Here is a 57,671-nt window from a genome sequence, read left to right as displayed (position 1 = left end):
TGCCGGCAAGCGGCTTTCTACCTGACTTAAATACTCTTGTACGCGGCTTCGGGCCCAGTAAATATCGGTATTTTCATCAAAAATAATATACACATACGAGTCGCCAAAAAACGAAAAACCGCGCACCGTTTTAGCGCCAGGCACAGACAGCATTGCTGTGGTGAGCGGGAAGGTAACTTGGTCTTGCACTACTTGGGGTGCTTGGCCTGGGTAGCTGGTTTTAACAATTACCTGTACGTCCGATAAATCCGGAAGCGCATCAACGGGTGTCTGTTTTACACTGTAAATACCCGCGCCAAATACAATAATACTCAGTAACAAGACGAGAACACGATTAACAACCGACCAGCGAATAACAGCAGCTATCATAATAATTCCCCATGCATTGAATGATGAGCTGCGCCTTCGTCAGTAGGGTGCTCAGCAATTTTGCTTATTACAAATTCGCCCTCAATAATGTTAAATGTAAAATGAACCCGCTGTTCAGGGGAAAGCGCACTAATATCAAGCTCTTTAGCAAGTATAAAGTCCATAGTAGCAGGGCCTCTGTTCCATTTAGCGATAGCCTCTCTACTAATATTAATAACTCGCTGCGCTGCGTTTATATTATTTATGGTTCCCATTACTGTAGCTGTTTGAACCGCTTCAGCCTTGTCCATTTCCATCTCAGGCATGTCGCTCATGGCGTGAGTGCTTGGTGCGCTCATACGCTTAAAGTCCGAGTCTTTACTTGATTCAGAGTCTATTAAAAACTGCGCAGCAGTCACAACACGGTCTTCTTTAGTAATGCCCGATAGAATAGCCACTTCATGTTGGCTAATTTGCCCTACTTTTACCGCCACCGATTTAAAACGCCCATCGCCTAGGGCAAGTACTACTCGGTTTTGTGCGCCTGTACGAATAAGCGCTTGCTTAGGTATAACTAGTTGCGGTGAATCACTGTGTGTGTGAATACTTACTTGGGCAAACATATTAGGTTTAAGTAGCCCTGCGGTATTTTCAAAACGCAGCCTTACACGTAAAGTGCGATTTTTAGCATTCAGCGCTGGGTAAATGTAATCTACTATGCCCTGCCACTGCTTACCTTGAATGTAATCAAGGGTCATTGTAACGGGAAGCCCTTTGCTCACTAAAGCGGCTTGGTGCTCAAATACTTCTGCCTCTACCCATACTTGATCTAATTTAGCGATGCTCATCATTGAGGTGCCAGGCTTAACATAAAAACCTTCTCGTATATTAAGCTCATCAAGCACTCCACTTTGACGCGCGTAAAATGTGATGTTTTGCATCACTTTTTTATTTTTTTCTAAGCGCTTAATAAAGCCATCAGACACATTTAGCGACTCTAAACGCGCCTTAGCAGCCCGGATCAATACGCTGTTTTTTCTATTTACTGCGAGTAAAAATTCTTCTTGTGCGTTCACAAGCTGAGGAGAGTAGAGTGTGTAAAGAGGCTCACCAGCACTAACGGGCTCCCCTTGCGCTTTTACAAATAAAGTTTCTATCCACCCTTCTACGCGAGGATGAATATGGGTTAACTGATCTTGATTGTATTGCACATAACCGATTGTTTGAATATCACTTTGCAGTGTTTTAACTTGCACTTTACTGGTTTTAACGCCTAAGTTATTAACCACTTCAGGGGATATTTTTATAGTACCTGGGCTGTCGTTTTCAGCGTTTGCATATACAGGCACCAGCTCCATCCCCATTGGTGATAGCCCTGGTTCATCGCGCCTATAATTACTGTCCATTGGCGCAACCCAATACAGCGGCTTCGCTTTTTTATTATCAGCGGTTGTGGCTAAGTGCTCGGTATTATCAATCAACCAGCGATTAGCAATAAACATTAACGCGGCACCAATAAGCAGCGCTACAAGGTATTTTAAGTTAGTTTTCATTGTTTTATCCTTGTAGCTCAGCCATTACTAGCGAGTCTAAACTGGCTGCGTAATAATTTAAGCGAGCAATAATTATGTGTTTGTCTATTTGAATATTAAGGGCATCTATTTTGGCGTTTAGCTCACTAATACGCGCGCGCATAACATCAGAAAAGTCGCCATCGTCACGGGTATACGCGTTTAAAGTAGCCTGAGCTTGTTGCGACATTTGCGGTAATAACGTGTTTTGATAAAGCGTATTGCGCTGCTCAATTCGCTCAAGTTGACTAACCTCTTTAAAGTACTGTCCTTTTAGGCTTTGTAGCGCCACGCGTTTGTCGGTTTTAATGGCCTCTGCATTAGCAATAGCCGCATTAACTTGCTGATCTTGCCTGTTGTCGGTAAATAAAGGTAAATCAATACTCACCCCCACCGAAAGCAAATCAGCACGCGATTCACCAGCTTGGTTATCAGCGCGATAGCCATAACCCATATGTACGCCAAGTTGTGGCTTATAACTTTGTTTAGCAAGGCTCACTTGTGTGCGTTTAGAGGCTATACGTTGATCTATAGCCACCATAGAGGGATGCGCCATAAGTAACTTAATGAGCTCATCAAAGTCTAAGCTATTAAATTGGGTAAGCGGGGCTGGCGCTGTAAAAGTTAGGCTTAATGGTTGGCGTAATATGCTCTGTGGTAACCACTGGGCTAACCCTTGTTTAGCGGCATCTAGCTGCTGCGCTAATACAATCAGTTTATCTTCAAGGCGTGTGAGCTCCAATTGTGAGCGAATAATATCTTGCTGACGGGTTTTACCTAAACTACTGGAGTAACTGGCTTCGGTAACTTCAATTAACTGGCTAAACAATGCTTTATCTTGTTCAATTAACGCAATACTTTGCTGTGCTCTGTAGGCATTTAACCACAGCTCCATTACCCTAGCTTTTACTTGCGCCTTTCGCTGCGCCCTAAGCCACGGCTGCTCAAGTGCTTCTTCTTTTATTGCTTGTTGGCTAAGTGCTAGGCTATTACCACGGCTAAAGCTTTGGCTTATACCCAGTTTTAACTGCGTCATGTTTTCTTGATCAAACGCAAAGCCATCTACGGGTAAGCTTTGCAAACCTATGCTTAATACGGGGTCTGGTAGAGTACCTGCAGCAATACTTTGCGCTGTGGCGGCGGCTTGCTTTTGCTCACTGGCGCTCAGCCATGGCTCGTTATTGAGCGCTAGGTTTATGGCATCCGTTAAATTAAGGGTTGATGCTTTTGCTATGGCATCACTATTAAATACAGCACCAAATAAGGTGGCGCTCAGTAATAAAGCTTTAAAAATTACAGTGCGGGTCATTGCCTGCTCCATCTAAAATTAAAAATAAAATCTTAAATTAACAAGCAGAACAGGCGCTTTTAGCGAATATAGCTAAATTTCACTCATACCAATGGTGTTGAGTTATTAGTTATTTATAGCGACAGTTAAATAGAGTGATAACAAGGCATAAACATCGACATGTAGTTGCTCTACACGAGAGGTTTATAACGCTGTTAACGCTTTATTTGGCACGCTAAATGACTAAATAATCAAGTCGATTGGTATCACACCTATCCTGCGTTTAAGCAAACATAGGAGGGCGATATAAGGTATTGCTAGGTGGGGAGGAAATACCGCTATTAAGCTGGGTAACTTTTTCACTCGATAACGAAAAAGCAGTAAATAAGGCCGGGGACGTTAAAATAGAGCTGCTTCCACAGCCATTTATTGGGCAATGACAATCATTTTGAACATCTGCTTCATCACTGCAGCAATCCATTTCCATCATACCTGTATGCAATTTACTCTCGCTCATTACATGTGTGGCATGCTTTGCTGATAGGCTCATGTGTGGCATTTCGCACTGCTGATTTACAGACGCAACGGCTTGCCCCACAAACGTGAGTAGCATCACAACAACGAGTAAATTTGAGTAAAAACGCTGCAAAACAAAACCTATTAAGTAAATTACCCAGTAATAATATTTGAGTTATTAAGCTAACTCAAATAATTAATTTTCTTTTTTAGGCGGTTTAATTAAGCTACTCGCTAAAATAGCAAAAATACAATAAGCACTAAAATACCAAAATCCCTCACCAAAAGTGCTATGCATAATTAGTAAATCGCTACTTTGCCCATGTGCATTGCCTGCCAAATAAGTCACTATTAACGCAATAACAAACACATCCACCATGCTCCACTTGCTCAGTGCGCAAATAACCACACCTAACTTATTTTTAAATCTGCTGGGTGACAAGCAGCAATACAGTAATTGCAGCAGTAATTTTAAGCTTGGGATCACAATAGAGAACAACCCAACTAACGCCGCTACAAATAAATTATTATTATTAGCTAGCTCGTTTACGGTTCCCCAAATACTTTGTGTTTTGCTATACGCGTTTATTTCACCCTCTAATTTATCAAGTCCTAACATGCTAGAGAACATCATTAACATACTACGGGTACGGCCATCGCCTTCCTCAGCCAGCATTTCTATGCCTGCTTTGGCGAGTTGCGATTTATCAATGTTCCCCTCAATCGATAATACAGGTTTGGTAACACCAGGAAATAACAGCCCTAATGCAACCACAATACTTAAAATAGATAACCAATTACGCATATTTATTCTGCAATAGCCTCAATAATTTCGTCACTATACAACAGTGCATCAAGAACATAATTAAAAATATGACCTATATGCAAATCACTGTTTATTGCCGGCATTAACACCGCTATTTTATCCATTTCATCTAGTTCAAACGCCCTAATAAGCGCAAGGCTTTGCCCTAAAATGCCCTCATTGTTTAATAATGCCTGGGCAATACTTTCATCTAGCGAAAACTCTTTAACAATTGCTTCAAGGTTTGTATCTAAAATTGCATCCATCACAGAAAACAACCCAACCAAGTAGCCCTGACCAACCAGTTCTGCGTGGTTTTGCCCTAGCAATAGCGCAATAAACTGCGCTCTGGTTAAGGCAAGTTTTGTGAGTTCTGAGGGCTTATCGGCGCCTAATTCGCTCAGCGCCAGCACGCGTACAAGTTGCCTTATGCTATCCTCTCCTAAATACACAACCGCTTGCGAAATAGAGGTAATGGTTAATTTAGTACTGCCCGAGCGGGCATTCGCTAATTTCAATACTCGCGCTGTAATTGCCACATCTCTGGCTACTTGTTTTTGTATTTCATCAAAGCATAAAGATTCTTTTGCCGTAAAGCGCAGTAAATCAAACACAATCACCTTACCTGGCTCCACATCTTTGTAAGTGATCATCTCTGGGCGGGCAAAAAAGTAACCCTGAAATAAATCGCAACCGGCTTGTTTTAACGAGTGAAATTGCGCATGAGTTTCTATGCGCTCAACAATAATTTTTGCATGCGGATTAGCTCGTTTAATTTTTTTTATGCGCATATTAGTTTTAATTATTACATCGTCCATTTCAATTTTAATGTAATCTACATGCGCAAGTAATGGCGCCCATTTATCGTCGCCATCGTAATCATCTAAGGCAAACTTGTATCCCTCTTGCTTGAGCGCTTTCACGCGCTGAGTTACCTCAGCTATTTTGTTCGTACGCTCAACGATTTCTAACACACAATTTTGTGGTACTAACAATTTAGGAAAGTTTTCTAAAATAGTGGCTGAAGAAAGGTTAATAAACGCTAAATGATGCGCTGTAAGTTTGTCTGGCCCTAGCATCATCAGCGTATTAAAAAACAAACGGCTGGTTGCTTGCTCATCAGATGTTCCCACAGGAAATGCATTATGGGCTGAATCGCGATAAAGCAGCTCATAAGCAAACACATTCTGCTGCGCATCAAAAATAGGTTGCCTTGCAACAAACTGTGTTATCTTTTGCCCGTTCTGTAGAATATTTGTGGGATTCACTTAATAAAAGCCTATCTAATTTGACGTTGTTTATTACAATTAGGTTATACACTGTAATTCAACCGCTATGAAGATTCTAGAATCATTACAAGCGGAGTTAAATTACATAACGCTCAAGGTTAAAAGTTTAGCAAAGGTTACGTATTTGTTTTTTTTAAAGTTGTTTTTACCCTTATTTATTTTGCATCTTGCTACGTTTACTCATGCCCAGCAAAACCAGCCAGAACTAAATTACAATGTCAGTGCGTCAGGTAGTCACTACCCTTTTTACACCGGCAACCCAGAAAAACCCGGCATTTTGCCAGAAATAATCACCGCTTTAATGGCGCAAGCAAATATTACCGCCAATCACGTTGAGCTCCCCACTAAGCGAATTACCAAATACTTAGAAAACGGCATTATTGATTTTGATGTAATCACTCTGAAATGGTTAGCGCAAAGCGAGCGAGATAATCCTTACTATATTTTTTCAGAGCCGCTGATCCCCGCAACCGAAATGATTGTCGCACTGCCTGGTAACGTCGCGCAGTATCAAACTAAGCAAAGTTTATACTCTAAAGAGGTTGGTACAGTACTTGGCTACTACTACCATGATGATGCGAAATTTAACCGCGTCGATTTTCCCTCTGAAAAAGAGCTAATGATTGCATTATCTAAAGCGCGTATTGATGTTGCCATTATGGGTACTCATACCGCAGCGTATTGGTCTAAACAACTAAATATTAATACTGAGTTTGGCGCCCAGCATTCGCATGGTTATTTAAGAGTGCGTTTACTTGCTAAGCACAAAGCGTTACTGCCTAAAATTAACCAAGCCCTGGCACACTTACATAGCAGTGGTTACATAAAACGCATAGAAGATAAATACATTAACCCAATACCCGCACAAAATTTAAGGGATTAGTATCGCCGCCTACCTTTGCTAGGGTATAATACGGCCAAATGTAAACCTCTTCCTATATAAGAACGCCTTATGAGTATTGAAAAAGCCTTAATCGAGCGCAGTAATAACCAGTGTGAATTATGCAGCGCAACCGAACACTTATCTGTTTACGAAGTGCCTCCTGTTACCGAAACCCATTCAGACAAATGCATTTACACCTGCCAAACCTGTAAAGATCAAATAGAAAACAACAGCGAGCTTACCCCAACACATTGGCACTGTTTAAACGACAGCATGTGGAGCCAAACACCTGCCGTACAAGTAGTGGCTTACAGAATGCTAACGCGCTTAGCTGTTGATAATGGCTGGGCACAAGATGCGCTCGACATGATTTACCTAGAAGAAGACACCCTTGCTTGGGCCAAAAAAGCCCTTGCTGAAGATGACGATATAAAACACGTAGACAGTAACGGCGTAGTGCTACAAGCTGGCGATACGGTTACTTTAATTAAAGACTTAGACGTTAAAGGTAGTAGCTTAACCGCCAAACGCGGCACAGCAGTACGTAATATAGGCTTAACAAATAACCCTGAACATATTGAAGGGCGAGTAGATGGCCAACGTATTGTTATTTTAACAAAGTTTGTAAAAAAATAGCGTTAAAGCATTATATTAAGGCGCATTAGCGCCTTTTTTTGTGCCTAAAAAAATTAAGCCATGATTAAGCTCCTCCCCCCTACACTTACCAGCAATATAGGAATAAGGAGCGCAAGCATGGCAAAGCAGCAATTTAGGTTTCAAAAACGTACATTTACTGGCTTAGGTTTATTAGCCCTAAGTGCACTCACATTAGCGGGCTGTGAAAAACCAGCTAACGAATCACAATCCACAGTACAAGAAAAAAGCGTTATGGGTTTAACCACGCAAGTGAGCTATAAAGATCGCAGTATGCCACGCCCTGGCTCACAACTAATTGTAACGCTATCTGATGTGTCAAAAGCAGATGTAAAAGCCGAAATAATTACGCAACAAGTAATTGATATAAATAAAGCGCCGCCGTATACCGTGGAGCTAGCTTATGATGACAACAACATTGTTGATAAACACCGCTATAACCTCACCGCTAGAATCATTAATAAAGAGAAGGTTCTTTATACCAGCACAATGCAGTACGACCCTTTTAAAAATGCAAACTCGGGGATTCTTCACGAAATTGAGCTTGAAAAAGTCGCCTCACCTAAAAGCGATGTTACCCTTACAAATACATACTGGAAAGCCGTTACAATTAACGCGCAAACAGTCAGTGTAAGAACAAAAGAGCCATTTATACAATTTGATAAAGATAACCGCGTTAACGGCTTTTTAGGGTGTAATAACGTCAGCGGCAGCTATAGCACAGATCAACATTCAATTTCGTTTAGCCAATTGGCAAGTACAAAAAAAATGTGCTCACAAAGCATGGAGCAAGAAGCGGCTATGTTAAACATGCTCAATAACACGCAAAAATGGGCTATAGAAGGCGAGTCTTTAGAATTAAAAGATAGCAGTGGCAATACGCTTGCCACCTTTAATGCGGTTTATTTTAATTAAATAAAAGCCCAGCTGGGCTTTTACTTTTCATAATGGCAGGCAGTTATTCGTCGACTAACTGCTCGCTTCTATAAAACCCGCTAGGCTCACTTAAAAGCTCAACTAACTCAGGTAATATGCTGTCCATAGTTTGTTTTAATTTCCACGGTGGGTTAATAACAATCATCCCTGAAGCCGTCATACCGTGTACGTCAGTATCCGCTTGCGTGCCTAACTCAAATAATTGAATATTACGCATTCCCGACTCAATCAACCCTTGCTCCATTGTATTGATTCGCTCTCTATCAACAACGGGATACCAAATCATATATGTGCCGGTAGCAAAGCGCTGGTGCGCCTTAACTAATGTACTTACTACAGTGTCGTAATCGTCTTTTATTTCATAAGGTGGGTCAATAAGCACACATGCACGGCGCGAAGCTGGCGGAAGTAGCCCTATTAATCCGGCAAAACCGTTTTCGCCACGTACGCGAATAGAGCGCTTACCTTGCATGTTTTGCTCAAGTAACTGCAAATCGCGCGGGTGTAATTCAAAAAACCAGCCTTTGTCTTGACGACGTAAGTAATGCTCAGCAATTTTTGGCGAACCGGGGTAAAACGCCAGTTCATCCCCATCATTAAACGATTTAATTAATGCAATATAATCGTTTAGCGCCTCGTGTTTACTGATATGTTGCCAAAGCTTAGCAATGCCCTCTTTGTATTCTTGTGTTTTTTGGGAATCAGATGAACTTAACTCAAAAAATCCCGCACCTGAGTGGGTATCAATATAATCGAGGGGTTTATCTTTAATAGTTTGATATTGAAGTACCTGTGCAAGTACTAAATGTTTAAGTACATCGGCAGGGTTACCTGCATGAAAAGAGTGTCTGTAACTAAGCATTGTTAATTTTCGCTATACGCAATTTAATATCGGCAGTGAACCATAAGCTCTGTATTTTGGCAACCTATACACCGTTTTGCGAGCAGTTAAGTGAACCATTTATGAACAAAAAAGCCGCCACCCTGAATTATCACTTAATAAACAATAAAATTGTGCTAAAACCACCGTAAATGCTGGCAAAACAACACACTTTGCTTTACATTTGCATGACATTAATTACAGTTATATGAGCGCCTTTATGAACAACACAACTCTTCAACAACTCGAACAACTGATTGACTCGCTTATCGAGCGCAACAACCAATTACAAACAGATGTTGCTAGCTTAAAAGAGCAAAACGCAAAACTAAGCGACGAAAACGAAATTTTACAACTAGAAGCCCTTGAAAACGAAGAAAAGCAAAAAGATGCCAGCTCTACGTTAACAGGCTTACTTGATAAACTACAAAGCGCACAACAGGCAAGCTAATGTCTGAGCTGCAAAACCAGCGGGTCACAGTTGAGTTGCTAGGTAAAGAGCAGCAGTTTGCATGCCCGGTTGGGCAAGAAGATGCATTAATAGCAGCAGCACAAAATTTAAATGACTTGGTTGAGCAAACAAAGCAACGCTCATCAGTTCGCAACGAACAACAGGCGATACTTTTAGCAGCACTTACACTTAGCCATGAGTTGCTAGAAGCTAAAACGCATGCCAGTGTAGAGCAACAGCAGCAAGATCAACTCATTGATAAACTCAGCCAATGCTTGGCGAGTGACCCAATAAAAAAATAAAAAGCGCCCTGTGCGCTTTTTGTTTATTATGAGGGTAAATAAATGCTGCGCAGAGACACACAATGACATTAAAACCCCTTTTAGTAACTGTAATCCCCGCCCTTTTTATTACCCTTAGCCTATTTTCTCACTCTAGTAAGGCAGCGGTTACTTGGCAGCAAATAAACGAAAATGTGCAATTTTTAAAACAACAAGATAAGTTACGTTTTTACGATTCCAACCAAGTGCTCATAGAGGGCGAGCAATGCGCACTAATGGTTGATGCAAGCGGAAACTTTGCAGCCGTTGAAGCACTGGCAAAACAGTTAAAAAAACACCTTAAAACCCCGCTCTGTTATTTAGTTGCGACTCACTTTCATGACGACCATTTACTCGGCATGGCCGTATTACAAAATGCCTTCCCAAAAGCGCAGCTAATAGTACATAAACAAGTAGCCGATAATTTTGCCACATACCAACAGGCTTACGATGATAAATTAGCAGGCTATGAAAAAAGTATAGAGCTGAGCTATCAGCGCTTAGCCACATTACCCGAGCAACAGCAAACACAGTGGCGCGAAAAGCTCTCTTTAGCTAAACAACGTTTTTTACGTTGGAAAAACTATAACTTACAATCACCTAGCACCGTAATCAGCGAGCAACAAAGTATTGATTTAGGTAACTTTGCGGTACAAATAACGCCCGAAAAAGCCCACACAAACGGCGATTTAACACTTAGTACCAATAATGGCACGCTGCTAATAGGCGGCGATATTGTTGACTGGCTACCCTACCCAGGCCACGGCCAGTTACAAAATTGGCAAGCCTTGCTCAAACGCTATATTAATCAGCCTAATTTGCGTACAATACTTCCCGGCCACGGCGGGGCGCTTGAAAAAGCACAACTTAAGCAGCCTTTATTGTTTTTAACAAATTTAATAACCCATGTGAAAAACAATAAAAAACAAACGCTTGAGCAACTTACTGAGAATTTCCCTGCGGATGTTTTAGCACCATATAAACAAGAAGCGTTAAATACAAAGTCGAGCCAGTTATTTTTACAGGCTGGGCTTAAGCGCGCCCAGTTAATTGAGCATGCGCAGTAGTGTTATAAAATAAAGGATTGTAGATAAGAGATGAAGATGCGTGGATTGCTTGTAAGTTGTGTAATTATTTTTTTGTATGGCTGTAACAGCACACAAACACAACCCGAAACAGACGCACCACAAATTTTTACTCACTTTGAGCCAAGCTACGAAAACCAAATAGAGCTTGAGCCTGTACAGCCAAAACAATTACAGCAAGCCAATACTGCACCGCCGGTAAAGGCAAAAAAAACAATTGTAAAAAAGCGCCCCGCCAAAGCTAAAAACCTATGGGTGCATATTGCCAACAACCTACACTTTACGGTGTATCAAAATCGCGCCTTAAAAAAGCGTATTAACTGGTATTTAAAACAACCTAACTATTTGCCCACGGTAAATAAACGCGCTGCGCCTTATTTGTATCATATCGTAAAAAAAATTGAGCAAAAGCGCCTGCCTATGGAGCTGGCTTTACTGCCCTTTGTAGAAAGTGATTTTAGACCCACCATTGCCTCATCGCAGCAAGCAGTAGGTGTTTGGCAGTTAGTGGCCGCCACAGCGCATCATTTTGGGATTAAATCCGATCAGTGGTATGACGGCCGACAAGATGTACTTGCCTCCACCGATGCCGCACTTGAATACCTCAGCTATTTACACAAACGCTTTGATGGCGACTGGCTACACGCCCTAGCGGCTTATAATAGTGGTGAGGGGCGTGTTAAACGAGCCATTGAGCGAAATAAAAAACGCGGTAAAAGTACCGATTACTTTTCTCTAAAGCTGCCAAAAGAAACGGCCGACTACGTACCTAAACTGTTAGCGCTAAGCTACTTAGTTAAGCACCCGCAAAAAGGCTTTAAGCGTCCTAAACTGGCTAATAAACCAATAACAACGCAAATGAATGTGGGCCAACAGTTTGATTTTTCGGTCATCGCTAAGCTCTCTGGGGTTGGCTCAAAACAGTTGCACGCGCTTAACCAGGGCTATTTAAAAAATCAAAGCTCACCTAATGGTCCCCACTCATTGCTTTTACCTATCGGCCAAGAGGCACTGTTAAAAAGTCAGTTTTTTAAGTCTAATTTTGCAGGCGAATACATCGTTAAAAAAAATGATACGCTATACAGTATTGCAAGACGCTTCAGCATGTCGGTAAGCGCGTTAAAGCAGCTCAATGGCAAACAAAATAATATGATAGGCATAGGTGAAAAACTGCTGGTTGGACAGCCTAAAACGCTCCCAAAATCGCTCACTATAGATTATCAAATTAGTCCTTATTTAGAGCCACAAGAAGTCGTGATCCCCACTCTTGAAATAGACTATGAAGTAAAACAAGGCGATAGCTTGTGGAGCATTAGTCAGCTTTACGAAGTGCCGCACAGTGATTTAGCTAAATGGAACAACTTAAGGGCCTCAAGCATTTTAAAGCCCGGTACGCAATTAACGCTATTTATTCCCCAGGCAGAAAAACCCAAACAGCCGCAGCAAAAACAAGATTTACTGCAAGATCTACAAAAATCACTTATTCAACCACGCTGAGTTTATAAAGCTCGGTATTTCGCGTAAAATCGGCTTTTAACTTAGTCAAAAACTTAAAGAGACAAGCATGCAAATTAGCAAAAATTCAGCAGTTGAATTTCATTACACATTAAGCGAAGCGGGCGAGCAACTAGAAAGCAGTGTAAACCACGCGCCTCTTAGCTATATTCATGGCAGCGAAGGCATGCTTCCTGGCTTAGAAAAAGCCCTTGAAGGCAAAGCCGCAGGCGATAAGTTTAGCGTAACACTTGAGCCTAGCGAGTCATACGGTGAGCGCGTTGACGATTTAATTCAGCGTATTCCGCTTAAGCACCTACAAGGTGACGTAAAAGTGTGGAAACCAGGTATGACTGCGATGGTGCACTCAAACCAAGGCCAACACCAGGTAACATTAGTTAAAGTAGGCCGCTTTAATGCAGATTGCGATTTAAACCACCCGTTTGCAGGCAAAACGCTAACGTTTGATTTAGAAGTGGTATCGGTTCGTGAAGCAACCAGTGAAGAGATTTCGCATGGCCATGTTCACGCTGAAGGCGGCTGTGGTCACTCTCACTAATCACACACCTTAAATTAGGAGCAAGTATGTCTAAGGTTGCTATTGTTACAGGCGGTACAAAAGGCATTGGATTAGCGGTTGTAAAACGCTTTATTGAAAATGGCTACACGGTGCACAATCTGGATATTGAGTACAGCGAGCTGGGGGTTTTTCACCAATGCGATGTGAGTAATGTTAGTGCTGTAAAAGCCTGTATTACGGCCATTTGTAAACAAAGCTCACGCATAGATGTACTTGTTTCTAACGCTGGTAAACACCTCAGTGCTAGCATTGAGGATACCGATGAGCATACTTTCGATGCATTATTTGCATTGAACGTTAAAGGGGCCTATGCGGCTGTACAAAGTGTACTACCCAGCATGAAAGCGCAAAACAATGGCGCCATTATTTTAATAGCCTCAGATCAGGCAATAATTGGTAAACCTAACTCGTTTGCCTACAACCTGACAAAGCATGCTCTTGCTTCTATGGCAAAAACTACAGCACTTGATTACGCCCAATTTAATATTCGCGCGAATGCGGTATGCCCAGGGACAATAGAAACCCCTCTATTTCATAACGCGATAGATGCTTATTGTAAAAAAAGTGGGGCTAACAAGGCCGATATAGTGGCAGAAGAGGCAAGCCTTCAACCGCTAAACCGCTTAGGACAAGCTGATGAAGTTGCCGCGTTAGTTAGCTTTTTAGCAAGTGATGATGCAAGCTTTATAACCGGTAGCCTACAAAATATTGATGGCGGATATACCACACAATGAGCACATGCGGATGAGCCTGAAAATTATTGACCCCCACGTGCATTTTTTTAACCTTGCCGAGGGGCAATATACTTGGCTGCAAGGCGAAAACCCACCAGCATGGCCAAATTTAGAGTTAATAAAACAACCTATTAGCGAAAAAGAGCTACTAGAGAGCAGCGACTTTACCCTCGCCGGCATAGTACATGTAGAGGCTGGTTTTGATAACAACGCCCCCATTAACGAACTTAATTGGCTAACGGCGCATTTAAAAAAGCTTCCCTTTAAAGCCATTAGTTACGCTCAGTTAGATTGCGCACCTGTGCAATTTGCAAAAGCAATAAACGCCCTTGCCCACCCGCATTTAATAGGCATACGGGATATCACCGAAGGCGCAAACGCACAGCGATTATTAAACCCAGTGTGCTTTAGTAATTTGCAAACCCTTTGCCTGCAAGGGCTGTATTATGAAGCCCAGTTTGAGCTTGAAAATACTGCAATAGCCGCTCAGCTTGCTCGTTACGCTAAGGCGCTGCCTCAGCTAAAAATAATAATAAACCATAGCGGCCTACCTAATAATATTAATAACTGGCAGCAAAGCATTCGCATGCTAAGTGCGCACAATAATATAGCGATTAAGTTTTCGGGTTTTGAGCTTTTAGCGTTGAATTTACAACAGCAACAAGATTGTTTTGAAACTATGCTCTCGTACTTTGGCGAGCAGCGCATTATGTTTGCGAGTAACTTTCCGGTTTGCCAAATTAACGCAAGCTATAATGATGTCTGGCATAGCCATCAAGCTTTGTGTAAAACAAATAAAATATGGCACAACCTTAGCTACGCAAATGCTAAGCATTTTTATAACATATCCTAGATAAGCTATATTAAATTTAACCACTTACGTAAATGCGGCAATGACTATGACAATACATTCGCAATTATCAGCCCTTGGCATTTTAACTATTTTAAGTGGTTGCGCATCTAACACGCAGCCTACTCCTAAGCTGCATCATGCCTTACTTACCGAGCCAAATAGCCAAGCGGTAGAGCGTGTTATAGAGCGCTTAATGCATATAAAAAACGTAACGCTTGCTGACGATATCTTTATTCACACCAGTACCTTTACTCTTAAAAACACAAACCGTAGCGATATAACAGCCAATCAACAGCTTAACTTTCCCGATCAATTTGAGTTAATGATAAACAATAATCGCTGCTATATACGCCACCTTGATAGTAAAGCCACCGCTGAGATAAAAGGCGTTACGTGTACAATTAATCTTGCCAATTAAACCCGCTAACTATTCAAATGGTATTGCTCATAGGTATTAGATAAACACAGCTATAAAAAGGCCGGTAAGTGAGTTATCACTTACCGGCCTTTACTTTAAACAATAGCATTTAAATAACGCTCTTTAAATAAAGCTTAAATTATTTAATTTCTACACGCTGCGAGCGCATAACAATCTCATCATTTAATTCAATGCCTAAGCCTGGCTCTTCTGATACTTCAAAAAAGCCATTTTTTGGTTGTGGATCTTGTAAGCACAGCTCTCGGTTCCACTTTTTAATGGCATAAGTATGATGCTCATGAATCAAAAAGTTAGGAATAGCGGTTTCTAAATGAAGCGATGCAGCTGTAGCAACAGGCCCGCCACATACATGCGCCTGAATACGCACATCAAAAATATCGGCGTAGTCACATACTTTTTTAGTTTCAGTAAAGCCACCACATAAACCGATATCGGGTTGTAGTACATCAATGCTTTGATCTTCTAAATAAGGACGCACACCCCAGCGGTTGTATAAACGCTCACCGCCTGCAATTGGCACTGCCACTTTATCTGCTACTTTTGCATGTAAAGAATGGTTTAAGTAGTTAACTGGCTCCTCGTAGTACATGCAATCAAACTCTTCGGCTATTTCACCAATTTGTATAGCAGAGGTCGCGCCAGGTAAGCTGTGGCACTCAAAAATAATATCCACTTCATCACCAACTGCTTCACGTATAGCTTGCATACGAGCACGGTATAGCTTCATTTCACCACGAGAAATTATTTTAGTACGGTCGTAATACGTATTGCCGTCTTTATCGTATTGGATAGGGTCAACTTTTACTGCATCATAACCTTCGCCAATCGCTTTTAACGCCGCTTCTGCGTATTCTTGCGGTTGTACTAACGCTTTAAATTCGCTGTCCCAATCAAACTGTAGCTGCGATGCATAAGTACGTAGCTTATCGTTTACTTTGCCGCCCAGTAATTGGTATACCGGTAAACCAAGTGCTTTACCTTTTATATCCCAAAGTGCTGTATCTATGGCGCTCATTGCTGCATAAACAACAGGGCCGCCACCTAAACCCCAAAAGCTTTCGCGTAACATACGCGACCATAACTTTTCGGTTTGAAACGGGTCGTGCCCAATTAAAAAAGCATCAGCCATTTCTTTTATCATTGCTGCTGCTGCGCTGTGGCCTAAATCGTAAGCCAAACCAGCCTCACCTACACCACTAATACCTTCATCGGTATGAATACGTACAAAAACCGGCGTCCAGGCTGGACGCTCTGGGCAATGAATATCAAATACTTCTACGCGATTTACTTTCATTAAAATTCCTTATTAGCCACGCAGGCTATTGTGCAAAACTGGGATCAAGTCGGTACGCTTTTCGTAACATGGCAGGCCACGCTAATTGCCCACCTGTGCTGCCGCTATGTACCACATTAGCTTGGTTATAAATATTGTCGATAATTGGCTGCGGCACCGGAATAACCTCTTGTGAGCTGGCTTGTAATGCAAGCTGAATTTCGCAGGCACGTTGCAAGTCATAAAAACGCATAAAGGCATCGCCTACGGTTGGGCCTACGGTTAAGCCACCATGATTTACCAATAGCATATGATTGGTATTGCCTAAATCATCTTGTAATACTTTGCGCTCGTCATCATTTACAGCCAGCCCTTCATAGCCATGGTACGACAGCGAAGGGAGCGAAAACATAGAGTATTGGCTTAGTGGCAATAGGCCATTTTTTTGTGTAGCAACGGCAATGGTTTCTTTAGTATGTAAGTGAATAACACAATGAGCATCTTCACGCACTTCGTGAATTGCGCTATGGATAGTAAAACCTGCTGGGTTAATGCTAAAGGGGGTGTCGTCAATAATATTGCCGTGCAAATCAACCTTTACTAGGTTTGATGCAGTTACTTCGTCAAACGTTAAGCCAAACGCATTTACAAGGTAGTGATCCGTGCCAGGTAAACGTGCCGATAAATGCGTGTATATTAAATCCCCCCAACGAAAATGCTCTACTAATCGGTAGCAAGCTGCTAAATCTACGCGCAATTGCCACTCTTGCTCCGACACTTTATTTTTTAAATCTAGTTGGGGTAAATCAATCATAATCAGCCTTTTAAAATACGTACAACAACACAAGTACGAATAGATGTTTAGAAGTCTAAAGCAGTATTAATTTTATAGCAAACACAAACAAAACAGCCACACAATTGTGTGGCTGTTTACGCTGCGCTTTAATTTAAAACGATAATACGTTTTTAAACGCGGTGCTTTATTTTACCTTTGAAAGGTAGTCAGCAATTGCTTCAAACTCTTCGTCCGTTACCGTTGCAACCATTGCTTTCATTGCAGCAGTCATACCATTGCTACGCGCGCCCGATTTAATATCTTTCATTTGGGCCACTAAATAGTCTTTGTTTTGACCATTAATTTTAGGGTATGCGCCCATAATAGGTGCTTTACCTTCTGCACCGTGACATGTTTGACACATTTTTTGGGTGTAAAGGGCTTCGCCATCAGCAGCGGCGGCGTTAAACGAAAAACTTGCGGCTAAACTAATACCCGCGCCTACTATTAGTGCTTTCATCTTGCTCATTATATTCACTCTTCTTTTTGACGGTTAGAAAATAGTCTATTGATTGTAGTAAACAATCTAGTAAAAAGCATACGTATCAATTTACGTTAGGCGATCAAACAAACATGACTAAGTTTTCAGCCATTGTTGTTAACTTTAGCAAACAATACTGAACAGACACTTACCATACTAAATCATCTGGTACTTCAAAGTCTGCATATGGGTCGTCTTCATCTTTTGGTTTGTTTTCAGGTTCAACATGAAAAACAATGTACTTTTCATCAACTTCTGCGACTTTACGCGCCGGCTCATCATCGAGTACGTAAAACTGCCCTTCCAGTACACAAATAGCTAAACGACCACCCGATAACGCTTTTTGAGTTTTCTCGTTTACGTCTATCCCTTTTACTTTGTTATCGTAAGTAAAATTAAAGGTACGCTCACCGCGGATAGAGTCTTGGTTATGATGCTCAAGTATTTGCTTAACACGAGCAACTTGCTCACGTTGCTTAAGCTCTTCATGGCGCGACTGGTTAAGTTCTTCAGCCTTTTTTTGCTGCTCTAATTTAGTTTGCTGTATGTGCTTTTGCAGATCGCTTGGGTTACTGGTAGCCCCTTTTTTTTGCTTTTTTTGTTGCTTACGTTTTTCTGACTTAGCAACTTTAGCTTTGTGCGATGTTGTTAACCCTGCTTGCAGCAATTGGTCTTGTAATGAACCCATGGCTTTGTTCCACTAAAAACTTATATTAGGTTTATTTTAATCACCAACGAGTACAAATAACAGTGCTATTAGCATTAATCTAGCAAAGGGCTGAATATACACTTTGATTTAGCGCAATTGTTAATGATTTAACCTATGAAATATAAGCCATTTTTCATATACTTTGGCTAACTTATCAGCTTATGTTTTAAGCCCTACAATGCGTTTTGCTCACTTACTTATTTGCTCGGTGTTTATATTTTTTGTGCTGTACGCACCTCAGCCTTTATTGAGCTTATTTGCTAGCGAATTTAACGTTCCCCCTGCGCTTGCCGGCAGCTTAATGAGCGTAACCATGCTGCCTTTAGCAATTGCGCCTTTGGTTTATGGGCTATTTTTAGCCAAGCAAAACCCGCTTATTATTTTACGTATTGCTATGTTTATTTTAGGAGTGAGCTGCATACTGTTTACAGTAGCGCCAAGTTTTGAGCTATTACTTTTGGTGCGTTTTATACAAGGCTTAACCTTACCTGCCGCGCTTACCGCGATGACAAGCTTTATTGGTATACGTTACAGCGCAGATGCCTTACAAAAAAATATGACCTTATACATAGGCAGTACCATAGCTGGGGGCTACTTTGGCCGAGTATTGGCCGCTTTATTTAGTGATGTATGGCATTGGCAAAGTTTTTATTATGTTATTTCGATTGTGCTTATTGGCCTGGCTATAAGTATAAAGCCCACGGGCTTTGTGGTATCTAATCAGTCAGCACTTACGCCGTTAACGTATATTAAGCAGCTAAAAGATGCGGCAGTACTAAAATTGTATGGCGCCGTTTTTTGTATGTTTTTTTGCTTTGCAGCCTTATTAAATTACCTACCGTTTATTTTGCAAAACACCTTTTTAATTACAAACACACGCGATATTGGCTTAGTGTACAGCGGCTACTTAATCGGTGCTTTAGCATCTATTGCAACACCTTGGCTTGCTAAAAAAGTGCCTTCAGCTTGGCATTTACTTGCTGCGGTTTTTATCGTGTATAACTTAAGCATTGTATTACTTATAAGCCAGCAACTGAGTGTGTTTTTAATCGCGTTTACGTTATTTTGTGCTGCTATGTTTGTTATACACTCAAGCGCTGCTCCGCTTGTTAACAAGATTAGCAAAGCGCCTGCAAGTGTAACAAATGGCGGGTATGTATCGTTTTATTATAGTGGTGGGGCGCTGGGCTCGTTATTGCCAGGTATTGTTTATCAACACTCAGGGCAAACTGCATTTATGCTTTGCTTACTGAGTGTGTGTTTTATTGGTTTAGTCTTAGTCACTTTAGGCTATCGAGAAGGTAAAAACATTACCCGAGGCTGATGCCCTGTATGCTCAAAAAAGGTATTTAAATCATTTTTTGAAAGCAGCCAAGTTTGAGTGTTTTCAAACGGGTGACAATGAAACAGCTCGTTAAACCAAATATCTTGATCAAGCCACAAAGTAACATTGCTTTGTTTATCGTTTGCTAAAGCAAGCATAGACACACACCCGGGCGCCACTTTTAAATAACGTGCTAACCGCTCGCTAGAGGCAAACCCCAACCGAGAAAGCCCCTGTTGCTTAGATAGGGTTTTTAAATCGAGCTGTTTGTCGTGTGCGGTAATTACTAAAAAGTGCTTTTTGCCCTCGTTATCACGCAAAAACAAGTTTTTAAGTCGCGTACCTGGGCGCTCCACCATAAATGCATCAGCATCTAAACTGGTATGTAACGCAGGGTGTTCTATTACATCGTAATTTATACCTAATTGCGCTAACAACTGCGCAAGCTTTTCTTTATCGGCCAACATACTACAAACAACGCCCTCTTAGCTGCACACTTAAGTCACGCCATAGTACTTGTGTAATTTCGTGTTTATTTTCACAATAGTTATTTTCACTGAGGGTTTCGTTTAAAAACCTGACGGCTTCATCCTCAAGCTTAAGTTTTAACACACTAGAGTCTTCGAAGTGTTCTTGTTCTATGTAACGTTTTACATCAGAGCGGCTCGGTCTTTTTTCGCCTCGCCCGCCGTTATTTAAGTTTATGTTACTGCGATGCTCAGCCTTTACCGATACAACATAAGCAAATATTTTGTTACCTTGCTCATCCAGGTTCTCATAAAACTGCTTGTTATTTATTTCATAAGGAGGCGCTTCATTACTGGCACACCCTGCAAGTAGCAAAGCAAGTATACAAATACTTTTTTTCATTGTTTTTGTCGTTTCGCGAGGTATTTTTCTCGAGTCTATCAAAAATAAACGATAACAGTTAAATATTGCTAAAAAATACTTGACCAAATTTATAAAAATATTTAAAGTTCACCCCGCTTGGAACTCAGCAGCCAAGTAATTACAACTATGTAATTTAGGAATGTGGGGCTATAGCTCAGCTGGGAGAGCGCCTGCCTTGCACGCAGGAGGTCAGCAGTTCGATCCTGCTTAGCTCCACCACTTTCCTACTCTTCTATTACTTCCTATTTTTCATCGTCTTATTATTCTTTTATCTTCTACACAATAACTTTTATATTTGCTCATTCCTTGTTTGTTTAGTCTTTGTTGGCTATAAATTATCTCATCTGTAGCAGTGATACTTTTGGCTTAAACAATGGATACCCCTAAACGCACCACATTAAAAAAGCTCGCTGTCATCGGTTTAACCGCCGGCGTAGTTACGCATGTACCTTATGTGTTTGCCCGAAAAAAAGTAACCCTAAGAGTCTTAGGAACACATGTAACGCTACAAGAAGCCATTCGTAAACAAGCAATGCTTGATTTAGGCATAAATATAGAATTTTCCCCTGCAGGTAGTGCTGCCGTATTACAAAAAGCCTCCATGGACCCTGGCTCATTTGATTTATATGAGCAATGGTCAAACAGTATAAATGTGCTTTGGCGGGCGGGGTCTATTCAGCCCATAGAAAAAAAACGGCTAACCTACTTTAATGAAATAAATTCTCTTACCAAAACAGGGAAACTCACTCCCGATGCAAAATTAGGTGCAGGCGACGCCCCTTATAAATTACTCAACGTACAAGAGGACGGCACACTAAGCGCAAACGAAAGCGATTACATTAGCTTTTTACCTTATGTACATAATGTTGACTCTTTTGGCTATAACACCGCCAAAATAAAACCTGGTATTGCCTACGAAACTGAAAGCTGGGGCTGGTTACTTGATGATGCCCACCGAGGTAAAGTAGGTATTGTAAATGCACCCACAATTGGCTTATTTGACCTTGCCTTGGCAGCACAAAGCAAAGGGTTTATAACATTTAAAGATATTGGTGCGATTACTCGCTCCGAGCTTGACCGTTTATTTAGTATTTTAATTGACTATAAACGCCAAGGGCATTTTGCAGGTTATTGGAACTCGGTGCCAGAGTCTGTTGAATTTATGAAAAGCCAACGCGTGCACATAGAAAGTATGTTTTCCCCCGCTGTGGCCGCGCTCAATAGCCAAAATGTTAACGTGCGATTTGCCGCCCCAAAAGAGGGCTATCGTGGCTGGCATGGGGTAATGTGCTTATCGTCACAGGTTAATAATAACCAAAAAGATGCCGCATACGATTACATGAACTGGTGGCTTTCGGGTTGGGCCGGCGCATTTATTGCTCGCCAAGGGTATTACATTAGTAATCCACAGCGCTCAAAAGCAATGCTTTCACCAAGTGAATGGGATTACTGGTACTTAGGCAAGCCCACTACGGTTGACTTACTAAACCCCCAAAAACAAGTCGCAGTAAAAGCCGGCGAGCAGCGAAATGGTGGTAGCTATTTAAAACGCTTAAGCAATGTAGCTGTTTGGAATAGCGTTATGCCGACTTACGATTACAGCTTGCAAAAATGGTATGAGTTAATAAGCAGATAATGATAACCCGTTCAATAAAATCAAAAATAATAATTGCCCTATGCGTATTAATTACTTTATTAATTTTGCAAAGTTACCTATTCAATTATTCGCAAAAATCACTTTTTGAGCTGCAAAATGCGCAGCACAAAGCTTTATTACAAAGCGAGTCCGTTACCCGTTTAGAAAACGATGTGATTTCTTTACAAAGCCAAGCTATTGCTTATCTAGATCATGCTAATAGCAATACCATTGAAAAGTTTAATGTGCACTTAAATGCTGCAAAAAGGGATTTAGATACGCTAAGTACACATTTAAATGAGTATGATGAAAACTATCAAAACAATATAAAGCGCCTTAACGAGTACTTAAATAATTACCAAGATACATTTAATCGCGTAGTCGTTAACAGAACCAAACGAGAGCAGCTGTACATTACACAGTTCAAACAACCTATTGAAGCGCTAAAAGCACAACTTAATGAGCTTAAAAAAAACACGCTAACCAGCAAGCAAAATAAAATAGTGAATACCCTTTTAACTATTAGCAATATAGAACAAGCAACAACCAATTATTTACACAAGCCAAATTATGATGAAGCACAAAATGTGCAAGATAACCTAGCACACTTAAATACCCTACTGGCGAGTATTGAAACCGCTAATGTTAACCTACTTAATAATACTGACGAGCTTGAGCAAGCGTATAGCCAATTAGTTATTTTAACCCGTAGCTACACGTTTTCGATAAATGTAGTTTTAACAGGAATAGAAAACGAGCTGCTTTACCTAGCCGAAAAAATTAGGGATGTAGAGAAGCAAAAGCTCACCCAGACCGAGCAGCAGCTAAGAGACCACGTATTAAAAAGTACCGAAATGGCCAACCTTTTTGCCGCGCTGATCACTGTTATCATAATAGTAATTACCTTTTTTATATTTAACTCTGTCATTAAGCCCATTGCGAAATTAACTAAGCTGTTAAATGATATGAGTAATGAAAAGCAAGTAACACTAAATAGTGATGAGCATCATCAAAATGAAATTAACTCGGTTATTACCGCGGCTAATGCGCTGTATTTAAAAAACAAACAAACAAAAGAGCTACTAGCAGAAACCCAAGCGCTTAATTCTAAAATGGAATTAATGAATAAAGAGCTTACACTTGCCATCACCCAAGCAAAAAATGCCAACCAAGCGAAAGGTGACTTTGTAGCTAATATGAGCCATGAGCTTCGCACTCCAATGAACGGTATTTTAGGCATGCTGCAGCTATTACAAAGCAGCGCTCTTCCAGCAAAACAAAAACACTATGCAGATAAAGCGTTTTCAAGTGCTCAAAACTTACTGCAAATACTTAATAACGTACTCGACTTTTCAAAGCTTGAGTCTGACAAAGTAAAGCTTGAATCAATCCCTTTTACTTTGCATACCGTGGTTTCTAATGTAAAAAATTTATTTTCGGTAAATGCTAAACAAAAAGGGTTGCGCCTTAATTTTGTATTGCATGTTGATGCAGGGCTAGAGCTGATAGGCGATCCACTGCACTTGAGCCAAGTTATTAATAACTGTGTAGGTAATGCCATTAAATTTACAGATCGCGGTGAAGTAACCGTAACAATTGAAGCCACAACACAAAATGAGCAGCAAATACAGTTACGCTTTGGTATTAAAGACACTGGCATAGGCATGACGCCAGAGCAAACAGAATCCATTTTTGACTCGTTCTACCAAGGCGACTCCAGTACAACACGTAAATATGGCGGCACCGGATTAGGTTTAACTATTTGTAAGCAACTAACCAAGTTACTAGGCGGCGAAATACAAGTACGCAGCACACCCCACGTCGGGAGTGAGTTTTATTTTACACTACCGTTTAAAATGACGAGTAAAGAAGCGCTTAAAAAGCATGCCTTACTAATTACTCCCGATACTGAGCAAATAAAATCACTCACTAAGTTATTAAGTAGCGCTGATATTACTGCAGAAATTACCCAAGAGCCGCTACGTGCAATTGCAAAAATGTCTCAACCGAGTAACCCTTTTAATATTGTGATCATGACGTTGTCACACAAAGAACTAAAAGATAATTTTATTTTGCAGCAACTGTACTTACAAAAACAAAAAAATAAACACAAACTACTGCTTATTTTACTCATTAACGATCAAGAGCATCCGCAGGCAGTCCCCGATAGCGATCATATTGATATTATAACAATAGGTAATACTCACACTGATTCTCAGTTAATGCGTTTATTATTGCCCGACTCAACACAGCTTAAAGAAGGAGAGTCTTACCCACAGTTTACCGGTTACACCGCACTTGCAGTAGATGATAACCCTGTAAACCAAGAGATTCTTGAAGCACTATTAACTAAAATGAATATGACTGTTATCTCTGCAAGTAATGGCGAGGAAGCACTCATTAAAGTAGAAGAAAACACAATTGATATTATTTTTATGGATATTCAAATGCCAGTGATGGATGGCCTAGAAGCGACACGTATACTGCGTCAAAGGGGTTATACAACGCCTATTGTTGCTGTAACTGCAGCTGTATTTTCTAATGATAAAAAAGCCGCCATTCGAGCCGGCATGGATGACTATTTAGTCAAGCCGTTATTATTTGGTCTGCTTTGTGACAGCATAGAAAAGCATCTAACAAAAACCCATACGTTATGTACATTAAACCTCGATGTAGCACGCTCTAATCTTGAAGATAATAATGAACTCATTAATTCAATATTCACTAAGTTTAATACCGATTACAGCCACTTTATGGAGGTTGCTGTAAAGCACTTGAAAAATAATGAGCATAAAACATTAGCTAGAGCGATGCATAACTTAAAAGGCTTAGCCGGCACCCTAGGGTTAGAGCTACTAGAGCAAAGCGCTAAAAAAGCAGAGTTAGAACTGAGCAGTAACGCATGCACCGATCTTAGTGTTTTTAATGAACAATTGACCTTAGCACTTTATGCAGTCAGACAGCTACTGGTAACAAACTCCTATAATCATCAGCCAGAAGCTATGAGCTCTGGGCAAAATCCAGATACATTAATTGATGAAATCTATTCTTTAGCGTTATCTGCCCGCCCTATTCCTAGTAAATTAGTTAGAGAAATTGCGCTTCAAAAATTCGATCATTCCCATCCATTATTCAAGCTAAAAGAGGCAATAGATAACTTTAACTACGCTTTAGTGATTAAACTTATTGATAAATACAGAAATAACTATAAAAACTAGACAATTATGGCAACTATAAACTAACTTTAAGGGGTAATTAAAGAATAAGGATTTAGTGTGCATTCAACCTTTCTCGCTGGCAGCAATCAACCTGCAGTAACTCAACCGCGAAAGCCTTTGATACTCATTGTTGATGATGAACCTAGCAACCTACATGTATTAGTTGAGGGCCTACTTGCAGACTACGATGTACGCATTTCAACAAGTGGTGAACAAGCGCTTGTATTTGTTGAATCCACACGCCCAGATTTAATTTTACTCGATATTATGATGCCAGGCATGGATGGCTATGAAGTATGTAAAAGATTAAAAGCAAAGCAAAATACCAAAGGCATTCCCATCATTTTTGTCACCGCACTTACTGAAGTAGAGTCTGAAGAGAAAGGCTTTGCAATGGGCGCCATTGATTATATTCATAAACCTTACAAATTAGCTTTGGTTAGAGCGCGCATACGTACGCACATTACTGCACAAGGCATGCTAGACAGACTTATCGAAAAAAACTTTGACTTACACGACAAATTACTCGAAATAGAAGCCCTTGCAAAAGAGTTAAGCCAACGCGAGGAAGAGCTAAAGCAGCTGTCATCTAAGCAAAAGTTATTTTACCAGGCACTTACTAGTACCGCCGATGGTGTTGTAATTACTAATAGCGATGGCAAGATTATCGCTGTTAATCCATCATTTTGTAGAATTACCGGCTATTGCGAAGCTGAATCGTTGGAAATGGATTTAAAAGAGATAAAACAAAATAATCACCCAAGTATTAGCTTTGATGAAGTATGGAAGCACGCTAACGAAGCGGGCTACTGGAGCGGTGAACTTGTAACCCGAAGAAAAAATGGCGAGCTATACCCTGAGCTATTAACACTTAGCATGGTAAAAAGCGAGCAAGACACCAACATTCACTACATTGGCGTTTTTAGTGATATTTCAAGCGTAAAGGTAACGCAAGAGCGCATAGATTACCTAACTTGGCATGATGAGCTTACAAAGCTACCTAATCGTAATGGCTTTTTAAAACAGTTAGAACAACAACTACAAGATTGCAGTAGCGATAAAACATATGCCTATATTTATATTATCGACATTGATAGCTTCCACTCTATTAATGATGGCTTAGGGCTTTTAGCTGGGGATAATATTTTAAAGGAGCTTGCTCAGCGTATTCATGCCAATGTAGATAAAAAAGATATTATCGCACGCTTAGGCAGTGATGAATTTGCCGCCTTATGTAGCGTAGATAAAGGAATTGGGCGTACACGTGCGCAATCAATCGCCGAAAACAAAGCGCAAGAGCTTTTAAACGCAGTTAACCGCCCTTTTGACGTTGATGGGCAAGAGGTTAGCTTAACAATTAGTATAGGCACTTATATTTTCCCGCGAGACGATGTATGGGAAAGTGCTATTGAGACAATCAGAAATTGTGAAGCAGCCTGCTATAAAGCCAAAGAAAAAGGCGGAAACAGAGTTACATTTTTTGATACTACATTTGGCGAGCAAGCTAAACGACGCTTTGAAATTGAACAAGACTTAAGAAAAGCCATTCCTCAAAATGAGCTATCCATATTTTTGCAGTCGCAATTTGATAGTAAGCAAACGTTAAAAGGCGCAGAAATACTGCTGCGCTGGGATCACCCTCAAAAAGGCTTTATAAGCCCATGTGAATTTATATCAATAGCTGAAGAATCTGATGTTATTTTTGAATTAGACTGCTGGGTTACGACTAATGCACTTAATTTACTTACCAAGCTTAAATACAGCCACCCAAGTTTGAATATTTCGGTAAATATAAGCGGTCGCCATTTTCATGAACCGCGATTTTTAAACTTTATAAGCCAACAAATTAAAAGTGTTGATATTAATCCTCAGCAACTCACAATAGAGATAATAGAGGGGACGTTACTTAATCACATGGAAGCGGCCATTGAAGCCGTACACTACCTTAAAAAGCTGGGCGTACGTGTATCAATAGATGACTTTGGCACGGGCTACTCAAGTTTAACCTACTTAAAACAGTTACCTATTCATGAGCTAAAAATAGATCGCTCATTTGTGCTTGAAGCCCCCACTGATAACAACGATAAATTAATTATTGATATGATTGTCAGCCTTGGCAGGTTGTTTCAATTAGAAGTGGTAGCGGAAGGAGTCGAGAATCAATCGCACTTTGACTTATTACAAGAGTACCCTGAGGTTATCCTACAAGGGTACCATCTGCACCGGCCTGAGCCATTAGAAAGCTGGTTAGAAAAACTAAACCATACTTTGCAAAACGCATAAAAAAACGCCGATTAAACAATCGGCGTTTTTTTATATATGAAGTACGTTACTTACGTACTTGGCCTTCGCCATTAACTAAATACTTTTCAGTTGTAAGTGACTCAAGCCCCATAGGACCATAAGCATGTAGCTTAGTTGTAGCTATACCAATTTCAGCACCTAACCCTAATTGCGAGCCATCTGAGAAACGCGATGATGCATTTACCATTACTACCGATGCATCAACACTGCGTTGGAAAAGCTCAGCCGCAGTATCGTTTTTAGTACAAATAACCTCAGTGTGGTTTGAACCAAATTGAGCAATATGCTCCACAGCAGCACTAAAGCTTGGTACTACACGAATAGCAATTTCTAAATCTAAGTATTCTTCACCAAATTCATTATCAGCAAGTACTGTAGCATTATCGAAGTATTTTGCGGCTTGCTCATCTGCATTAATTTTCACACCTTCTTGGCGCAATACAACGGCACATAAATTTAAAAATTCATCAGCAACGTCTTGGTGAACCACTAGCCCTTCAAGCGCATTACATACGCCTGTGCGCTGTGTTTTACCATTTAATAGTAAATTAAGTGCAACCTCTAAGTCGGCATCTTTATCTACGTATAAATGACACACCCCTTTAAAGTGCTGAATAACAGGAATAGTACTGTTTTCTGTAACAAAGTTAATTAAGCCTTCGCCACCTCGTGGGATGATTAAATCAATACTTTCGCGTTGCTGCATTAGCTCCATAAGCAACGCACGGTCTGGATCAGGAATAACTGAGATCAGCGCTTTAGGTAAGTTATGTTTTTCAAGTACACCGTGCATTACACTCGCAATGGCTTGCGAGCTTTTAAGGGCTTCTTTACCGCCACGTAAAATAACACCATTACCCGATTTAAAACACAATGCGCCTGCATCCGCAGTTACATTAGGACGCGCTTCGTAAATCATACATACAACACCTAATGGCACACGCATTTTACGTATTTTAATGCCATTTGGGCGCTCTGTAATGTCACGTAGCTGGCCGACTGGATCATCTAAACTTACAATAACTTCAATACCCTCTGCCATTGCTTCAATGCGCTCTTCGTTAAGCGTAAGGCGATCGATCATCGAAGCGGCTAAGTTATTATCGCGTGCTGCGCTTAAATCACTTTCGTTTTCTTTAATTATAAATGCTTTTTCTGCGCGTAAGGCTGCCGCCATTTCGGTTAACACTTGGTTTTTGGTCTCGGTGTCGAGTAAAGCAAGTGTGTTTGCAGCTTTTGCTGCCTGGCGTGAAATATCCGTAATCAAACTCATGACTTCTCCAATAATGCGATATCTTTTTCTGAAATAACAGGACCAATAGAATCCTGCATTTTTTCGCTAAATTCACTTTGCTCGTTATCTGCAATAAAGCTTAACAAGCAACTACTATAATTTGCGGTGGCTTTTGCTAAACGTGTGCCATCCTCGCTTCTAACTAAAATGGTATCGCCAATGGCAAACTCACCATGAACTTCCATTATTTCGTCGCCACGTATGCAACCGTTTTCACCTTCAAGAGACTCATCAAACGAGCCATCTACAACTACTTCACCTTGCTCATTGGCTGTATGCGTCATCCAGTGCACAGCTTCTTGCATTGGTTTTTCATAAGGAAGGAAAACACTACCAGGGTTGTCACCTGCCAATAATCTATTAAAGGTTTCTTCTTTAAAGCCATTAATAATATAAGTAGCAATACCGTGAGACGTTGCTTTTTCGGCAGCTTCAATTTTGGTTTTCATGCCACCGGTTCCTACAGAGCTTGTAGCACATCCTGCCATAGCATAAATAGACTCATCAATTGATTTTATTTCAGGCAGTAAAACTGCATCGTCGTGCAAATTTGGGTTTTTATCATACAGCCCATCCACATCAGAAAAAATCATTAATGCATCGGCATCAGCGGCCGCCGCTACCATGGCCGATAAGTTATCGTTGTCACCTACTTTTAAGTCATCAGTTGTTACAGCATCATTTTCGTTAATGATAGGCAGTACACCATGCTCTAACAAAGTAAAAATAGTTTCGCGAATACTTTCATAGCGCTCACGGTCACGCAAATCACCATGGGTTAATAATAATTGCGCTGAAGGAAAATCGAAAAAGCGATCCCACATGGCCATCATTTCAGTTTGACCTGCCGCTGCCATCGCTTTTTTCATCACAACTGAACGTGGAATGTCAGATGGGAATAAGTGTGAGCCTGCAGCTACTGAGCCTGAAGATACTAAAATAACTTCAATACCACGAGCACGACAGCGAACAATAAATTGCGCAATGGTTAATAAGTAGCGTGAACGGCACCCATCTTGATCTGGAGCAATTAATGCACTACCTACTTTTAAAACAATACGACGCCAATTTAACTTTTGCATAAAATCTCAACTTTCCATTTTATCTGCATTCACATAGTGTGAACTAAAACTAGGTAATTGCGTATAAAACACGCAATTTCGAATAGGTTGTTTGTTTATACACTTTTTAAACGCACGCAAATACACGACCTAAAATTGCTTTTAGATTTGTAAAGACATGAAACAGCACCAACCAAAATAAATGGAGGTCTATTAAATATAAAAATAAAAAGTGTTGTTTATGTATCGCTGTAAAAAGCTGTGTGCGGCCTTTTTGTTAACAACATACATAGAGCCTCTAAAGTCAGATACACCAACAGATAGGGTGATGACTTAAGGACCGAGATTTAGCCGCCACGATGGGAGCTAAACATTGAAAGTAATAGTTCAACTCAAACATTTATTTACTTAATTGCTTAAATAAACTTGTTTGAAAAAACCATACCAAGATATTCAATAATACAATAGCTACTAATTAATGGTAAAAATAGCTTACAAATCTATTATTACAGGGCAAATATGACGCTAGTATTAATACATACCGTTATTTTGCAAAATTATATTTAGATGACTAATTGTTTGAACTCTAAATATAATACGACATTTCAAGGGGTAAGATCAAGGCTAAAAATCACTCTAATGTAGAGCTACGCCTCACTTCAAAGCGGTTAATCATTTAAAATCAAGGAGTTATATTTATTTTTGAGTTTTAATTCAATTTTTATAAATAAATCAATAAGTTTAACCTACAATTTTTGTATTAAGCGCTAAAATTTTATTAGCAAATTAAACATTTCACGTGTATACCCCTGTATTAATATTTAACAAAAGTTATACTTTTCACATTGTGATAAATAAGGAATTCTTAATTTATGTCAGCAATTTATATAGCCGGTATCGCACTTTGTTCGGTGCTTGCCCAATGGGTAGCGTGGGCGTTTAAAGTACCCGCTATCTTGTTCTTATTGCTTACCGGTTTATTGCTAGGGCCGTTTAGTGGTGTATTAGACCCTGATGCTTTACTGGGTGATTTATTATTTCCTGTTGTGTCACTGAGTGTGGCTGTCATTTTATTTGAAGGCTCCCTTACTTTGCACTTTAGAGAGTTAAAAGGCATAAGTAAGGTCGTACGTAACCTGTGCTCTATCGGCATGATCACCACCTGTGTGGTAATAAGCTTAAGTGCCTATTGGTTACTGGAGCTTAACTGGCGGGTGGCTGCAGTATTAGGCGCTGTACTAGTAGTAACGGGGCCTACGGTAATCGCCCCTTTACTTAATTCGATGCGCCCAACACAAGATATTGACCGTATATTACGATGGGAAGGCATTGTAATTGACCCAATCGGCGCTCTTTTTGCTGTGCTTGTATTTGAAGCTGTCATGCTGGTAGGCCAAGGAGAAGTGCTTAGCCACACTATTGTTGCACTTGTTAAAACAGTCGGCGTAGGGCTTTCTATAGGTGTTGTTGCGGGCTGGATCACCACACAGCTTATGCGCCGTGAATGGCTACCGTTTGAATTACATAAATTTGGCATACTTGCCTTAGTGCTTATTAGCTTTTCGGTATCTAATCACTTAAGTCACGAATCGGGATTATTGGCTGTTACCGTATTTGGTATTTGGCTTGCTAATCAAAATGATTTAGAAATCGATTCTGTACTTGAGTTTAAAGAAGACTTATCGATGATTTTAATATCATCGCTGTTTATTTTACTTGCTGCGCGGCTACAGCTTTCTGACTTGATGATGTTAGACAGCGACGTATTTATATTCCTTGCAGTGGTGTTATTTATAGCGCGTCCATTGTGTATTGCCATATCTACTTTTGGTACTGACTTGCCAATGAAATCGCGCTTGGTGCTATCGTGGATAGCCCCTAGAGGTATTGTTGCAGCTGCTGTTGGCTCGGTATTTGCGCTAAGTATGATGGAAGCTGGCGTAGCTGATGCAGAAAAAATGGTGCCGTTAATATTTACCGTTATTATCATCACTGTGGTATTGCAAAGCTTAACTGCTATTCCTGTTGCTAAACTATTGGGCGTGCGCCAACCTTCTCCAAATACCATACTGATTATTGGTGCAAACCATGTATCTCGCGCTATAGGTAAAGGCTTACAAGAGCAAAGCATTCCTGTTCATCTATCAGACCCCGCATGGGAGAACTGTAAAATGGCTCGTATGGACGGCCTTGCCTGTTATTATGGTAACCCACAATCAGAGCATGCTGAGCGTTACTTGCCGCTCACAACAATAAGAACGGTATTAGCACTTTCACCAAACCGCCACCATAATGCGCTTGGTGTACAATATTTTTCTCACTTGTTGAATGAAAAAAATGTATTTTCACTGCGCTCATCTACCTCGCATGCTAAAGCGAATAAAGACAGTGCAACATTCCTATCTAGACAAATTTTGTTTGGTGAAGATGGCTCTTACGCTCGCCTAAGCAGTATTATTGCTAAAGGCGGTAAAGTAAGTGCGACGCGTATTTCAGAAGAATTTGATTGGGAAAAATACCAAGAGATGAACCCTGAAGCGATCCCGTTGTTTATTTTAAAAGGTGATAAAGACAACGACGACGATACGCCAGTAAAGCTTCGCCCATTTACCAGTAATATGGAAAAGCCACCGCAAGAGGGAGAGCGTATCTTTGCACTTCAGCCGCCAAAAATGTCGGTATTAAAAGACCCCGCAAAATCAAAAACTAAAGAAGAGAGCTAACCTCTTTTCGTTATTGCAAAAAAGCCCTAATTAAATATTAGGGCTTTTTTATTTTATAAAAATAGCGTGCATTATCGGCACTTACATGGGCAATCTCGCGCGGGCAACAACACTATCGGGCATTTTTTGAGCGAGTAAGCTAAGCGCACGCTCAATTTTTTTATGGGTTGCTTTATCTGCCACCATGGCATTGAATAACCAGCGGTACGCATCTTCAAAGTCACGTGGGCTTCCGTAGCCTGCATTAAAAAGCTTCACCAGCCTTAGCTGTGCTTTTAAGTTCCCTTGCGCTGAGGCCTCTCGTAAATAGGTAATGGCCATAGCTTTATCTTGCTGCACTAAGCGACCCGTGTCGTAATACCGTCCAAGCTGCTCTAACGCAGCCGCTAAGCCTTGTTCAGCTGCTTTACGCATGTAGTACACACCTAATTCCACATTGCGTTCAACACACACGTTATATGCCAGCATATCGCCATATAAAAATTGGTAAGATGGCAGCGCCATTTTATTGGCCCTTGCCTCTATATCTTGTACTAATTGACAATCGTCTGCCTTTACACGCTGCAAATGTGTATTTTTATTTATTAGTGCAATCAGCTCCGGTTCGGTATAAAGCGGCACCGCAGCGGGCGTTTCTTCAGCTAACACATTGCTACTTATAGATAAAAGTAACGGAGTGAGCAAAGACGCTAGAAAAGTGTTACAGGTAGATAGGCGCATGTTTACCACGTATAAAATAAAACTTATCAAATAATATACAAAGATCGTTCCAAGGTGAATTTTAGGCATAAAAAAAGCTGCAAAAAGCAGCTTTTTTTAAACTAATGGTGATTAAGCAAACGGGTTGCGAAGTACCATTGTTTCTACACGATCTGGGCCGGTAGAAATAATATCAACAGGTACACCTGTGATTTCTTCGATACGCTTGATGTAGTCAATCGCAGCTTTTGGTAAGCCTTCAAGGCTAGTTACACCAACTGTGTTTTCAGACCAACCTGGCATCTCTTCATATACTGGTGTTACTTTCTCGTAACCCTCAGCAGCTAATGGCGTTACATTAGTCACTGTGCCATCTTCAAGCTGGTAACCAGTACAGATTTTAAGCGTTTCTAAACCATCTAAAACATCTAACTTAGTTAAACAAAAACCAGAGATGCTATTGATTTGAACTGCGCGGCGCATTGCCACAGCATCTAACCAACCAGTACGGCGTAAACGACCTGTGGTCGCGCCAAACTCATGACCTTTATCACCTAAGTGCTTACCCACTGGGTCTTGTTTTTCAAGGCCATCGTAAAGCTCTGTAGGGAAAGGACCAGAACCAACACGTGTAGTGTACGCTTTAATAATACCTAACACGTAATCAAGGTTTAATGGACCAAAACCAGCACCAGTCGCAACGCCACCAGCAGTGGTGTTTGAAGAGGTTACATAAGGGTAAGTACCGTGATCGATATCAAGTAATGTACCTTGTGCACCTTCAAATAAAATGTGTTCGCCCGCTAAACGTGTTTGATCTAAAAGCTCAGTTACATCAACAACCATTGCTTTTAAGATGTCTGCAACGGCCATTGCATCATCAAACGTTTTTTGGAAATCAACAGCATCTACTTTGTAGTAGTTAACTAAAGTGAAGTTATGGTATTCAAGTACTTCTTTTAGTTTAGCTGCGAATAATTCTGGATTGAATAAGTCACCTACGCGTAAACCGCGACGGGCTACTTTATCTTCGTACGCAGGACCGATACCACGGCCAGTTGTACCAATTGGTTTGTCGCCGCGAGCTGTTTCGCGAGCTACATCTAATGCAACATGGAAAGGCAGAATTAACGGACATGCTTCACTAATTAAAAGACGCTCACGTACAGGTACGCCACGCTCTTCTAACATGCCAATTTCTTTCATTAGCGCTTCTGGTGATAAAACCACACCATTACCAATCACACATTTAACATTGTCACGTAATACACCCGATGGAATAAGGTGTAGAACTGTCTTTTCACCGCCAATAACTAAAGTATGACCCGCATTGTGGCCACCTTGGTATCGAACTACTAAAGATGCTTTGTCTGTAAGGAGATCAACAACCTTACCCTTACCTTCGTCACCCCATTGGGTGCCTAATACAACAACGTTTTTACCCATTGTAAATTCACTTCGAGAAAATTAGGACGAGATTTTACCAGAAAACGGAAGTAAAGATCACCCCTGTTCAGCTTATTTTTTCTGCGCGTATTTTTTAGGCCATCACACTTTTTAAATAACCACATATATAACAGTAATTTAAAGTTTTAAATTATGCTTAACAAAAAGCCCCGCATAGGCGGGGCTTTATAACTTTTTAAATGATTAAGGCATCGCTTATTGCGCTGCAGCGCCTTTCATATATTTAAAGAAGTCACTATCTGGTGAAAGTACCATAACATCTTGTTTATCTTTAAAGGTCTTTTTATACGCCTCTAAAGAACGAACAAAACCAAAGAACTCTGGATCTTTGTTGTATGCTTTAGCATAAATAGCGGCAGCTTCTGCATCACCTTGACCACGTACTGAGCGCGCATTACGCTCTGCATCAGCAAGCATTACCGTTACACGGCGGTCAACATTAGCACGAATAGTTTCTGCTTTTTCTTGACCTTCCGAGCGGTGCTCTTTTGCAACAGCAGTACGCTCAGCGCGCATACGTTGGTAAATAGAGCTACTCACTTCTTGTGGTAAGTTAATTTGCTTAACACGCACGTCAAGTACTTCAATACCTAACTCGCGCGCACTTTCAGAAGCTTGTACTAACGCCTCTTCCATTAGCTCACTACGCTCACCCGATACAATCTCGCGAATAGTACGCGTACCAAAGTTAGTACGCAGACCATTATTAACTTTTTGCTTTAGTAGTGTTTCAGCGTATTGCTTATCACCACGAGCACGAAGGTAAAATGCGCTAAAGTCGTTTACGCGCCATTTAACAAACGAATCAACAATTAAGTCTTTTTTCTCGCTTGTTACAAAGCGGTCTGGCGTGCCATCTAGCGTTTGAATACGTGCATCAATACGACGTACTTGGCTAAAAAATGGTACTTTTAAGTGAAGGCCTGGGCTGTATACAACGGCTTTGTCTTCACTGTCTTTTTCAACTTTGCTAAATAGCAACACAATCGCTTTTTGCCCTTCAGGTACTACAAATACCGCAGAGAAAGACATAACAATGGCAGCTAATAGTATGACTAAACTAAAGTTTTTCATTATGCTTATCTCCCGTTATTGTTAAAGCGATCACTGTTAAAACGGTCATTACCGCTATTCACAGTGCTATTTCGTGATGTATTTACTTTATTGCGTAAATCTTGAATATCACTTGAGCTTGGTAAAGCTACACGTGTTGCAGTGCCTTGCTTTTCCATAATTTTATCAAGTGGTAAGTACATCATGTTGTTACCGCCTTTAACATCAACAATGACTTTAGAACTGCTGCTAAGCACCTCTTCCATAGCATCAATGTATAAACGTTCGCGCGTTACTTCTTTAGCTGCTTGATACTCAGGTAATAGCTTTTCAAAACGAGCCACTTCACCTTGTGCTTCAAGTGTAATGCGTTCTTGATAACCTTCTGCTTCTTGCGTCATACGTGTTACTTGACCACGCGCGCGCGGTTCAATTTCACGTGCATACGCTTCTGCTTCACGGATGAAACGCTCTTCATCTTCTTGTGCGGCAATAGCGTCATCAAATGCATCTTTTACTTCAGTTGGTGGACGTGAATCTTTAAAGTTCACATCGGTCACAATTAAACCTAAGTTATACGGTTCGATGATTTTATTAAGCTCATCCCACGTATTTTGACGAACAACTTCACGGCCATTAGTCAGTACTTGGTCCATTTTTGCATGGCCAACAACGTAACGTAACGCGCTATCAAGCGCTTCTTCTAAGCTGTTATCAGCATTAGTTACGCTAAACTTGTAAAGGTACGGGTCAATAACACGGTATTGCACTTCAAACTCAACGCTTACTACGTTTTCATCTTCCGTTAGCATAAACCCTGATGCAGATAATGAACGCACAGCTTCAATATCTACTGGAATAACCGTTTCAATAAAGGTCATTTTCCAACGTAAGCCTGGCTCTGCAATACGGTCATACTTACCAAATTGCAGTACCACACCACGTTCGGCTTCTTTAACCGTATAAATACCACTTAACGCCCACACAATTGCGGCGATAATGAGGATAAATGAAATACCGGCTCCGCCAAGTCCACCGCCACTATTATTGCCGGATTTTTTACCGCCAAATATGCCGCCTAACTTGTTGCTAAACTTACGGAACACCTCGTCTAAATCAGGTGGGCCTTGATCACGTCCGCCTTTATTGTTCCACGGATCTTTGTCATTGCCATTATTACCCGGTTCATTCCAGGCCATAGCTATACTCCATTGTTATCTAAATAAATTAGGAAATTGTGTTAAATCTATCAAATCTACCGCGTTTCTCATACAAAAACCGACATTTATATGCCAATTTTTAATCGCGATTGATAAAACCCTCAATTTCAGGACCAAACTCTTTAATTAATCGGTTCCATTCAACCATAGGTAAACGTACATCCAACAACCAGTTACCATGTTCATCAAAGCGCTCTTCATGGACTGCACTTAAGCTAAACAAAGACGCTCTTAACCGGCCATATTGAGGGGCAAGTAATAACGTACCACTAAGCATTTTCTTAGCAAGCAGGTCACTTATTGCTTCGCTAAGTAGCTCACACCCTTCGCCGGTTTGTGCAGATAACCATACTCTTATAGGCTGTCCTTGGTCATCCCGATCAATTCGTGGGCTTACATCATCAAGCGCATCAATTTTGTTATAAACTAATAATTGCGGTACTTCATCAGCTTCAATCTCTTTTAAAACCGACTGTACTTCCTCTATGTTTTCGCGTCTGCGCGGGTCTGCCACATCAATTACATGTAACTGTAGGTCGGCTTCACGCGTTTCTGTTAGTGTTGCTTTAAAGGCTGCCACTAAGTCATGCGGTAAGTGGCGAATAAATCCCACTGTATCGGCCAAAATAACCGAACCAACATCACCTATATCAAGTTTACGTAGTGTTGGGTCAAGCGTGGCAAAAAGCTGATCCGCTGCGTATACATCTGAGTCTGTTATACGGTTAAACAGGGTTGATTTACCCGCATTGGTATACCCTACAAGCGACACGGTAGGAATTTCGTTACGCGTACGCGCACGTCTACCCTGTTCACGTTGTACAGCAACTTTGGCTAATCGGGCACGAATATTTTTAATGCGCGCGCGCAATAAACGTCTATCGGTTTCAAGCTGTGTTTCGCCTGGGCCTCGTAAACCTATTCCCCCTTTTTGGCGCTCAAGGTGAGTCCACCCTCGGATTAATCGAGTAGACATATGCCTAAGCTGAGCAAGCTCTACTTGTAGCTTACCTTCGTGGGTACGGGCTCTTTGGGCAAAAATATCAAGAATAAGTGTTGTTCTATCAAGTACACGACATTGGCAAACGCGCTCTAAATTACGTTCTTGAGACGGACTTAATTGATGATTAAAGATGACAACATCTGCATTGTGGATTTTGACAATCTCAGCTATTTCTTCTGCTTTACCGGTACCGACGAATAGTTTCGGATGTGGTGCTTGGCGGCTGCCTTGCACAACCGCCAAACTACTAACACCAGCAGAAGATACCAACAACTCTAATTCATGAAGATCTTCACGATCGCCATCTTTAGGTAAGTCGATATGAACTAAGACTGCCTGTTCGCCGGATTCATAGCGGTCAAACAAGCATTACGCTCCTAATTAAATATTTCCTGGTTCTTGCTCTTCAGTGTCATCGCTCCCTTGAACACCTTGGAAGTTGACTGCACGAGCAGGTACAACTGTTGAAATTGCGTGTTTATACACCATTTGGTTTACAGTGTTTTCAAGTAAAATAACAAATTGGTCAAATGACTGAATTTTACCTTGTAATTTTATGCCATTTACCAAAAAGATTGATACTGGAATGCGCTCACGACGTAGTGCATTCAAAAATGGGTCTTGTAACGATTGGCCTTTTGCCATGTTATTGTTCCTTCGTTCTAGGTGTTATTATAATTTAAGTAGCTGAACTTATTTAATTAAATAATTCGCAACTACTACTAGCTTAGCGAACTTACTACGCGTTGCAAGTTTTCTTCATCGTCTGTTGTTAACCAAGTAACATCAGGCCAACTCCGTAACCACGTTAGCTGACGTTTTGCCAGTTGACGCGTTGCAGCAATGCCGCGAAAAACCATCTCATCATGGTCTACTTCACCCGCAAGATAATCCCACATTTGTCTATAACCTACACAACGAATAGAAGGCATGTTGGGGTGTAAATCCTTACGTAGATATAGGGTCGAAACTTCTTTTTCAAACCCCTGTTCTATCATTATTTTAAACCTTTTTTCAATTCGCTGATGTAATTCACTGCGATCATCAGGCGCAATCGCAAATTGATGAAAAGTATAAGGTAACGTTGGCTGCTTTTGCTTTTGCAATTCAGTCATTGTTTTACCACTAATACGGTAAACTTCCAAAGCTCGATTTATTCTTTGTGAATCATTTTCACTTATTTTGTCGGCCGCTTGCGGGTCTACTTTAGCCAGCTCTTGATGTAAATGTGGCCAGCCAAATTTTTTTGCTTGCGCTTCAAGCTCTGCTCTAACGACTGGGCAGGCTTCTGGCAGTGGCGATAATCCATCAATTAAAGATTTAAAGTACATCATGGTGCCGCCCACTAATATTGGTACTTTACCTTGTTGATGGAATTCATCAATTTTTTTTATCGCATCACGCCTAAAATCGGCGACCGAATAGGTTTCGCTCGGATCGAGTAAATCAATTAAATGATGCGGAGCACGAGCAAGCTCTTCTGCATCGGGCTTTGCCGTACCTATGTCCATACCTTTATACACTAACGCTGAATCAACGCTGATTATTTCTGTATTTAAGTGCTCACACAGTGAAATTGCCAACGCCGTTTTACCAGCTGCGGTTGGGCCCATTAAAAATATGACCGGTAAATTGCTCAACACGGGTACCTTAATTTAATTGCGTTAAATAGTGTTCTAGGTCTATTTTAACTGCTTTTTCTTTTAAACGTTCAATTGTTTGCGGATTATTTTGTAAGCTAATTTGTAATTCAATAAATGCATTACTTTCATAAAAGCGTTCTGGTACACAACCAAGCTGCCATGTAAGCCACGCTTGTAACTCGTTGAGCTGTGTTTTACATGCGCCAAGCAAGCTTTCAACCGCAGCTGATACTTCAAGTAAATATAAACACGTGGGTAGCTTTTTAACCATCACAAACTGTTTTTCAATAACTAGCTCAAAGCCTAATAAGGTAAACCACGATTGCTGCTGAGCTATTAGTTCGCAGTCAGCTTTTTCAAGGTTAACCCTTACGGGTAGTAGCAAGGCTTTCCCCTCTAAATTACCCAGCTCTTTTATTTGTGCATGCCAGTAATCAACAAGTGTATGCTTATAGTGTGAGCAAAATAGCTGCTGCTGCTGAGTAAATACACACACACCTTTATTTACATTTAATACCTGCACACTTTTTAATGCGTGTGCAGCGCTTTCATCAGTATCGGGCTGCGCTGATACACTATGCTCAAAATGAGCGGCTTGTTGCTCACTCACCCCTTGATAAAATGCATTTACATCGTGATGATTTGCACCATGTTTTTGAGACGGTGAAGCATACCCCGTAGCGCCACCACCTGACCCTGCGCGACTAGAGGAGGCACGACTAGTAAAACCACCGTTTTGTGAATCTATTGGCTGCAACTGTGACTTAGGGTAATCATACACCTGCTGAACTGGCTGGCTATTAGCCGCATGATTTGGTTGCTCAATAAACGCTGAGGATTGGTAATCGTCTATGGCCGCTTGATTAGTTGCAAATTCGCCTTGTAGAGGCACAACTACTTGCTTAATCGCCTGTAATATAAAGTCGTGCACTAACCGGCCTTGATGAAAACGCACCTCGTGCTTTGCAGGATGAACATTTACATCCACTTGCCTTGGGTCAATATCAATATAAATAACAAAACCTGGGAGTTCTTGCGCTCCACTTACCTCTTCAAACGCCTGACGAATAGCATGTAAAATTAGCTTATCGCGCATCATGCGATTATTTACATATGTATATTGCGTGGTATTAGCTGATCCCACTGGCAATACCCAACCATGTAGCTGTAAACCACTTTCACCAGATTGAATATGCAATCCTTGCTCAGCAAAGGCTTTACCTGCAACTTGCGCAACCCGAGTAATCGCTTGATTTGGATCGGTTTTAGCACGGTACTGCCTAACCACCTTTTGGTTATGCGTCAGTGTAATCGACACATCAAAACGACTCAGTGCAATACGCTTTATAAGCTCATCAATGTGGCTAAATTCGGTTTTTTCGGTGCGTAAAAACTTGCGCCTTGCTGGGGTGTTAAAAAATAAATCTTTAACTTCTATCGTTGTGCCATCTGGGTGGGCTACCGGCTTTACTTGCACGTCCATATCGCGCCCCTGTGCAAACGCTTGCCACGCGGCATCTTGTGCTTTGGGCTTTGAGCTAAGCGTTAAACGCGATACCGAACTAATAGATGCAAGCGCTTCCCCTCTAAAGCCTAAAGAACAAATGTTTTCTAAATCATCGAGTGATTTAAGTTTACTTGTTGCATGGCGTGAAAGCGCTAAAGTGAGCTCATTTTTGCCAATACCTGAGCCATTATCACGAATACGAATAAGCTTGTGACCGCCACGCTCTATGTCTATTTGCACACGCGTTGCGCCCGCATCTAAGCTATTTTCTACTAATTCTTTAACTACTGAAGCCGGGCGTTCAACCACTTCACCTGCCGCTATTTGGTTAGCTAATCGTGCAGGTAATATTTCAATACTCATGAGGCCCCTAATACGTGTACAGGTTTAATAAACATCAACTCTGCGGTATGTCCAGCTCTTGACCTATAAACAAGGTGTTTGAGCGTAGTTGATTAACTTGCTTTAATTTGGCTACCGATACGCCATACCGACTCGCTAATAGGCTTAGCGATTCACCTGGGCGAACTTTATGTTTAGTTGGGTACTGCGATTTAAGCTTTGCAAATAACGAATCATCAGGTGGGTTTTTTAAGTAATAATTTTTTATAGACGTAAACATCGCTTTAGCTAAGCGTTCCTGATGATTAGCGCTTTTTAACATGCGCTCTTCACGGGGGTTTGAAATAAAACCTGTCTCAACCAAAATGGAAGGGATATCTGGCGACTTTAATACGGCAAGACTTGCATGTTGTGGATCTTTTTTATGTAATTTAGCGACCTTTTTTAACTCTTTTACTACTTCTTCGGCCACACTAAGCCCTGTTTTCATTGAGTGGTCCATCGACATATCAAGTAGCGCTTGCGCGAGGTATTTTTCGTTAGCAGCATCTTTAATTACATCGGCTGCACCACCTAAAAGCTCTGAGTGTTTTTCTTTATCTTCTATCCATTTACCAATCTCAGAATTAGCGCGACCAAGCGATAACACCCACACCGAAGCACCATTTGGCCCAGGGCTGGTAAATGCATCAGCATGAATTGACACTAAAAAGTCGGCTTTTTTCTGGCGTGCTCGGTTGGTACGGGTATTAAGCTTAACAAAGTAGTCGCCACTTCTTACCATGCGCGAAATCATGCCACGTTCGCCGTCAATCATACGCTCTAAACGTTTAGCTATTTGCAGGGTAATGGTTTTTTCATACGTACCAGAGGGGCCAATAGAACCAGGGTCTTCTCCGCCATGGCCCGCATCAATTGCAATAACAATGTCTCGCTCTTGGCTTAACTGGCGCTTTTTAGCTGCTTTTTGGGCAGGTGTAGTGCTTACTGCGGGTTCACTTTTATTATATAAATCCACAACCAGCCTGTTTTTGTACGGGCCAGTAGGTGCCAGCGCAAAAATAACCGGCTTAATAGGCGCTGTTAGCTCAAATACAAAACGTACACTTTGTTTATTTTTAGGCTTTGAATAGCGTAGCTTGCTTACAATTTTGTGCTTAGAAGGAATACTCGGTAATACTTTTAACCCTTTGGTGTTTTCAAGGTCGACCACTAAGCGACTCGGGTTTTTAAGCATAAAATAGCTGAAATCGGGCTTATCATCTAAATCAAATACCACCCGCGTGCTATCTGGCGAGGGCCATACGCGTACACTATTTATGGTATTTTTTGCCCACAACGGTAAGCTCACAGCGAAAACTATGAAACAAATAAAAAGTTTAACTACACCTCGATTCATTATAACTACCATTGCCTTAACTATTTATTATTATGAGAGCGGGCGCCTTGACCCGCTATTAGCTTATTAACCTAAACGTTGGATAGTAAATCTACCTTAAGCTGCTATTTTGTACGCCAACTAAAAAGGTAACTTTGATGCTTTTATATTTCAATGTGTTAGTAAGTATATTAACTCGGGTTTAGGTTAGTTAGTTTTTCGACAATTGCTATTCCGCGCTCGCTGGCACTATTCATAACAATTTTGCGCTCATCGCCAACGTAACTTAAGGTAATGTCTAAATCGGGAACTGGTATAAATTCTCCCCCTTTTTCTGGCCACTCAACAATACAAATAGCCTGCTCAGAAAAGTAATCTCTTATACCCATGTACTCAAGCTCTTCAGGATCGCCTAACCGGTATAGGTCAAAATGATATACATTAGCACGTGTCAGTTCGTATGGCTCTACCAGCGTATAGGTTGGGCTTTTTACCTTACCAGTGTGGCCAAAGCCTTGCACTACACCACGCGTAAATGTTGTTTTACCTGCACCTAAATCACCGTGTAAATAAATTACTGCACCTTGCTCTATAATAGCAGCCACTTTGTTACCCATTGCTACTGTGGCTATTTCATCATTTAGGGGAGCTTCAAAACTACGCGTCATTGTTACCTCAAAATTTACTAAAAGCGCATCTTTGCTAATCATACCAGAATATTTCTTGAAGGCGATAAATTGGCGTTTTAGGCATAAAAAAACCGGCCTAAGCCGGTTTTAATTAACTGGGGCTTTATAGCCCTAGTTTTTTCTCAAGGTAGTGGATATTTGTACCACCACTTTGGAAGTTTTCGTCTGCAAGAATTTTCTTATGTAATGGCGTGTTTGTTTTGATGCCATCAATAACTAATTCGTTCAACGCATTACGAGCGCGGGCAATAGCCACATCACGGTTTTCACCGTAAGTAATAAGCTTACCAATCATCGAATCGTAATGTGGGGGTACTGTATAGTCAGCATAAATATGGCTATCCCAACGAATACCTAAACCACCTGCAGGGTGGAAACGTGTAATTTTACCCGGCGACGGGATAAACGTTTCTGGGTCTTCTGCGTTAATACGACATTCAATTGCATGGCCGCGGATAACCACGTCATCTTGCGTGAAAGATAGCGGTTGCCCAGCAGCAATTTTTAGCTGCTCTTTAATTAAATCAACACCGCTCACCATTTCAGTCACTGGGTGCTCAACTTGAATACGGGTGTTCATTTCGATGAAGTAAAATTCGCCGTTTTCGTATAAAAACTCAAACGTACCCGCACCACGGTAACCAATTTCGATACATGCACGTGTACAGCGCTCACCAATAAATTTACGCACTTCTGCCGTTATACCTGGAGCAGGCGCTTCTTCAACTACTTTTTGGTGACGACGTTGCATAGAACAGTCACGCTCACCTAAATGAACAGCATTACCTTGTCCATCAGCAAGTACCTGAATTTCAATATGGCGAGGGTTTTCAAGGAATTTTTCCATGTAAACCATGCTATTACCAAAAAACTGTTTCGCTTCTTGTTGAGTAAGTGCGATTGAATCAATTAATTCAGCTTCGCTACGTACTACACGCATACCACGGCCACCACCGCCACCAGCGGCTTTAATAATTACCGGGTAACCAATGCGCTTTGCAATTTGCATGTTGCGTTCTTTGTCATCCGATACCGGACCGTCAGAACCTGGTACACATGGTACACCGGCTTTACGCATTGCATTGATTGCCGATACTTTATCGCCCATAAGACGAATAGTGTCGCCTTTTGGACCAATAAATACAAAGCCACTTTGCTCAACTTGGTCAGCAAAATCTGCATTTTCTGAAAGAAAACCATATCCTGGGTGAATCGCTACAGCGTCTGTTACTTCAGCAGCCGCAATAATGCGCGGAATATCTAAGTAACTTTCAGTGGCTGGAGGTCTACCGATACAAATGGTTTCATCTGCAAGTAATACGTGCTTAAGATCGCGATCCGCCGTTGAATGCACAGCAACCGTTTTGATCCCAAGCTCTTTGCAGGCGCGCAATACGCGAAGTGCTATTTCACCTCGGTTTGCAATGACTACTTTATCTAACATAAGAGTTGGCCTTTAGGTTACTAAATTATTCAATGATGAATAGAGGTTGATCAAATTCTACTGGTTCGCCATTTTCAACTAAAATAGCTGTAACTGTACCCGCTTTATCTGACTCAATTTGGTTCATCATTTTCATTGCTTCAACGATACATAAAGTATCACCTACTTTAACTTGAGAACCTACTTCTACATATGCTGGCGCTTCTGGAGAAGCTGCTGAGTAAAATGAACCAACCATAGGTGATTTAACTTGATGGCCTGCAGGTGCTGCTGGTGTAGCATCGGCTTCAACGGCTGGCGCAGCTTGTGCTGGTGCCGCAGGCGCTGGAGCAGCAAATTGCTGTGGTGCGTACTGAGCGTAAGCAGGACCTGCGCTCATGTTGTTACGGTTAATACGTACTGATTCTTCACCTTCAGTGATTTCTAGCTCAGCAATACCTGATTCTTCTACTAATTCGATTAGCTTTTTGATCTTGCGAATATCCATGAACGACCCGCCTATAAGTTTGTTAGTTTAAATTAATTCGAGTTTTGCAACCGGCTCACGGCAGCGTTCAATGCTGCGTGGTAACCCATTGCACCTAATCCACATACCACACCTTGCGCCACATCAGAAAAATACGAATGATGACGAAATGCTTCACGTGCATGCACATTACTTAAGTGCACCTCAAAAAAAGGAATATCAACGCTTAACAATGCATCACGTAAAGCGACGCTAGTATGCGTAAATGCAGCAGGATTAATAATTATGTAATCAACTGCCTGCCAAGCATCGTGTATTCTTTCAATAAGGGCTTGCTCACTATTACTTTGAAAATGCGTAAGCTGAACATCTAGACCCTCTGCGGCAGTCGTTAGTTCGCTCATAATTTCACCAAGAGTGTGCAAACCGTACTTTTCTGGCTCACGCTTTCCTAGCATGTTTAAATTTGGACCATTTATAACTAAAAGTTTAAATTTTGCAGCCATAATACGCGATATATCCTCTAAGTAATGAGTTAAGCCGTTGCGAGCTAATTTTGTACACTAAAGTAAGTATAAAAAACAAAAATTGCAACAAATTCTCACGTTAGCCAACTATTATAGTCAGTTCGATGTAAATAGCAGCAAAATACTGGTCTAATCTCTGGAGGTGTAATAAATATGACGTAATTGAAGGCAAGCCACTTGGTAAGCCCAAGCGGCTAAATTGCACTATTATTGTGCGCTGGCGCGCACTGCAGCTAGGTGGGTGGCAAAATCATCAGCGTTTAAAAATCCTGTAACGCGCTCTGAACTTAGCTCTTGCCCTTGTGTGTTAAAAAACAAAATACTGGGTAAACCAAACACAGTGAACTCTTCCATTAGCTCAATGGTGGTGTCATCACTTTGCGTTAAATCGATTTGAATTAACTGATAGTGACTAAACTCGCTCTGTACTTTGGCATCTGGAAATGTGTAATGTTCAAACTCTTTACATGCCACACACCAATCGGCGTATAAATCAACCATCACCAGTTTGCCTTGCTGATTAGCTTCAGCAACAGCGTTTTTTAGCTCGGTTAAATTAGCCACTTGTTTAAACTCATTACTTTGCTGACTAACCTGATCAACCTGTTGCTGCGGCCAAATAACGTTTTTAGCTAATGTAAAACCAGTAAGTACTAAAAATGTAGCACTAAACCAAAGCGCTGTTTTAAGCTTGCTTTGTGGCTGCGCACTTTGCCAATAGTGTAAATAAACAGCCGTTGCCAGTGCTAAAATACCCGCCATAAGTAAAATAATGTCGGCGCTAATTATGCGCTCCAATAAAATAAGCGGCACAACAAGCATAATAAAACCAAATAACGTTTTAACTTGCTCCATCCAACCGCCTGCTTTAGGAAGCAATTTGCCACCAGACGTACCGAGTAATAAAAGCGGTAGGCCCATTCCTAAACTTAATACATACAGGGTTAAACCACCGACAAGGTAGTCACCACTTTGCGCTACAAATAATAGCGCAGCAGATAACGGAGCTGTGGTACAAGGTGATGCAATTAACCCCGACAACACCCCCATTAAAAACACACCTAGGTAATTGCCGCCTTTTTGGTTATTACTGACTTGCGTTAGCTTGCTCATCATGGCGCTGGGTAACTTAATTTCGTACCAGCCAAACATCGACATTGCGAGCAGTACAAACAGTAAACTAAAACTAATAAGTACATAAGGGTGTTGTAAATACCCTTGCACTTGCCCGCCTAAGGCCGCCACTACTAACCCTAATGCAGCATAAGTAAGCGCCATACCTTGTATATATACAAACGACAACGCAAACGCTTTTTTAGTAGACAGGTTTTGCTGCCCTGCAATTAAACTCGATAAAATAGGAAACATAGGGAACACACACGGTGTAAACGCAAGCCCCACCCCAACAGCAAAAAATATGAGTAAATTGGTTACTAAACTTTGACTTGCTAATCGCTCTGTAAAACTTAAATCTTGAGTGGTTGTATTGCTTTGGCCACGCGTTGCGTCTACAGAAGGAGTTAATGCGTTTAATGTATCAGCGGCATTAGCAGATGAGTTATTACCTTGCGCTTGCTCTGAGGCAATAACGCTTAAAGGAATACTAATAACCTCAGGCGGATAACATAGCCCTGCTTTGGCACAACCCTGATAGCGCACCTTTACAACAGCACCCTCTGTAACATTACTGAGCTTACTTATAACACTCACACTATTGAAAAAAACTTCGGTTTTGCCAAAAAACTCGTCTTCAATTATTTCGCCAGTACCGGCATCGCCCACCTTTATGTTGGCGCCTTTGGCGATAATTTCTATTTTCTTTTTATAAAGGTAATAGTCAGGGGCTATATCCCATCCCACAAATAAAGTGCTACCTTGCTGATCAAAATCAAATACAAACGCTTGGTCTACGGGTAAAAAGGTTTGCTGTGGCGGGGCAAGTAAATCACCTAGCACATTATTGGTGTTTGCCTTTGCCGGAAGCGCCAGCAAGCTAACCAATAATAAAAAGAAAAACCGCATTAATTTAATACCTCATCCATCCAATGAAAATAAGCCAAATTACCAGTGGCCACATCAACCACTTGAATTTCGGGTACTTCGTAACTATGTAAACTTTTAATGGTTTCAAAAACATCATTCATTTTTTCTGATTTTGTTTTAATCAGTAGTTTTGCTTCTATTTCTTCGGCCACATCGCCTTCCCACATATAAACTGAGGTCATATTTGGTAAAATATTTACACACGCCGCTAATTTTTGCGCTACAAGTGCTTTTGCTAAAGTGCGCGCTTCAGCCTCATCTTTGCACGTGGTAAATATCAATTTAAATTGCGTAGTCATAATTAACCTTTACTAATTTATAGGGAACTAATGCAATAGTATCTGATAGCTAATGTAATGTGTAGGCGATGAATAATTGTAGATATTAAGCAATTATTAATCACTTTAAGCTCAACCTTGAAAATAGACCCTTTCACCCTCACTTATATTTCATTCACTCTTTTGAGTGCCATTATTTAGAGAGCCCTATGTTTAGATTTTTATTTGTGTTGTTTATTATCATTCCTATCATCGAAATTGCGCTACTAATACAGGTCAGCGATGTAATTGGTGGGTTTGCGACTATAGCCCTAGTGATTATTACGGCTATTTTGGGCGCCAGAATGGTTAAACAACAAGGTATGGGTGCATTACAAAATGCACAAAGCCAAATGGCCCAAGGGCAAATGCCAGCTAAAGAATTATTTACCGGTATTTGCGTGATCATTGCGGGTGTTTTATTACTAACCCCAGGCATTATGACCGATGTATTCGGCCTACTATTATTAACCCCTTCAATACGCAACAAACTGGCTGCAGGCCTTGCAAGTCAGGCAACGGTGCGTATGAGCACAGGTGCACAACAAGGCGCTTCAGCCTTTACACAACACCCACACTCGCAGCAAGAACAACAGCATGTAAATAAACCAACGACCATTGATGGCGAATATGAGAGAAAAGATTAAAAATTTATCGATTTTTCTCTTGGAATTTTACACTCTACCCCCATTAATGAATGCAAATTAGAAAAGCTTTTTTCTGTACTGTTCAGAAACTGTTAGGAGAACTAAAAAAATGAACATTCGTCCTTTACAAGATCGCGTAATCGTTAAGCGTCTAGAAGAAGAAACCAAGTCTGCTGGCGGTATTGTATTAACTGGCTCTGCAGCTGAAAAATCAACTCGCGGAGAAGTTATTGCTGTTGGCAATGGTCGCGTTCTAGATAACGGTGACGTTAGAGCTTTAGAAGTAAAAGCCGGTGACACTGTGTTATTTGGCTCATATGTTGAAAAAACTGAAAAGATCGAAGGTCAAGAGTACCTGATCATGCGTGAAGACAACATTTTAGGCATTGTAGGCTAACCCTACTTTTCGTTTAACAAACATTTAAGAATTTAGAGGAAATTAAAGATGGCAGCAAAAGAAGTACTTTTTGCAGGTGACGCACGCGCTAAAATGCTAACAGGCGTAAACATCCTAGCAAACGCAGTAAAAGTGACCTTAGGTCCTAAAGGCCGTAACGTAGTACTAGATAAATCATTTGGCTCTCCAGTGATCACCAAAGATGGTGTATCTGTAGCAAAAGAAATCGAACTTGAAGACAAGTTTGAAAACATGGGTGCACAAATGGTGAAAGAAGTTGCATCTAAAGCAAATGATGCAGCGGGTGACGGTACCACTACCGCAACTGTACTTGCACAATCTATTGTAAACGAAGGCCTTAAAGCGGTTGCTGCGGGTATGAACCCAATGGATCTTAAGCGCGGTATTGATAAAGCAATTATTGCTGCAGTAGAAGAGCTTAAAGCGCTATCTGTACCATGTGCTGATACTAAAGCAATTGCACAAGTAGGTACTATTTCAGCTAACTCTGACAAAGAAATTGGCGAAATCATTGCTAACGCAATGGAAAAAGTAGGTCGTAACACAGGTGTTATTACTGTTGAAGAGGGTCAATCATTAGAGAACGAACTAGATGTTGTAGAAGGCATGCAGTTTGACCGTGGTTACCTATCTCCGTACTTTATCAATAACGCTGAAAAAGGCGCAGTTGAGCTAGACAACCCGTTCATTCTACTTGTAGATAAAAAAGTATCTAACATTCGTGAGCTACTACCTACATTAGAAGCCGTTGCTAAAGCAAGCAAGCCACTATTAATCATTGCTGAAGACCTAGAAGGCGAAGCACTTGCAACGCTTGTAGTTAACAACATGCGTGGTATTGTTAAAGTATCAGCAGTTAAAGCCCCTGGTTTTGGCGACCGTCGTAAAGCAATGCTACAAGATATCGCCGTATTAACTGGCGGTACTGTTATCTCTGAAGAAATTGGTTTAGAGCTTGAAAAAGCAACTATCGAAGACCTAGGTACTGCTAAGCGTGTAGTAATCACTAAAGATGATACAACTATCATTGATGGTGCGGGTGAAGAAGATGGCATTAACGGCCGTGTTGCTCAAATTAAAGCACAGATTGAAGAAGCAACGTCTGACTACGATAAAGAAAAACTACAAGAGCGTATGGCTAAACTTGCCGGCGGTGTTGCAGTAATTAAAGTAGGCGCAGCGACTGAAATTGAAATGAAAGAGAAAAAAGACCGTGTTGAAGATGCATTACATGCAACTCGTGCAGCGGTTGAAGAAGGCGTAGTACCTGGTGGTGGTGTTGCTCTAGTACGTGCTGCTAGCAAGCTAGTTGAGCTACTTGGCGACAATGAAGATCAAAACCACGGTATTAAAGTTGCACTTCGTGCAATGGAAGCACCACTTCGTCAAATCGTAACAAATGCAGGCGACGAAGCGTCAGTCGTAATAAACGCTGTTAAAGGTGGTGAAGGTAACTACGGTTACAACGCAGCCTCTGGCGAATATAACGATATGCTTGAAATGGGTATCCTAGATCCAACGAAAGTAACGCGCTCTGCACTACAATTTGCAGGTTCGATTGCGGGTCTAATGATCACTACCGAAGCAATGGTTGCTGAAATCCCTAAAGAAGAAGCTGCAGCTGCCCCTGATATGGGTGGCATGGGCGGAATGGGTGGTATGGGCGGCATGATGTAATCATCCTCCTTTAGGCACCTTGCTTATATAAAAACCCAGCTTCGGCTGGGTTTTTGTTTTTTAGTACAAGCCTATTGTTATTGCTTAATTTATCTCCACATCTATACCATGAGTTATTGGATTAAAGGTAAAAGGATTTGCTTAATAATAATGAAATAATCACCTTCTTTGTTTTGGTACTACTTATCTCAGGGTTAGTGGTATTTATTGCCTGGATTATGCTTAAGCTCGTTATATGGGGCAAGAGCATGTCTAAAGGAGCGTATTTATTTTTAGCGTTTTTTCCACTAATTTCTCTTATGCCTATCCCACCCCCTACTTATGAGAATGTTCAAAAGGCCAAGCAAGAGCAGCGTAAACGCAAAGAGGACTCAGGTGACGACCCTACTAATGAAGATGAGTAAACCAGTTTAGCTGCGTAAATTAAAACACTTTTTAAGGATGCTCTAAGGTTTAAAATCGAGTGAAGCCTTATATTGCTAGCCCTACATGCAAAGCCAATGTATAACGTACAGCTTCCCTTAAAATAAGCTTTGATAAACAGTTACCTATACTATTCAACCCTGTATTGATATGTGAAAATACACCGACATAAAACAACTTTAGGTTTTTAGTTATGCCAAAGCAGCATATAGGTAGTATTGCTCTTGTTGTAAAAGACTATGACGAAGCAATCGCATTTTATACAAAAAAGTTAAGCTTTGAATTAGTGGAAGATACGGATTTAGGTGATGGTAAACGCTGGGTGTTAATAACCCCACCCAACTCAAACGGCACACACATATTACTTGCACAAGCCACAGAGCCAGAGCAGTTTAACGCTGTTGGCAATCAAGCAGGTGGCCGCGTATGGCTATTTTTAAATACTGACAACTTTTGGCGCGACTACGAAAGCATGCTAGAAAATGGCGTAGTATTTCATGAGCAGCCTCGTAATGAGCCTTACGGTACGGTGGCCGTGTTTGAAGATCTTTATGGTAACAAATGGGATCTTATTCAACAGAGCTAAATACTTAGTTGGTTAACGACCTGACTATTTGAAATAAATCCGAGGGTAGCATGCCGCGCTGCCCTTGCTCTTCAGCCGCAACCTCACCGGCTCGAGCATGGAGAGTTACCCCGTATCGTGCTGCTTCGTCGATACTAAGACCTTGAGCAAGCAATGCACCGATAATACCCGTCAGTACGTCGCCACTCCCTCCCACGGCAAGTGCTGCATTGCCATTTTCACACACCCAAGTGCTTTTACCATTATCAATTAAAGATCCAGCACCTTTTAATATGCAAGTAGCGTTATACCGTTTTGCGCATAATCGCACGCTATCAAACCTATTTGACTCTATTTCAGAGGTATTTTTGCTAATGAGCCTAGCCGCCTCACCAGGATGCGGAGTAAGAACACATTGAGCCAATGTATAAGCACTTGCATTTTCAGCTAATAAATTAAGTGCATCAGCATCAAGTACAAGCGGCGTATTGTGCTCTTGGCAATAGTGCATTACTGTGCAAAACGTTTTTTTAGCCCATTTATCCTGCCCAAGTCCAGGACCAAGTACAACACAAGTTGCCCACTCTAAAGCCTGCTCAAGGTTTTCACTCATGACCATTAATTCTGGCCTACCGATACTTATTGGCATAATAGAGCTTTGATGCGTATACACCTTCACCATCCCCGCTCCTGCTCGAAGCGCAGCTTCACTGCTTAGTCTGATTGCTCCCGCAGTACCTTGGTTGCCCCCAACGCATAATAACTTGCCATGATTGCCCTTATGGCTATTTAAAGCCCGAGAGCCCAAGCGATTAAAGCTGTCTATATTTATTAAATGAGCACAAGGTGAAGCGAGCTGACTAAAAGTATCTTCAATTGCTAATTCATCGAGAATCAACTCACCGGCATGTTGTTTACCTGTCCCTGTAGAAAGGCCTTGTTTAATCGCAATAAAAGTAAGCGTTTTTGTAGCCTGAATAGCTGCGCCTAATACTTCACCTGTATTTGCATCTATCCCTGAGGGAACATCGATACTTAAAACAGGCTTTTCGCTTTGGTTGATGGCTGTAATAATCTCACAATATTTTTCACGAACAGGTGAATTAAGGCCAGTACCCAGTAATCCATCTATTACACAGTCGCAGCAATCTAAGTCACTCTTAGTAAACTCGTTAACTATGCCACCAGATTCAAGCCACAACTGCCTCGCTTTAGCAGCGTCACCACTGAGCGTTTTATTAGGGTCTATAGCGCAAACTTTAACCTCTGCACCAGAGTCCTTAATTAAACGCGCGGCTATGTAAGCATCACCCGCATTATTACCATTACCTGCAATAATTAAAGTAAGCTTAGCGTTAAAAGACTGCCACTGCTTGTATACTGCCTCTCCCGCTCGCTGCATTAAAGTAAATAAATCTATTCCACATTGCTTAGCCGCCTCTCCCTCATAGGAGCGAACCTGATCTTTTGTGTAAATATGCCTTTGTTTATTTAACATAGAAACTCGCCATAAATAAGTGTGTAGATGCTCTATAACTATAGCTTGGGATAAAAGAGCACTTTTCAATAGCGGGTTTAGCATGCTAAACAGCTATTAAAGCTGAAATTGAAGCCTTTAATACAAAGAGTTTGAGTTCTGTGGTGGGCTCTTTCCGCGGGTTTCGTGATACTCAACCCACGCTATGGAAGTGGTGGAGACTGTGCGAATAATACCTGGAATGTATTTTTTACTTTTCTGCAGACGTAAAAAAGCCCGCCTCTTTCGAGTCGGGCTTTCTTGTATTTGGAGCCTGGCAATGTCGTAGTGCCCACAGCGGTAGAGAGTCACATAGCAAATGGAACATTATCATTGCGTCGGGTGTCGCTTCGCTCGCCCGACCTACGTTTTAGGTTTAAAAGTGAATTCATTACGAGTGCTTTTTTCACTTTCCTGTAGACGTAAAAAAGCCCGGCTCTTTCGAGTCGGGCTTTCTTGTATTTGGAGCCTGGCAATGTCCTACTTTCACATAGCAAATGCTACACTATCATCGGCGCTGTTTCGTTTCACTACTGAGTTCGGCATGGGGTCAGGTGGGTCCAAAACGCTATGGTTACCAAGCAAATTAGGTGCAAAGGAGTAATGATAAGCACGTAGTGCTACTATTTCCTTTGCGCAAGGTGCCTCAATGTTAACGCTACGCGCTAAGAGTCACCTCATAAATCTGGAAAACTCTGATAATATTTTTTAAGTCTAAGTATCTATCTACTTTAGCTATTAACTTCTGTCGCTTGTTTCTGTCACAAAACGCGTTTGGCGTTGTATGGTTAAGCCTCACGGGTAATTAGTACAAGTTAGCTTAATGGCTCACACCACTTCCACATCTTGCCTATCAACGTTGTAGTCTTCAACGGCCCTTCAGAGACTTTAAAAGTCTAGTGAGAAATCATCTCGAGGCCTGCTTCGCGCTTAGATGCTTTCAGCGCTTATCAGTTCCGAACGTAGCTACCGGGCAATGCCATTGGCATGACAACCCGAACACCAGCGGTTCGTTCACTCCGGTCCTCTCGTACTAGGAGCAACCCCTCTCAATTCTCAAACGCCCACGGCAGATAGGGACCGAACTGTCTCACGACGTTCTAAACCCAGCTCGCGTACCACTTTAAATGGCGAACAGCCATACCCTTGGGACCGACTTCAGCCCCAGGATGTGATGAGCCGACATCGAGGTGCCAAACACCGCCGTCGATATGAACTCTTGGGCGGTATCAGCCTGTTATCCCCGGAGTACCTTTTATCCGTTGAGCGATGGCCCTTCCATTCAGAACCACCGGATCACTATGACCTACTTTCGTACCTGCTCGACGTGTCTGTCTCGCAGTTAAGCTGGCTTCTACCATTACACTAACCGTACGATGTCCGACCGTACTTAGCCAACCTTCGTGCTCCTCCGTTACTCTTTGGGAGGAGACCGCCCCAGTCAAACTACCCACCAGGCACTGTCCGTAACCCCGATTCAGGGGCCAACGTTAGAACATCAAAACTACAAGGGTGGTATTTCAAGGACGACTCCACAACAACTAGCGTCGCTGCTTCAAAGTCTCCCACCTATCCTACACATGTAGGTTCAATGTTCAGTGCCAAGCTGTAGTAAAGGTTCACGGGGTCTTTCCGTCTAGCCGCGGGTACACAGCATCTTCACTGCGATTTCAATTTCACTGAGTCTCGGGTGGAGACAGCGTGGCCATGGTTACACCATTCGTGCAGGTCGGAACTTACCCGACAAGGAATTTCGCTACCTTAGGACCGTTATAGTTACGGCCGCCGTTTACCGGGGCTTCGATCAAGAGCTTCGTCCGAAAACTAACCCCATCAATTAACCTTCCGGCACCGGGCAGGTGTCACACCGTATACGTCATCTTGCGATTTTGCACAGTGCTGTGTTTTTAATAAACAGTCCCAGCCACCTGGTCACTGCGGCTCCCGTCCGCTTAGAGAGCAAGTCTCATCACAGATAGGAGCGTACCTTCTCCCGAAGTTACGGTACGATTTTGCCTAGTTCCTTCACCCGAGTTCTCTCAAGCGCCTTAGTATTCTCTACCTGACCACCTGTGTCGGTTTGGGGTACGATTCGGTATAATCTGAAGCTTAGAGGCTTTTCCTGGAAGTATGGCATCAGCAACTTCACACCCTTGGGTGCTCGTCTCGTGTCTCAGCCTAACAGCAACCCGGATTTACCTAAGTCGCTAGCCTACTCACTTTCACATGGACAACCATCGCCATGCTTGCTTAGCCTTCTCCGTCCCCCCATCGCAATTATACCAAGTACGGAAATATTAATCCGTTTCCCATCGACTACGCCTTTCGGCCTCGCCTTAGGGGTCGACTTACCCTACCCTGATTAACATGGGATAGGAACCCTTGGTCTTCCGGCGTGCGGGTTTTTCACCCGCATTATCGTTACTCATGTCAGCATTCGCACTTCTGATACGTCCAGCATACCTCCCGGTACACCTTCAACCGCTTACAGAACGCTCCCCTACCACTCATCTTAAGATGAATCCGCAGCTTCGGTGCATAGTTTAGCCCCGTTACATCTTCCGCGCAGACCGACTCGACCAGTGAGCTATTACGCTTTCTTTAAAGGATGGCTGCTTCTAAGCCAACCTCCTGGCTGTCTGGGCCTTTCCACATCGTTTCCCACTTAACTATGACTTTGGGACCTTAGCTGGCGGTCTGGGTTGTTTCCCTCTTCACGACGGACGTTAGCACCCGCCGTGTGTCTCCCGGATATTACTTTACGGTATTCGGAGTTTGCAAAGGGTTGGTAAGTCGGGATGACCCCCTAGCCTTAACAGTGCTCTACCCCCGTAAGTATTCGTCCGAGGCTCTACCTAAATAGATTTCGGGGAGAACCAGCTATCTCCCGGTTTGATTAGCCTTTCACTCCTAGCCACAGGTCATCCCCTAACTTTTCAACGTTAGTGGGTTCGGTCCTCCAGTTGATGTTACTCAACCTTCAACCTGCCCATGGCTAGATCACCGGGTTTCGGGTCTATACCTTGCAACTATTCGCCCAGTTAAGACTCGGTTTCCCTACGGCTACCCTAATCGGTTAACCTCGCTACAAAATATAAGTCGCTGACCCATTATACAAAAGGTACGCAGTCACCTAACAAGTAGGCTCCTACTGCTTGTACGTACACGGTTTCAGGTTCTATTTCACTCCCCTCACAGGGGTTCTTTTCGCCTTTCCCTCACGGTACTGGTTCACTATCGGTCAGTTGGGAGTATTTAGCCTTAGATGATGGTCCACCTATATTCAGTCAAAGTTTCACGTGCTCCGACCTACTCGATTTCACTTAAAATGTCTTTTCATGTACGGGACTATCACCCTGTATCGTGGCACTTTCCAGAGCCTTCCATTAACACATAATAAGCTTAAGGGCTGTTCCGATTTCGCTCGCCGCTACTATCGGAATCTCGGTTGATTTCTTTTCCTACGGGTACTTAGATGTTTCAGTTCTCCGCGTTCGCCTCGTTAACCTATGTATTCAGTTAACGATACCTGCAAGCAGGTGGGTTTCCCCATTCGGAAATCCTAGTCTCAAGCGCTTTTTACTAGCTTGACTAGGCTTATCGCAAGTTAATACGTCCTTCATCGCCTCCAACTGCCAAGGCATCCACCGTGTACGCTTAGTCACTTAACCATACAACCCAAACGGGTCTTTGTTAGTGACAGTTTAACTTCGCCAGAAGTTAATATTGAATACTAAAGTAGATACCAATTA

At 41.5% G+C, this 57,671-nt stretch carries 52 protein-coding genes, 1 tRNA gene and 2 rRNA genes (1 of these 55 only partly in view); 22 read left to right on the top strand and 33 right to left on the bottom strand.

Going from position 1 to position 57,671, the window contains the following annotated elements:
• The 6 genes from SJY38_RS00560 to SJY38_RS00535 all read right to left on the bottom strand — a co-directional run.
• On the bottom strand, positions 1-369 hold the beginning of the coding sequence (locus tag SJY38_RS00560; protein ID WP_377109070.1) for an efflux RND transporter permease subunit. 2,754 nt of this gene lie to the left of the window's left edge; the window shows 369 of its 3,123 coding nt (coding positions 1-369); its start codon is at positions 367-369; its stop codon lies beyond the left edge, outside the window.
• A complete protein-coding gene (locus SJY38_RS00555) occupies positions 366-1,901 on the bottom strand; it encodes an efflux RND transporter periplasmic adaptor subunit (protein WP_377109069.1) in 1,536 nt (511 codons plus the stop codon). Before SJY38_RS00555 ends, SJY38_RS00560 begins: the two co-directional genes overlap by 4 nt.
• Positions 1,902-1,905: 4 nt before the next feature.
• On the bottom strand, positions 1,906-3,228 hold the full coding sequence (locus SJY38_RS00550; protein ID WP_377109068.1) for a TolC family protein: 1,323 nt from the start codon (positions 3,226-3,228) through the stop codon (positions 1,906-1,908).
• 262 nt (positions 3,229-3,490) lie between these two features.
• The gene (locus SJY38_RS00545) at positions 3,491-3,856 is read right to left on the bottom strand and encodes a hypothetical protein (protein ID WP_024031447.1); all 366 of its coding nucleotides are present in this window, start codon (positions 3,854-3,856) and stop codon (positions 3,491-3,493) included.
• Positions 3,857-3,919: 63 nt separating this feature from the next.
• Positions 3,920-4,528, bottom strand: coding sequence for a paraquat-inducible protein A (locus SJY38_RS00540; RefSeq protein ID WP_121638052.1), 609 nt, complete (start codon positions 4,526-4,528; stop codon positions 3,920-3,922).
• A gap of 2 nt (positions 4,529-4,530) precedes the next feature.
• Positions 4,531-5,796, bottom strand: a complete 1,266-nt coding sequence (locus tag SJY38_RS00535) for an EAL and HDOD domain-containing protein (protein ID WP_273587536.1) — start codon at positions 5,794-5,796, stop codon at positions 4,531-4,533.
• Between the two features lie 145 nt (positions 5,797-5,941).
• Here SJY38_RS00535 and SJY38_RS00530 point away from each other — a divergent pair, with 145 nt between their 5' ends.
• The 3 genes from SJY38_RS00530 to SJY38_RS00520 all read left to right on the top strand — a co-directional run bounded on the left by SJY38_RS00530 (position 5,942) and on the right by SJY38_RS00520 (position 8,269).
• Entirely contained in the window at positions 5,942-6,700 is a 759-nt protein-coding gene (locus tag SJY38_RS00530; RefSeq protein ID WP_377109067.1) for a substrate-binding periplasmic protein, read from the top strand.
• Between the two features lie 69 nt (positions 6,701-6,769).
• Positions 6,770-7,336: an alkylphosphonate utilization protein gene (locus SJY38_RS00525; RefSeq protein ID WP_004587636.1), complete on the top strand. Its 567-nt coding sequence runs from the start codon at positions 6,770-6,772 to the stop codon at positions 7,334-7,336.
• 117 nt (positions 7,337-7,453) lie between these two features.
• Entirely contained in the window at positions 7,454-8,269 is an 816-nt protein-coding gene (locus SJY38_RS00520; protein WP_286743322.1) for an META domain-containing protein, read from the top strand.
• Positions 8,270-8,312: 43 nt separating this feature from the next.
• Here SJY38_RS00520 and SJY38_RS00515 read toward each other — a convergent pair whose 3' ends face one another.
• Positions 8,313-9,152, bottom strand: a complete 840-nt coding sequence (locus SJY38_RS00515) for a 23S rRNA (adenine(2030)-N(6))-methyltransferase RlmJ (protein ID WP_286743323.1) — start codon at positions 9,150-9,152, stop codon at positions 8,313-8,315.
• 238 nt (positions 9,153-9,390) lie between these two features.
• Here SJY38_RS00515 and zapB point away from each other — a divergent pair, with 238 nt between their 5' ends.
• From zapB to SJY38_RS00475, 8 genes are all read left to right on the top strand, one after another.
• Positions 9,391-9,621: a cell division protein ZapB gene (gene zapB / locus SJY38_RS00510; RefSeq protein WP_024031454.1), complete on the top strand. Its 231-nt coding sequence runs from the start codon at positions 9,391-9,393 to the stop codon at positions 9,619-9,621.
• Positions 9,621-9,923, top strand: a complete 303-nt coding sequence (locus SJY38_RS00505) for a cell division protein ZapA (RefSeq protein WP_004587640.1) — start codon at positions 9,621-9,623, stop codon at positions 9,921-9,923. Before zapB ends, SJY38_RS00505 begins: the two co-directional genes overlap by 1 nt.
• A 62-nt stretch (positions 9,924-9,985) precedes the next feature.
• The gene (locus SJY38_RS00500; RefSeq protein WP_286743329.1) at positions 9,986-11,008 is read left to right on the top strand and encodes an MBL fold metallo-hydrolase; all 1,023 of its coding nucleotides are present in this window, start codon (positions 9,986-9,988) and stop codon (positions 11,006-11,008) included.
• 36 nt (positions 11,009-11,044) lie between these two features.
• Positions 11,045-12,523 (top strand): LysM peptidoglycan-binding domain-containing protein, encoded by a 1,479-nt coding sequence (locus SJY38_RS00495; RefSeq protein ID WP_286743332.1) that lies wholly within the window; start codon positions 11,045-11,047, stop codon positions 12,521-12,523.
• A 67-nt stretch (positions 12,524-12,590) separates the two neighbouring features.
• Positions 12,591-13,079 carry a peptidylprolyl isomerase gene (locus SJY38_RS00490; protein ID WP_024031457.1) on the top strand — a complete coding sequence of 163 codons (489 nt, stop codon included), beginning with the start codon at positions 12,591-12,593 and terminating at the stop codon, positions 13,077-13,079.
• 26 nt (positions 13,080-13,105) lie between these two features.
• The gene (locus tag SJY38_RS00485; RefSeq protein ID WP_029772595.1) at positions 13,106-13,834 is read left to right on the top strand and encodes an SDR family NAD(P)-dependent oxidoreductase; all 729 of its coding nucleotides are present in this window, start codon (positions 13,106-13,108) and stop codon (positions 13,832-13,834) included.
• 10 nt (positions 13,835-13,844) lie between these two features.
• Positions 13,845-14,687 (top strand): amidohydrolase, encoded by an 843-nt coding sequence (locus SJY38_RS00480; protein ID WP_286743337.1) that lies wholly within the window; start codon positions 13,845-13,847, stop codon positions 14,685-14,687.
• A 46-nt stretch (positions 14,688-14,733) separates the two neighbouring features.
• Complete coding sequence (locus SJY38_RS00475; RefSeq protein ID WP_286743340.1) at positions 14,734-15,105, top strand: hypothetical protein; 372 nt, start codon at positions 14,734-14,736, stop codon at positions 15,103-15,105.
• 139 nt (positions 15,106-15,244) lie between these two features.
• Here the strand turns inward: SJY38_RS00475 and SJY38_RS00470 are convergent, their stop codons facing one another.
• From SJY38_RS00470 to SJY38_RS00455, 4 genes are all read right to left on the bottom strand, one after another.
• Positions 15,245-16,420: a mandelate racemase/muconate lactonizing enzyme family protein gene (locus SJY38_RS00470; RefSeq protein ID WP_004587647.1), complete on the bottom strand. Its 1,176-nt coding sequence runs from the start codon at positions 16,418-16,420 to the stop codon at positions 15,245-15,247.
• A 25-nt stretch (positions 16,421-16,445) separates the two neighbouring features.
• Entirely contained in the window at positions 16,446-17,213 is a 768-nt protein-coding gene (locus SJY38_RS00465) for a class II aldolase/adducin family protein (protein WP_024031462.1), read from the bottom strand.
• 166 nt (positions 17,214-17,379) lie between these two features.
• Complete coding sequence (locus SJY38_RS00460) at positions 17,380-17,703, bottom strand: c-type cytochrome (RefSeq protein WP_004587649.1); 324 nt, start codon at positions 17,701-17,703, stop codon at positions 17,380-17,382.
• Between the two features lie 160 nt (positions 17,704-17,863).
• Entirely contained in the window at positions 17,864-18,403 is a 540-nt protein-coding gene (locus tag SJY38_RS00455) for a DUF2058 domain-containing protein (protein ID WP_029772599.1), read from the bottom strand.
• Positions 18,404-18,602: 199 nt separating this feature from the next.
• Between SJY38_RS00455 and SJY38_RS00450 the strand changes: the two genes are divergently transcribed.
• Positions 18,603-19,748 (top strand): MFS transporter, encoded by a 1,146-nt coding sequence (locus SJY38_RS00450; RefSeq protein WP_029772600.1) that lies wholly within the window; start codon positions 18,603-18,605, stop codon positions 19,746-19,748.
• Here SJY38_RS00450 and SJY38_RS00445 read toward each other — a convergent pair.
• Positions 19,715-20,215, bottom strand: coding sequence for a prolyl-tRNA synthetase associated domain-containing protein (locus SJY38_RS00445; protein WP_029772601.1), 501 nt, complete (start codon positions 20,213-20,215; stop codon positions 19,715-19,717). The genes SJY38_RS00450 and SJY38_RS00445 overlap by 34 nt on opposite strands.
• 1 nt (position 20,216) lies before the next feature.
• Positions 20,217-20,618, bottom strand: a complete 402-nt coding sequence (locus SJY38_RS00440) for a hypothetical protein (protein WP_138611310.1) — start codon at positions 20,616-20,618, stop codon at positions 20,217-20,219.
• 164 nt (positions 20,619-20,782) lie between these two features.
• Between SJY38_RS00440 and SJY38_RS00435 the strand changes: the two genes are divergently transcribed.
• The 4 genes from SJY38_RS00435 to SJY38_RS00420 all read left to right on the top strand — a co-directional run bounded on the left by SJY38_RS00435 (position 20,783) and on the right by SJY38_RS00420 (position 27,776).
• A tRNA-Ala gene (locus tag SJY38_RS00435) sits at positions 20,783-20,858 on the top strand.
• A 154-nt stretch (positions 20,859-21,012) separates the two neighbouring features.
• The gene (locus tag SJY38_RS00430) at positions 21,013-22,275 is read left to right on the top strand and encodes a PotD/PotF family extracellular solute-binding protein (protein ID WP_377109061.1); all 1,263 of its coding nucleotides are present in this window, start codon (positions 21,013-21,015) and stop codon (positions 22,273-22,275) included.
• Positions 22,275-25,493 (top strand): ATP-binding protein, encoded by a 3,219-nt coding sequence (locus SJY38_RS00425; protein WP_377109059.1) that lies wholly within the window; start codon positions 22,275-22,277, stop codon positions 25,491-25,493. The genes SJY38_RS00430 and SJY38_RS00425 overlap by 1 nt, the downstream gene beginning before the upstream one ends.
• Positions 25,494-25,550: 57 nt before the next feature.
• A complete protein-coding gene (locus SJY38_RS00420; RefSeq protein WP_289106339.1) occupies positions 25,551-27,776 on the top strand; it encodes an EAL domain-containing protein in 2,226 nt (741 codons plus the stop codon).
• Positions 27,777-27,822: 46 nt separating this feature from the next.
• On the opposite strand, the gene SJY38_RS00415 is transcribed toward SJY38_RS00420, so the two are convergent.
• Positions 27,823-29,070 (bottom strand): glutamate-5-semialdehyde dehydrogenase, encoded by a 1,248-nt coding sequence (locus SJY38_RS00415; RefSeq protein ID WP_004587657.1) that lies wholly within the window; start codon positions 29,068-29,070, stop codon positions 27,823-27,825.
• Positions 29,067-30,173, bottom strand: a complete 1,107-nt coding sequence (gene proB, locus SJY38_RS00410) for a glutamate 5-kinase (protein WP_004587658.1) — start codon at positions 30,171-30,173, stop codon at positions 29,067-29,069. The genes SJY38_RS00415 and proB overlap by 4 nt, the downstream gene beginning before the upstream one ends.
• Before the next feature lie 851 nt (positions 30,174-31,024).
• On the opposite strand from proB, the gene SJY38_RS00405 reads away from it, so the two are divergent.
• Complete coding sequence (locus tag SJY38_RS00405) at positions 31,025-32,875, top strand: sodium:proton antiporter (protein WP_096740241.1); 1,851 nt, start codon at positions 31,025-31,027, stop codon at positions 32,873-32,875.
• 81 nt (positions 32,876-32,956) lie between these two features.
• On the opposite strand, the gene SJY38_RS00400 is transcribed toward SJY38_RS00405, so the two are convergent.
• From SJY38_RS00400 to cutA, 15 genes are all read right to left on the bottom strand, one after another.
• Positions 32,957-33,595, bottom strand: a complete 639-nt coding sequence (locus SJY38_RS00400) for a tetratricopeptide repeat protein (RefSeq protein WP_248443967.1) — start codon at positions 33,593-33,595, stop codon at positions 32,957-32,959.
• 111 nt (positions 33,596-33,706) lie between these two features.
• Positions 33,707-35,020: an adenylosuccinate synthase gene (locus SJY38_RS00395; protein ID WP_286745397.1), complete on the bottom strand. Its 1,314-nt coding sequence runs from the start codon at positions 35,018-35,020 to the stop codon at positions 33,707-33,709.
• Between the two features lie 216 nt (positions 35,021-35,236).
• On the bottom strand, positions 35,237-36,115 hold the full coding sequence (hflC, locus tag SJY38_RS00390; RefSeq protein ID WP_004587662.1) for a protease modulator HflC: 879 nt from the start codon (positions 36,113-36,115) through the stop codon (positions 35,237-35,239).
• A gap of 5 nt (positions 36,116-36,120) precedes the next feature.
• Positions 36,121-37,293 (bottom strand): FtsH protease activity modulator HflK, encoded by a 1,173-nt coding sequence (gene hflK / locus SJY38_RS00385; RefSeq protein ID WP_004587663.1) that lies wholly within the window; start codon positions 37,291-37,293, stop codon positions 36,121-36,123.
• Between the two features lie 100 nt (positions 37,294-37,393).
• The gene (gene hflX / locus SJY38_RS00380; RefSeq protein WP_024031472.1) at positions 37,394-38,683 is read right to left on the bottom strand and encodes a ribosome rescue GTPase HflX; all 1,290 of its coding nucleotides are present in this window, start codon (positions 38,681-38,683) and stop codon (positions 37,394-37,396) included.
• Between the two features lie 15 nt (positions 38,684-38,698).
• The gene (gene hfq / locus SJY38_RS00375; RefSeq protein WP_004587665.1) at positions 38,699-38,962 is read right to left on the bottom strand and encodes an RNA chaperone Hfq; all 264 of its coding nucleotides are present in this window, start codon (positions 38,960-38,962) and stop codon (positions 38,699-38,701) included.
• A gap of 77 nt (positions 38,963-39,039) precedes the next feature.
• A complete protein-coding gene (gene miaA / locus SJY38_RS00370; protein WP_095206706.1) occupies positions 39,040-39,957 on the bottom strand; it encodes a tRNA (adenosine(37)-N6)-dimethylallyltransferase MiaA in 918 nt (305 codons plus the stop codon).
• A 10-nt stretch (positions 39,958-39,967) separates the two neighbouring features.
• Complete coding sequence (mutL, locus tag SJY38_RS00365; RefSeq protein WP_288421870.1) at positions 39,968-41,830, bottom strand: DNA mismatch repair endonuclease MutL; 1,863 nt, start codon at positions 41,828-41,830, stop codon at positions 39,968-39,970.
• 34 nt (positions 41,831-41,864) lie between these two features.
• Entirely contained in the window at positions 41,865-43,208 is a 1,344-nt protein-coding gene (locus tag SJY38_RS00360) for an N-acetylmuramoyl-L-alanine amidase (RefSeq protein WP_031289362.1), read from the bottom strand.
• Positions 43,209-43,378: 170 nt separating this feature from the next.
• Complete coding sequence (tsaE, locus tag SJY38_RS00355) at positions 43,379-43,855, bottom strand: tRNA (adenosine(37)-N6)-threonylcarbamoyltransferase complex ATPase subunit type 1 TsaE (RefSeq protein ID WP_286742535.1); 477 nt, start codon at positions 43,853-43,855, stop codon at positions 43,379-43,381.
• Positions 43,856-43,979: 124 nt separating this feature from the next.
• Positions 43,980-45,320 (bottom strand): acetyl-CoA carboxylase biotin carboxylase subunit, encoded by a 1,341-nt coding sequence (accC, locus tag SJY38_RS00350; protein ID WP_024031477.1) that lies wholly within the window; start codon positions 45,318-45,320, stop codon positions 43,980-43,982.
• A gap of 25 nt (positions 45,321-45,345) precedes the next feature.
• On the bottom strand, positions 45,346-45,807 hold the full coding sequence (gene accB / locus SJY38_RS00345) for an acetyl-CoA carboxylase biotin carboxyl carrier protein (RefSeq protein WP_004587671.1): 462 nt from the start codon (positions 45,805-45,807) through the stop codon (positions 45,346-45,348).
• 32 nt (positions 45,808-45,839) lie between these two features.
• The gene (gene aroQ / locus SJY38_RS00340; RefSeq protein ID WP_024031479.1) at positions 45,840-46,292 is read right to left on the bottom strand and encodes a type II 3-dehydroquinate dehydratase; all 453 of its coding nucleotides are present in this window, start codon (positions 46,290-46,292) and stop codon (positions 45,840-45,842) included.
• 228 nt (positions 46,293-46,520) lie between these two features.
• Positions 46,521-48,335, bottom strand: coding sequence for a protein-disulfide reductase DsbD (locus tag SJY38_RS00335; RefSeq protein WP_377109054.1), 1,815 nt, complete (start codon positions 48,333-48,335; stop codon positions 46,521-46,523).
• A complete protein-coding gene (gene cutA, locus SJY38_RS00330; protein ID WP_055017952.1) occupies positions 48,335-48,655 on the bottom strand; it encodes a divalent-cation tolerance protein CutA in 321 nt (106 codons plus the stop codon). Before cutA ends, SJY38_RS00335 begins: the two co-directional genes overlap by 1 nt.
• A gap of 188 nt (positions 48,656-48,843) precedes the next feature.
• Between cutA and SJY38_RS00325 the strand changes: the two genes are divergently transcribed.
• From SJY38_RS00325 to SJY38_RS00305, 5 genes are all read left to right on the top strand, one after another.
• Complete coding sequence (locus SJY38_RS00325) at positions 48,844-49,320, top strand: FxsA family protein (protein WP_138540447.1); 477 nt, start codon at positions 48,844-48,846, stop codon at positions 49,318-49,320.
• 109 nt (positions 49,321-49,429) lie between these two features.
• Entirely contained in the window at positions 49,430-49,717 is a 288-nt protein-coding gene (locus SJY38_RS00320; protein WP_004587676.1) for a co-chaperone GroES, read from the top strand.
• A 48-nt stretch (positions 49,718-49,765) separates the two neighbouring features.
• Entirely contained in the window at positions 49,766-51,415 is a 1,650-nt protein-coding gene (gene groL, locus SJY38_RS00315; RefSeq protein WP_055014652.1) for a chaperonin GroEL, read from the top strand.
• A gap of 137 nt (positions 51,416-51,552) precedes the next feature.
• Entirely contained in the window at positions 51,553-51,819 is a 267-nt protein-coding gene (locus SJY38_RS00310) for a hypothetical protein (protein ID WP_138540448.1), read from the top strand.
• Positions 51,820-52,031: 212 nt separating this feature from the next.
• Positions 52,032-52,424: a VOC family protein gene (locus SJY38_RS00305; RefSeq protein WP_004587679.1), complete on the top strand. Its 393-nt coding sequence runs from the start codon at positions 52,032-52,034 to the stop codon at positions 52,422-52,424.
• Between the two features lie 4 nt (positions 52,425-52,428).
• Here the strand turns inward: SJY38_RS00305 and SJY38_RS00300 are convergent, their stop codons facing one another.
• The 3 genes from SJY38_RS00300 to SJY38_RS00290 form a co-directional block, all read right to left on the bottom strand.
• Positions 52,429-53,901, bottom strand: coding sequence for an NAD(P)H-hydrate dehydratase (locus SJY38_RS00300; RefSeq protein ID WP_377109051.1), 1,473 nt, complete (start codon positions 53,899-53,901; stop codon positions 52,429-52,431).
• A gap of 485 nt (positions 53,902-54,386) precedes the next feature.
• Positions 54,387-54,501: ribosomal RNA gene (gene rrf / locus SJY38_RS00295) — 5S ribosomal RNA — on the bottom strand.
• Between the two features lie 202 nt (positions 54,502-54,703).
• Positions 54,704-57,590, bottom strand: a 23S ribosomal RNA gene (locus SJY38_RS00290).
• Positions 57,591-57,671: the final 81 nt, after the last annotated feature.

The sequence above is a fragment of the Pseudoalteromonas sp. R86517 genome (assembly GCF_042466295.1).
GTDB classification, from domain to species: Bacteria; Pseudomonadota; Gammaproteobacteria; order Enterobacterales; family Alteromonadaceae; genus Pseudoalteromonas; species Pseudoalteromonas atlantica.
The sequence above is the reverse complement of the archived record's forward strand: the minus strand, read 5'-3'. Positions and strand labels throughout refer to the sequence as shown.

What these genes read in the sequence shown, in the direction of transcription:
- SJY38_RS00555 (WP_377109069.1), bottom strand. Translation starts at nt 1,901, where the DNA reads ATGAAAACTAACTTAAAATACCTTGTAGCGCTGCTTATTGGTGCCGCG.
- SJY38_RS00550 (WP_377109068.1), bottom strand. Translation starts at nt 3,228, where the DNA reads ATGACCCGCACTGTAATTTTTAAAGCTTTATTACTGAGCGCCACCTTA.
- SJY38_RS00540 (WP_121638052.1), bottom strand. Translation starts at nt 4,528, where the DNA reads ATGCGTAATTGGTTATCTATTTTAAGTATTGTGGTTGCATTAGGGCTG.
- SJY38_RS00525 (WP_004587636.1), top strand. Translation starts at nt 6,770, where the DNA reads ATGAGTATTGAAAAAGCCTTAATCGAGCGCAGTAATAACCAGTGTGAA.
- SJY38_RS00520 (WP_286743322.1), top strand. Translation starts at nt 7,454, where the DNA reads ATGGCAAAGCAGCAATTTAGGTTTCAAAAACGTACATTTACTGGCTTA.
- SJY38_RS00515 (WP_286743323.1), bottom strand. Translation starts at nt 9,152, where the DNA reads ATGCTTAGTTACAGACACTCTTTTCATGCAGGTAACCCTGCCGATGTA.
- zapB (WP_024031454.1), top strand. Translation starts at nt 9,391, where the DNA reads ATGAACAACACAACTCTTCAACAACTCGAACAACTGATTGACTCGCTT.
- SJY38_RS00505 (WP_004587640.1), top strand. Translation starts at nt 9,621, where the DNA reads ATGTCTGAGCTGCAAAACCAGCGGGTCACAGTTGAGTTGCTAGGTAAA.
- SJY38_RS00500 (WP_286743329.1), top strand. Translation starts at nt 9,986, where the DNA reads ATGACATTAAAACCCCTTTTAGTAACTGTAATCCCCGCCCTTTTTATT.
- SJY38_RS00495 (WP_286743332.1), top strand. Translation starts at nt 11,045, where the DNA reads ATGCGTGGATTGCTTGTAAGTTGTGTAATTATTTTTTTGTATGGCTGT.
- SJY38_RS00490 (WP_024031457.1), top strand. Translation starts at nt 12,591, where the DNA reads ATGCAAATTAGCAAAAATTCAGCAGTTGAATTTCATTACACATTAAGC.
- SJY38_RS00485 (WP_029772595.1), top strand. Translation starts at nt 13,106, where the DNA reads ATGTCTAAGGTTGCTATTGTTACAGGCGGTACAAAAGGCATTGGATTA.
- SJY38_RS00480 (WP_286743337.1), top strand. Translation starts at nt 13,845, where the DNA reads ATGAGCCTGAAAATTATTGACCCCCACGTGCATTTTTTTAACCTTGCC.
- SJY38_RS00475 (WP_286743340.1), top strand. Translation starts at nt 14,734, where the DNA reads ATGACAATACATTCGCAATTATCAGCCCTTGGCATTTTAACTATTTTA.
- SJY38_RS00470 (WP_004587647.1), bottom strand. Translation starts at nt 16,420, where the DNA reads ATGAAAGTAAATCGCGTAGAAGTATTTGATATTCATTGCCCAGAGCGT.
- SJY38_RS00465 (WP_024031462.1), bottom strand. Translation starts at nt 17,213, where the DNA reads ATGATTGATTTACCCCAACTAGATTTAAAAAATAAAGTGTCGGAGCAA.
- SJY38_RS00460 (WP_004587649.1), bottom strand. Translation starts at nt 17,703, where the DNA reads ATGAGCAAGATGAAAGCACTAATAGTAGGCGCGGGTATTAGTTTAGCC.
- SJY38_RS00455 (WP_029772599.1), bottom strand. Translation starts at nt 18,403, where the DNA reads ATGGGTTCATTACAAGACCAATTGCTGCAAGCAGGGTTAACAACATCG.
- SJY38_RS00450 (WP_029772600.1), top strand. Translation starts at nt 18,603, where the DNA reads ATGCGTTTTGCTCACTTACTTATTTGCTCGGTGTTTATATTTTTTGTG.
- SJY38_RS00445 (WP_029772601.1), bottom strand. Translation starts at nt 20,215, where the DNA reads ATGTTGGCCGATAAAGAAAAGCTTGCGCAGTTGTTAGCGCAATTAGGT.
- SJY38_RS00440 (WP_138611310.1), bottom strand. Translation starts at nt 20,618, where the DNA reads ATGAAAAAAAGTATTTGTATACTTGCTTTGCTACTTGCAGGGTGTGCC.
- SJY38_RS00430 (WP_377109061.1), top strand. Translation starts at nt 21,013, where the DNA reads ATGGATACCCCTAAACGCACCACATTAAAAAAGCTCGCTGTCATCGGT.
- SJY38_RS00425 (WP_377109059.1), top strand. Translation starts at nt 22,275, where the DNA reads ATGATAACCCGTTCAATAAAATCAAAAATAATAATTGCCCTATGCGTA.
- SJY38_RS00415 (WP_004587657.1), bottom strand. Translation starts at nt 29,070, where the DNA reads ATGAGTTTGATTACGGATATTTCACGCCAGGCAGCAAAAGCTGCAAAC.
- proB (WP_004587658.1), bottom strand. Translation starts at nt 30,173, where the DNA reads ATGCAAAAGTTAAATTGGCGTCGTATTGTTTTAAAAGTAGGTAGTGCA.
- SJY38_RS00405 (WP_096740241.1), top strand. Translation starts at nt 31,025, where the DNA reads ATGTCAGCAATTTATATAGCCGGTATCGCACTTTGTTCGGTGCTTGCC.
- SJY38_RS00400 (WP_248443967.1), bottom strand. Translation starts at nt 33,595, where the DNA reads ATGCGCCTATCTACCTGTAACACTTTTCTAGCGTCTTTGCTCACTCCG.
- SJY38_RS00395 (WP_286745397.1), bottom strand. Translation starts at nt 35,020, where the DNA reads ATGGGTAAAAACGTTGTTGTATTAGGCACCCAATGGGGTGACGAAGGT.
- hflC (WP_004587662.1), bottom strand. Translation starts at nt 36,115, where the DNA reads ATGAAAAACTTTAGTTTAGTCATACTATTAGCTGCCATTGTTATGTCT.
- hflK (WP_004587663.1), bottom strand. Translation starts at nt 37,293, where the DNA reads ATGGCCTGGAATGAACCGGGTAATAATGGCAATGACAAAGATCCGTGG.
- hfq (WP_004587665.1), bottom strand. Translation starts at nt 38,962, where the DNA reads ATGGCAAAAGGCCAATCGTTACAAGACCCATTTTTGAATGCACTACGT.
- mutL (WP_288421870.1), bottom strand. Translation starts at nt 41,830, where the DNA reads ATGAGTATTGAAATATTACCTGCACGATTAGCTAACCAAATAGCGGCA.
- SJY38_RS00360 (WP_031289362.1), bottom strand. Translation starts at nt 43,208, where the DNA reads ATGAATCGAGGTGTAGTTAAACTTTTTATTTGTTTCATAGTTTTCGCT.
- tsaE (WP_286742535.1), bottom strand. Translation starts at nt 43,855, where the DNA reads ATGACGCGTAGTTTTGAAGCTCCCCTAAATGATGAAATAGCCACAGTA.
- accC (WP_024031477.1), bottom strand. Translation starts at nt 45,320, where the DNA reads ATGTTAGATAAAGTAGTCATTGCAAACCGAGGTGAAATAGCACTTCGC.
- accB (WP_004587671.1), bottom strand. Translation starts at nt 45,807, where the DNA reads ATGGATATTCGCAAGATCAAAAAGCTAATCGAATTAGTAGAAGAATCA.
- aroQ (WP_024031479.1), bottom strand. Translation starts at nt 46,292, where the DNA reads ATGGCTGCAAAATTTAAACTTTTAGTTATAAATGGTCCAAATTTAAAC.
- SJY38_RS00335 (WP_377109054.1), bottom strand. Translation starts at nt 48,335, where the DNA reads ATGCGGTTTTTCTTTTTATTATTGGTTAGCTTGCTGGCGCTTCCGGCA.
- cutA (WP_055017952.1), bottom strand. Translation starts at nt 48,655, where the DNA reads ATGACTACGCAATTTAAATTGATATTTACCACGTGCAAAGATGAGGCT.
- SJY38_RS00325 (WP_138540447.1), top strand. Translation starts at nt 48,844, where the DNA reads ATGTTTAGATTTTTATTTGTGTTGTTTATTATCATTCCTATCATCGAA.
- SJY38_RS00320 (WP_004587676.1), top strand. Translation starts at nt 49,430, where the DNA reads ATGAACATTCGTCCTTTACAAGATCGCGTAATCGTTAAGCGTCTAGAA.
- groL (WP_055014652.1), top strand. Translation starts at nt 49,766, where the DNA reads ATGGCAGCAAAAGAAGTACTTTTTGCAGGTGACGCACGCGCTAAAATG.
- SJY38_RS00305 (WP_004587679.1), top strand. Translation starts at nt 52,032, where the DNA reads ATGCCAAAGCAGCATATAGGTAGTATTGCTCTTGTTGTAAAAGACTAT.
- SJY38_RS00300 (WP_377109051.1), bottom strand. Translation starts at nt 53,901, where the DNA reads ATGTTAAATAAACAAAGGCATATTTACACAAAAGATCAGGTTCGCTCC.